We start from the raw sequence: 57,671 nt of genomic DNA, 5'->3' as shown, positions 1-57,671 counted from the left end.
TTCCTTTTGAGACGTCCGCTGTGCGTATAAAAATCATAATTGTTGCGCTGGTGATAGGGCTGGTATGGGGAAGAGGAGGGGATTCAGACAAGGCGAGCAGCAAGGAGAGCATCTCACCTCTTTTTATCACTGCATTGTCTGCGACAGCACTTACACTTACTCCGGCAAAAAACCGAACTCGACCGGAAAATTGACATAAAAAAGGTCGATGTTTTCTGCTTGCAGCAGATGCATGAAACCTTCGGCTTCTTCTTTACTGAGAACAAAACTGACTTCCACGGGTAAGTCCGGCGCCAGTTCAAGAAAGGTTTCTGTGTGCAATACGCCATGGCGACCGAAACCGGCCAAGGCGCGGGTTGCGGTACCGCCATTAAAGCCACTTTTTTTTGCGTGCTCCAGCAGCCACTCGTACAGCAGTATGCCATTATGCTCGCGGTATTCGCTTACGTAGAATTTGAGAAAGACTCCTTGCATATCCTCCTCCGTTTGCCCCTCTCATTCCCTGTATCATTCTTTCCCGGATTTGGACAGTCCCGTTTCAATGCTGGGCCAGCCATTTGATGGTCATTATTCCCAGTATAGTCATCACGAGAGAGCCAGCAAGGTGTGAAAATATGATGACAAACGTCCAGGTATATTGTCCACGCAAGAGCAGCGTAACGGTTTCGGCTGAAAAGGTGGAGAAGGTTGTCAATCCGCCGAGAAAGCCGGTGATGGCAAACAACCTTGCCTCGGGCGGGAGAAAGCTGTTGTGATGAAAATACTCGATCGCGACGCCGATAAGATAACCTCCGGTCAGGTTGGCGGCGAGAGTACCCAGGGGAAGGGTCGGAAACAGAGGGTTTAATGTCATCCCAAACCACCAGCGTAACCAGGCGCCCAGCGCCGCACCTGCGCCTACCGCTGTTAATGCATAGACGCCCATTGCTTACACCCGTGTCCGCAAGTTCAGCTATCTTCCATCGAGTGGTTATAAAGTCCTTCCCGCGCCAGGCCATTTAACTGGCAACGTTTGGAAAACGCGCGCTGTGCTTCAGCCACATTTTTTTCCTCTCCCTTCCAGGCGGCAAGAACTGGTTCCTGGAGTGCCCGGCCATAAGAGAAGCTGAGTTGCCAGGGGCAGTTTCCCCTCATGATGTTCAGGGCATTCAGGTTATCGGTTGCTTCCTCGGGGTTTTGACCGCCCGAGAGAAACACGACTCCCGGCACTGCCACCGGCACATAACGGCGCAGGCAGCGGATCGTTGCTTCCGCAACTTGCTGAGAACTGACCTGGAGCGCGCATTTCTTTCCCGGAATGACCATATTGGGCTTGAGCAGCGTCCCTTCGAACACTACGCCATGGGCGTCGAGTTCCCCGAACAAAGTTTCGAGCATGGCGGAGGTGATGCTTTCGCACCGTCCGATATCGTGCGCGCCATCCATCAGAACTTCCGGTTCCACAATGGGCACCAGGTCGGCTTCCTGGCAGAGGGCTGCATAGCGAGCCAGAGCGTGACAGTTTGCCCGAATGGCATAGGCAGAAGGAAGGGATTGCTCATCGATTTCCATGACTGCCCGCCACTTGGCAAATTTTGCGCCCAACTGTTTGTATTCCGCCAGCCGGTCGCGCAAGCCGTCCAAACCTTCAGTGATTTTGTTCCCAGGTTGCAGCGCCAGCGGCTTCGCACCCTTATCCACCTTGATGCCCGGTATGATTCCCCGCTCCGACAGTACCTGTGGAAACGGTATTCCGTGCTTCGAACTCTGCCGTATCGTTTCATCATACAGGATGACGCCGCTGATATAGCGTTCGATGCCCTCGGCAGTGAAAAGTAGCTCCCGGTAGCGGCGCCGGTTTTCCTCGGTGGATTCAACGTTGATCGGAGCAAAACGTTTTTTTATGGTGGGGTTGCTTTCATCCGCTGCCAGAATCCCTTTCTGCCTGGCAACAATGGCCTCCGCCACTGACTTGAGTTCATCGATGTTCATAAGCTTTTATCCTCCTTAAACAAGTGCAGATCCAGGACAGGTAGCCGGATATGCGATTTTTCACCCTCATTGCCGGATTACCGAATGGGCGGCGGTCCAAAAACACCCAGTTGCCACATGATGAGCAAGAGAATGAGGATTCCGATGGTCAAAAGATAGAATGGCCATACGGTTTTTTTATCCTCGTAGGGATCCACCAGCGAGCGGCGCGCCCCTTCCGGCAAGCGGGCGAGCTTGGTAAGGGATGTTCCAAACGGAATATTGATGTGTGCACGCGCATTGATGGCCCATCCATTTGCGTCCAGAACCGGACCGAGGTTGCGTTTTTTCAGCTTGAACCATGCGACCAGCATAGCGGGGCCGGAAATCAGCAATATCAGGCCGATGATCGCGAGCGGTATCTGCCAGAATTCAAGTCCCAGTATGCCTGTGACAATGGAAGCAACGACACCTCCGATTGCGCCGAGAGCCAATCCTATTGCTGCAAATATCCCGGCGAATTTGCCTACATCGAAGGGTTGCGCGGAGGGGGGAGGAGGAGTGCCAGGGGCCGGTGGGACGGCGATTCCAGCCGCCGCGACGGTCAGTTTTTCATCCGCCTCGGCGGCTTTCCGGCTAGCCATTTTTTCCAGTTGCTCATTAATGAATTTCACCAGCTTTTTATAAGGGGACCAGAAAGCCTGACGAATGCTGATGGGGTGGTCGATGATTCGCACGATCGTGGCGTCCCAATCCTGGCCTTTTCGGTCATAGAAAATGCCGTTCCGCCCGATCATCAGGAAATCGGAATCGCCGGCGGTAAAGGCAGCTGCAATACTCATTTTCTCGGTGCCACCCTTACGTATACAGTCGCAATACGCCAGATAGATCCCGCTCATGCTTGCAAACTCCGCATGCTTGGCAATGTCGTCCACTGTTACGCACAGATCACAGCTTCGCCCGTCGAGGTACAGTGTCCCCACCTGGAAGAGCGCTTTATCCCTGCCTGTATAAAAGCTGCGGAAGGATACGAAATTATTGACCAGATTGAACAGGTCACGATTGTAGCGCAATAGTTTTTCCACTGATTGGGTTGCCTTTACTTCCCCTTCTACCGCTTTATCCTGGCTGATCAGCCTGTCGATCTCCTCCTTGTGCCTGCCGGTGGAAATTTCGCGCAAGCGTGCGCCTCCAAGAGGCTCGGCAGAGCAGGCAGGCTTGTCTGCCTGCCAGGCTTCAAATGCTGCGAACTTGTTGCATAGCTCTTCCCATTCTGGAGCCGATAGATTTGCTTTCTCGCCGAGTGATGGTACGACCACCAGACTGCGGAATGCGTGGATTTCTTTTTGCCAGGCAGGATTTACTCCGGATCCCAGTGGCAGAGGTTTATCCGGTTCTACCGTGGCCAGAGGAAAGTTGGCGATATCTCCGCTTTTTGCCGACAATGTTTGCGCGGCAATGCCTTTGTAGTCGTCAGCGGAGCGGCTCAAGGGCACGGCTGAGCGTATGTCATACGCGGCCAGCCGGCAGCGGGTGAAGTAATCATCAATTTTTTCTTTGACCGCATGGAAGGCCTCTGCCGCTGCCTGCGTTTTGTCTCCCAGGAACCGGATACCGTCGTCACTTTCGCCTCTGGCTTGCCAGGCGGAATAGTCCGCAACTTCGGCAAAGAAGGAATCACTGATTTCCTGATCGATGCCGGGCTTCCCGCTCACGTCGGTTGTTGATCCACGGCACTTCATGATGTCTTCCACGGTTGCACGCAGTGCTGCATCGGAAATCTGGCTTGCGGTAATTACCCCATCGCCATTGAAATCCAGTCCTGCGACAAACTTCTCGATGTCAGCCATATCGGCAAGAGAAATTTCAGGTGCATCAGGCTTGCCGAGACTGCTCAAGATGTATTGTGCCGATGCCAGCACCTGCTGCCCCTCATCGGTGCTGTTGTCAATATCGGCCAGGGCAACACTGCCGGAGCCATTGATCAGCAGGTCCGGATTCCTCAGCAGCTTGCCTGTCCACGCGATCGCGGCGAGCACCTCGTTTGCATGCACACGCCCGTCATCGTCATGGTCGATCAGGTCGAGTGTTTTCGTGTCAAATTCTATGCCGCGTGTAGGGCAGCTCAACGCTACCCACAATTTCTGGTCCAGGTCTTTTAATGCCAGCAGGTCGGCTCCGGTATCAATTTGTACCTGATCAAAACCGCCTGCCCGGAAAAATTTCCATTGGTGCGTGGTAGCCATTGTGTCTCCTTTATTTTTTTGTTTTTATTCCCGCACTACGTCCTTATACAGAATTTATAGGCATAGCATGTTTGCATTACAAGATATGTGAACGGATGGCGTTGAAACTGGAAAGCATTCCAAAGATGAAATTTGCGGCGACTGCAGGAATAACGCCGCATCCCAGGGAAAGGATTGCTTCACATTGGACGCTGCAAAGCCCAATGTCCCCGTCCACGACGTCCTCCTTTTGAATCAAAAAGCTATTTTATGGCCCTGCCGGCCATGCCGTCGAAACCCAGTTTTATCAATGCCTTTTGCTCGGCTTCACTTTGGACGCCCAGCGCGATCGCTTTCATTCCCAAGGCGTGAGCTTGCCCGCACAGATTTTTCAGGAATTTCTGGTTCGCTTTATTCTGGTTAATGCGGTGAATGAAACTATCGGTTACTTTAAGATAGCTTAGCCCGGCCCCGGCGAGACTTTGAATGCTGTCGAGATGGCGCCCGAAATCCCTGATACCAAGGTGGCAACCCAGCTGCCCGAAAATATGGCAAGAATCGCGGAAGGCTTCGAACTTGCGAAAAGCGCCATACTCCGGCACTTCGATCCAGAGTCGGCGGCACAGTTCGGGATGCTGGCGCAGCAGTGCGTCAAGCTTATTGCGAAAACGATGATTCGCGACTGTTTCAATCGATAAATCAACTGCGACCTCGCCAGCATTCGATCGCAGGAATTCCAGTGCGTGGCGCAATACTGCTACGTCGATGGGACCCGTGATGTTCAGGCGAGCGGCGATGTTGATAAAGTCGGACGCATCCAGCCAGCCGCCTTCCGCTTGAGCTTGCATGCGTGCAACGCCTTCCTGGTGCAGCACCGCACCAGTGGGATCGACAACAGGATGGAAAGCCAGCATGAAGCGGTTGGCAGTCAAAGCATCACTGAAAATGTGGCGCCAGTCGGCGATATTGAGGGAGACTGGAGAAGCCTGTCCTGATGGCCGGGCAGCGAGATGCCAGGCGTTTGCTCCGGTCTGCTCCGCTGTGGCCAGTGCTGCGTCTGCTCTGGAAAGAAGCTCGCTGAGCGTATCGCCGCGTTGATAGGGCACGGCCCCGATATGGCAGAAGTCGGTGATCCTGTCACCGTCACGCAGCGGGAGTGCTGCGAGTTCCTCAGACAATCGCCTGGCAAATTTGGTCGCATTACTGACATCAGGAGCGAGAAGCGCGAAATCCGAGCCATTCAGGCGCGCAGCGAGTGGCGGAGAAGATGCGATCTCCTCGAATTCCTCGGTGATGCCGCCAATCAGTGAACCGACCCGATGAAGCAGTTCGTTTGCGCCAGTTCTGCCGAGTTTGCGGTTGATCTCTTCCAGATTATTGATGCGTATGAGGAAAAAGATTCCACGCCTGCCTTGTATTTGTCCTTGTATCTGTCCTGTCGCCGCGTCTGCAACAGTTGCAGTTGAAGCAAGGGTCTTTTCCTCGTGCAGGACAACTTCACCATGTCCACCCATAGGGTGATATTTTCCCTCGCTGGCCTCATCCTGGGGCATGTCCTGTACTTCGCTGGCGGCCCCCGGTTTCTGTTCTACTTCATGACCTTCTTCCCTGCCAATTAAAATCTGGCTAAGCTGGTTCATGAAGTACTCCCGCCTGGCCAAGCCTGTGATCGGGTCAAAGTTTATCTGCTTGTGCAAAGCTTCCAGACGCTTGGTTTCTTCGATGCCGCGGTTATGCAGGCGTCTGATCATGTCATTCGTGGCACGTGCCAGGCTGCGCAGTTCCGGTATGCGAGGTTCTGAAATAGTGAGAAAGCGGCGTTCCATGATCTCATCGGCCTGCTCGACCATCTCCGCCAGCGGTTTGTGGATACGCTGCAATATCGTCGCCCCGATCAGCACACATACGATCGATGCACCCAGAAACCAGAGCATCAGGGTTTTTGCCTGCTCCCAGAGCGCCTGATGCGCGAACTGAGCCTGGCTGATCACCTTGATCACGCCAAAGTGCAGTAAGGCGTCGGATATCTGGGCTTGACCCGGTGTTGCACTGATTGGAAAGAGACGAGTGAACCATCCGGGAACAGTCGTTTCTATCTTGTTCTGCACGCGTTCTGTGATCAGCTTGCCATCGGCGGAGGTGATGGAAATGGCCTGGTATTGGCCACTATCAAAAAAAGCAGCGATTTGAAGACCGATGGTGATAGGGTCCTTGCGGAGTTGGGAAATCGAATATGCGAGAGAATTCGCGCTATCGATGTTTTTGCGGTGAAGCTGTTGCTCCAGATAGCTTCGTGTGCCAAGCAGACTTACAAAAAGGCTACCGGTAAAACTTGTGATGGTCACCAGGATAACGGCTAACCATAGTTGTCGAAAGAGAGACATTGAACGCCTTATTGTTTTAGACAGCGTCTTCAGGACAATGTCCTCCGCGGGCGCGATGACGGTTTCATCAAGGAATTATCAACCTGCGGTGGATTCCTGAGTTATGAGATTAGCACGGAGTGGACAGGGGTTCAATTTGCAGAAAACACACCTGAGAAGCAACGAGACGACATCAAGAGAGATAACCCATGCCACCCACTTCCCATACTGCCTTCATTTCCCATCCGGATTGTCTGTTGCACGAAATGGATTTTTATCATCCTGAAAGTCCAGCGCGGCTGAAGGCGATCGAGGATGAGCTGTCTGCTTCAGGGCTGATGGAGAAGCTGAGACATTATCCGGCGCCATTGGTGACTATTGGCCAACTGGAGCGTGTGCATACACAGGAACATGTTGCAAGGCTGCAAGCAGCAGCCTCCCGCGCAGCTTCAGGAGGTTTCACGTACCTCGATCCGGATACCGCCATGAACCGCCACAGCCTGCGAGCAGCTTATCGTGCCGCGGGGGCAGCCGCCTTCGCTGTTGATCTCGTGATTGGAGGGGCGGTGGAAAATGCGTTTTGCTGTATTCGTCCTCCGGGTCACCACGCCGAACGCGGGCACCCGATGGGTTTCTGCCTCTTCAACAATATTGCCGTAGCGGTTGCCCATGCGCTTGAAGCGCATGCTCTGGAACGGGTCGCGGTGGTGGATTTCGACGTGCATCACGGCAATGGTACGGAAGATATCTTTCAGCACGATCCGCGCGTCATGATGGTCTCGACATTCCAGCATCCGTTCTATCCTTATAGCGGCATCGCAGGCCGTTCAGAGCGGATGGTCAATATCCCGCTGCCGGCAGGGAGCAACGGCAAGGTATTTCGGAAAGCAGTGGATGAATTCTGGCTGCCCGCGCTGGAAAGATTCGAACCGCAAATGTTGTTTGTTTCCGCTGGTTTCGATGCTCATGCCGATGATGAGCTTGCTTCTCTGAATCTGGTGGAAGACGATTATGCGTGGGTAACTGAAAAAATCAAAGAGGTTGCCCGCGTTTATGCCGGGAAACGTATCGTATCGGTGCTGGAAGGCGGGTATGCATTGGCTGCGCTGGGACGAAGCGTGGCAGCACATATAAAAGTCCTTATGGAGGGCTGACAGCTCAAAACGTGCCCCTCCAACACCTATATTCCAGGTGCCTCTTTGACCCTTCGTTTACCTGAAAGTCCTTCCTTGAGCATCTCCTGAGCCTGTCAAAGGGAATGGGGAATGTCCTGAGCCGGGCGTATCATGATCTCCATTCGCGCCTTACAAGCATGCCCTGAGCCTGCCGAAGGATTCAGGGCGAACGGAGAAGAGGGATACAGGTCAAAAGGAGGAGAATCAGGTTGAAAACAGGAAACCTCGTGTTCAACAGAATTTCCCCGAAGACGTTTCGCTATTCTCCTATCAAGTCTATGATGGAAATAGCAATGAAGGGATCAGACCCGGTATTTTCCGGCTCATACCGAGAGGGTGGCATTGAAGGGCAACCATAAACTGGGCGTTCCCCTGATTCTGTTAATCATTCTCGCGATCACGGCGGGGGTGGTATGGCAGTATCTTGCCGGAAGTAAGCCGAGCATCAGGATAGGTGTGCTCCACTCCCTCTCCGGGGTCCTTGCTGCAAGCGAGAAGCCGTTGATCGATGCCATACAGTTGGCCGTTGAGGAGGCCAATGCCGCAGGAGGCATTAAGGGTCACAAAATTGAAGCGGTGGTAGCGGATTGCAGGTCAGACGCGGCTCATTGCGCGCGGGAGGCCGAACGCCTGATTCTCGAAGAGAGAGTAGAGGCGTTGTTCGGTTGCTGGACTTCTACCTGCCGGAACGCCGTGAAACCGGTTGTGGAACGGCATGATCACTTGCTGTTTTATGCGTTGCGGTATGAGGGCATGGAGCAGTCGCCAAATATTATTTATGGAGGTGCGGCACCAAACCAGTTGGTGATGCCTGCCGTGCACTGGGCCCTGGAAAATCTTGGTAACCGAAAACATGCACATCCTAGCGGTAAACGGGTCTATCTAGCAGGGTCGGATAATATCTTTTCGCGAGTCCTGCATATTCTTATCAAGGATGTTCTGGCAGCAAACGGCGGATTCGTATCGGGGGAATATTATCTGCCTCTCGGTTCCCAAGACATGGATCCTCTCGTAGAGGATATCGTGGATCAACAGCCCGATCTAATATTGAGCACGATTGCGGGCGCCTATAATGCGGGGTTCTTTCAAACGTTGAACAGGAGGGGAATCACAGCGGAGAGCATCCCGGTATTATCGTTCAGTGTTACCGAGGTAGTGCTGTCGGTACCGGACAAGATACCGATGACTGGACACTATGCTGCCCGGAATTATTTCCAAACCATTCCTTCGCCAGAGAATCAGGCATTCGTCAAGCGGTTCCGCGACCGCTATGGGGAGAAAGCTGTTATTGACAGCCCGACAGAAGCCTCTTACGTCAACGTGCACATGTGGATTCAGGCTGCCTCAGAGGCAGGCTCGGGTAATCTGGCAAAGGTACAAAGATTGATTTTGCGTCAGAGCCTTCCTGCTCCGGAGGGGATCGTGGCGCTTGATCCGATTACTCGCCACGCATGGAAAGTGGCTCGGGTTGGCAAAGTGCGGGAAGACGGACAATTCGATATCGTGTGGGATTCCACGCGCCCGCTGGAACCAGCGCCATTCCCATCCTATCGGTCGCGTGAAGAGTGGAACGTCCTGCTGGAGGAGGTGCTGAACACATCTCTGATGATGCAGACAACGCAGTTCATGGAAAAACCCACGGAGCAACTCCAGAGGGCCGAAGGGTTGAAACGATGATACGTTTTACCTCACTTACGCAGCGTTTTGCTGTCTGGTTTGTAGCCGTTTCCGTGCTGCCTATCCTGATCATTGGTTATGCGCTGTTGCGTACCTTTGAGACCGAGGCGGAAAAGGCCGCAATTCAACAGGTGTCAGCGATCGCTGACATGAAAGCGGAACAGATCGACAGCTATCTGCGCGAGCGTTTGCTGGACGCGAGGGTGATCCAGACAACCAGTACAACACGCATGGCTATGCAGGACTTCAGCGGGGTGTACGTGAAGAGTGGAGTGGACTCCGATGCCTATCGTCAACTGGATGCATTTTATCGCGAACACTTCAAGCGCTTCGTGGAGGATGCCGGGTATTACGATCTGTTCCTCATCTCCCCCCAAGGCGAAATCGTCTACAGCCAGGCCCATGAATCCGATTTTGCGACGAGCTTGATCACGGGTCCGTATCGAAACAGCGGTTTTGCCTGGGTTGTGCGTGTTGCACTCAATACCTTGCAGAGCGGCGTCTCGGATTTCGAATACTACCCGCCCTCGAAAGGCGCGATTGCGGCCTTCATGGCATTGCCTATTATTGTTCAGGGAAAGCTGGAAGGCGTGCTGGCGCTGCAGATCTACAGTGAACGCGTGTTCGAGGTTGTGACTGATAATGTGGGACTGGGAGCAAGCGGTGAAACGGTCGTGACGCGCCTTCTCAACGATCGCACCGCATTGGTCATCGCGCCACTCAAGCATGAGCCGAAGGCGGCGTTGCAATACAAGATACCTCTCGCCACTCCACCATTTTCCATTGCGATCCAGAGCGGATTGCATGGGGAGCGAGGAGGAGGATTGAAGACGGACTATCGGGCCAAGGAGGTCGTGGCCGCCTGGCGTTATCTGCCGCGCATGAACTGGGGTATCGAGGTCAAGATGGATGCGGAGGAAGTGTTTGCTTTCGTTCCCCGAGTGCGCAACTACAGTTTGATAGTCCTGGGGCTCACCCTGATTGCTGCCATGCTGGGTGCTTTATTGTTCAGCCGCCGCGTGGTCATTACACTGACAAACCTCAGTCACAGCGCGCAGCACATCGCCGGCGGAAACCTAAAGCAGCGTGTTCCCGTTGCCGGATGGGATGAAATTGGTCAGCTGGCCAGCACCTTCAATACGATGACTGAGCGCCTGACCGCCAGCGATCGTCAGCGTGACGTAGCTGAAAAAGATTTGCGCCAGCTCAACCAAAACCTCGAAAACCGTGTTGCCAAACGTACAGCTGACCTGGAGCAGGCAAATGCGGTGCTTATCAGCAAAGAAGAAGAAATGCGTTCGATCGTGGAGCACATGGTGGACTGCATCATTACGATCGACGACAAAAGCATAATACGCTCGGTCAATCCCGTTATCGAAAAACTCTTCGGTTACACCCGGGAGGAAGTAATCGGTCAACCCATTTCCATTCTGATGCCCGAACCTTTCCGCAGCGGCCATGAGGGATATGTTGAGAGATACTACCGGACCGGAAGGGGGCGGTGTGAATTCGATCACATTCTGACGCTGGAAGTCGAGGGCGTGCATAACATAGGCATGGGCCGCGAAGTCCAAGGCCGCCACAAGAATGGTGAACTCGTCGATCTGTATGTGGCCGTGAGCGAGTATTTCGTGGGGGGGAAACGTTATTTTACCGGTGTGCTGCGCGATATCCGCGAACGCAAGCGGGTCGAGCAGGCTTTGCGCAACAGCGAACAGCGCTTTCGCGCCATCGTGGATAACCTGGCCGCGATTGTTGGGGAAATGACGCCCGACGGAGTGCTTGTCGAGATCAATCGCACTGCGCTCGAGGTGGGCGACCTGCGCAGCGAAGATGTTATAGGAAAGTGCCTGTCGGAGACCAGTTGGTTTTCCTATAAGCCGGAGGTGCGGCAACAGATCCGCGAGGATATCCGGCGCGCACTGGCGGGCGAGATCGTGCGTCATGACGTCGAGATACATATCGCCAATGGCGATCTGATGACAATCGATTTCATGCTGGTGCCAGTGCGTGATGATAAAGGCAGGGTAATCAAGCTGATTCCGTCCGGCATTGACATCAGTGAGAGAATCCGGATTCTCAAGGACCTCGAACAGGCCCGGCATGATGCCGAGCAGGCCAACGAGGCAAAATCAATCTTTCTTGCGGCCATGAGCCACGAGATACGCACTCCCATGAACGGTGTGATCGGCATGGCCGACGTGCTGCAGCAAACCAGCCTGAGCGGTTATCAGATGGAGATGGTCGATCTCATCCGTGAGTCGGCTTTTGCCCTGCTGGAAATCATCGAGGATATCCTGGATTTTTCAAAAATCGAAGCGGGAAGACTGGAAATCGAGCAGGCGCCAATGTCCGTGGAAAAGGTCGTGGAAAAGGCTTGTGCCATGCTGGAAAGCCTGGCTGCCAGGAAGGCGGTGGAACTCACCCTGTTTCTCGACCCGGCGATACCTGAAGAAGTCCTCGGTGATGCACTGCGGCTGCGCCAGGTGCTCGTTAATCTTGCCAATAATGCCATCAAGTTTTCCAGCGGATTGCAGGAGCCGGGCCAAGTGTCAGTACGGGCACTGCTCGTCGATCACGGCCAGGATACGGTAACGGTGGAGTTCGAGATAACCGATAATGGCATAGGTATGAACGAGGAGGTGCAATCGCGGCTTTTCACCTCTTTTACCCAAGGAGATACATCTACTACCCGGCGATACGGTGGAACTGGTCTGGGTCTGGCGATTACTCATCATCTGGTTCAATTGATGGGAGGCAGTATCGGGGTGCAGAGCGCTCCGGGTGAAGGATCGGTTTTCACTGTGCGGTTGACGTTTGACCTCATTCCTTCCTCGCACATGGAAGATAAGGTTATCGATCTCAGCGGGATTTCCTGCCTTGTAATCGGTGCTGAAAAAGGTTTGGCGGACGATCTGGCCGTATATTTGAGATACAGCGGTGCGGTTGCAGAGCGAGTGATCGATTTGCCAGCCGCCCTCAAGCGAATCGAGGTACTTCCGCCGGGGTTGTGGCTGCTGGTCATAGATGCCGGGCATGAAACACCTCCGCTGGAAGAATTGCGTGCCGCCTTCCGTTCCCGCCCCGACCTGGATCCACATTTCGTAGTCCTCGAGCATGGTCATCACGAGCCTGATATTGAGCCCCGCTTTGTCGTCATTCGTCGCGGGCGCAGGCGGCATGAGCGTACCGAAGAGGTCGATACCGTTACATTGGATGGCGATGTCATGCACCGTGACGCCTTCCTGCGGGCAGTCGCACTCGCCGCCGGAAGACTGCAGGAGGAATTACCCGCGCCCCCCTCCGAGGAGGTGAAGGCGGTGGCATTGCCGTCGCGAGAAAAGGCGCTCGGTGAAGGCAGGCTTATCCTTGTCGCCGAAGACAGCGAAATCAACCAGAAAGTGATCCGGCAGCAGCTTTCTCTACTGGGTTATGCGGCAGATATTGCAAAGGATGGAGGGGAGGCACTCAAACGCTGGGAAAGCGGCAACTATGCATTGCTGCTGACAGATTTGCACATGCCGGAAATCGATGGGTATCAATTGACCGCAGCAATTCGTGTCAAGGAGGGGGAGCAAGGTGCTGCGCGCAAGCCGATTATTGCCATTACGGCCAATGCACTCAAGGGTGAAGCTGAACATTGCCGTGCGGTGGGTATGGATGACTATTTGAGCAAGCCGGTGCAGCTCTCGCATTTGAAAGCGGTGCTACAGAAGTGGCTTCCTTCTCCCGGCAGCAGCACTGAATTGCTCGAACTGGCTCCACCAAGCTCTACTGCGCCTGCACCTTCCGCCACGGCCATACATGTTGCACCCGCTACGTCCGGGGAATCTGCTACTACCGGTGCCCCCGCTCTATCTACGGTTGCGGCAAAACCTGTCGATGTCCATATCCTTGAACAGCTCGTAGGTAACGACCCTGCCGTGATCAGTGAATTCCTTCAGGATTTTCGGGTGAGTGCACGAAAAACAGCAGAGGAGTTGCGAGCAGCGTGTCAGGCCGGTGATGCGAAAACAGCCGGCGGTATCGCACACAAGCTTAAGTCCTCGGCTCGCTCGGTAGGCGCATTGCAATTGGGTGAGTTGTGCGCTCAGATGGAACAGGCGGGCAAGGCGGGTGACATGACGCGGTTGAATGAGCTATTGCCATCTTTCGAATCGGAATTCGCCGCTGTGGATAAGTACATCGAGTCATTGGCATAATATCGTCGTCTGACAGACAAGTTGCCTCCAGCGACGTCCGGATTCAGAAACCTGACTGAACAATAACTGAAAAGATAAATGTTATGGTAGAACGATCCGCAGTGAAAATTCTAGTGCTTGACGATGAATCTTTCATGCTCAAGCTGTTGAACCGCATTTTATCCAACCTCGGATATAGCTCGGTCACACTTTGTGACAGCGGACGTGCAGCGCTGGAAAAAATAGCCGATGCAGACGCTGATACAGTACCCAATCTGATTCTGCTGGATCTCAACATGCCCGAAATGGATGGGATCGAGTTCGTGCGGCATCTCGTGGATCTTCACTATCCCGGCAGCCTCATATTGGTCAGCGGTGAGGATGAACGCATACTTCAGACCACCGTAAAACTGGTGCGGGCACACAAGATTCCCATACTGGGATACCTGCATAAGCCGGTGAAGCCCGATGCGTTGTCCGAACTGCTTGAAAGCTGGGCCCCTTCCGCAGCCGATGCCGCTGGTATGGCGAAGAAAGTCTACACCGCCGCTGAGTTGCGCGCCGCCATCGAGGGGGGACAACTGGTTAATTATTATCAGCCGAAGGTGGCAGTCGCCAAAGGCGAGGTGGTGGGTGTAGAGACTCTTGCGAGATGGCGTCATCCAGCGGACGGTATCGTATTTCCAGACCAATTCATTGGCGTGGCCGAGGCTGCCGGCCTGATTGACGACCTAACCAAGGCGGTGTTTGCCGAGGCGATGGCTCAGGCGAAAGCGTGGCAAGAAATGCAGTTGCCGCTGCGAGTAGCTGTCAATGTGTCCATGGACAATCTGGCCTCACTGGATTTTTTGAAGTTTGTGGCGGAAGTCACGGCAAAGGAGGGCATAGCCCCCCAAAATGTGGTGCTGGAGGTGACTGAAACCAAGCTGATGCAGGATACACGCGCTCCACTTGAGATTCTGACCCGGCTGCGCTTGAAGCGTTTCCGCCTTTCCATTGATGATTTTGGCACAGGCCACTCATCACTGGCCCAGTTACGCGATATTCCCTTCGATGAACTCAAGATAGATCAGGGGTTCGTACACCGCGCATCGGTGGATGAAACCTTGCGCGCAATTTACGATGCAAGCTTGTCCCTGGCTCGACAGTTGAATATGGAAGTCGTGGCGGAAGGCGTGCAGGACCGGGAGGACTGGGACCTCCTGCGCCGTACCGGGTGTGATCTTGCACAAGGAACTTTTGTCTCGCGCCCCCTGCTGCCGGAGGAGATACCGGGCTGGATAGAACTGTGGCGGGAGCGGGTCCGAACTGAACTTTTTCCGACGGAAGATGTAAAGGAATAACCGGCAGAGCGGCAGGGCAGGAGCGATCTCTGCGGGGAATGACGGAAGCATCCGCAGTCTTCGAGTCTTTCATTCCATTCGCCTGTCCTTTGAATCCGTTTATTCGGCCTTGCCAACGATCTCTACGCCCGCTAAAGGAGCTTTTTTACGCAAATTGCAAACTGTGAGAGGAAGGCAGCGGGAATTACTATGAATATGAGACAGTCCGCTTTCTAGATGAAGCGGGTGGATGAGTTTATTGCATGGAATGTAATCCGATCATATTGCCCTCGGTATCGAGAACCAGGGCGATGAAACCATATTGGCCGATGGACATTTTTTCCTTGAAAAGGCGCCCACCATGCTCGGCAGCACGGGCGGCCTCTACCGCACAGTCCTCACACTTGAAATAAACCAGGGTGCTGCTTCCGCCGGATGGACAGCCCTCCATTTTTGCCAGTGCGCCGGCCGCGCCATAGCCTTCCTCCGACATGGGGAATGCCCACAGTTCTATATCAGGGCTTGGTATCCGCTCGAGCTTCCCTTGCAGGACGCCTTCGTAGAATGTTTTTGCACGTTCCATGTCCTGCACATAAATTTCAAACCAGATGACTGGATTGGTTTTCATGGCGTTGCTCCTTGATGTCTATCATCCGGTTAAATCAGTAATGCAGCCGCTACCCGTCGTTCTTCCGCCGATAATATGTTGTAAGTGCGGCAGGCGGCGGCGGTATCCATCACTTCTATGCCAATGCCGGACTCGATCAGGCTTCTGGTAAGTTGCGGATGGGGAAAACGCAATGTGGCGCCGGTTCCGAAGAGGACCATTTCTGGCTGCAGCGAGAGGATGAACTGAAAGTGTTCAGTGTTGAGTTCCTCGAACGTTTTTGCCTCCCACTCCTCGATCAGGCGATCGGGCAACACGATCAGGCTATGATCGTAGCGTACGTGATTGATCATGACGTAGTCGGTTCCGTAACCGGTAAACAGGTTGTGTGCGGTAGGACCGGAAAGATGCAGTTTCAAACGAGACTCCATTTGCGGCAGTTTAGCGGGTCGGGTAACATTACATCTTTTTCCCGTCGCGATAAAGGTTTTGCGCCGAATAAAGCTGAAACGACAGAATCTCTTGATTTTCAATGCCCAACACTCGCAGGCACTCCCGGTTACGTACTTCCATCTGAACCCGGCCTTGCACAGAGCCTTCGCTGACCTTTGCCTTTGCCGTAAGGCTTTTGCCACCCATCCATCCCATATCTGATGCAGCCCATTCTCAAATCCAGCAAGTTGGCCAACGTATGCTATGACATTCGCGGACCGGTGCTTGACCGGGCGCGGCAAATGGAAGAGGAAGGGCACCGCATCATCAAGCTCAATATCGGGAATCCGGCATCATTCGGTTTCGAAGCTCCCGAAGAAATCCTGCAGGATGTGATGCATAACCTTTCCGCTGCATCCGGTTATTGCGATTCGAAAGGATTGTTTGCGGCACGCAAGGCCATCATGCATTACACGCAGGAGAAGCGTATCGAGGATGTCCAGCTAGAGGATATCTACATCGGCAACGGCGTTTCCGAACTGATCGTGATGGCGATGCAGGCGCTGTTGAATACGGGCGATGAGGTTCTGATTCCTTCACCCGATTACCCGTTGTGGACAGCAGCGGTGGTGTTGGCAGGCGGGACTCCGCGCCATTATGTGTGTGACGAGCAATCGGGCTGGTTGCCTGATCTGGAGGATATTCGCTCGAAGGTTACCTCAAACACCCGTGCGATCGTTGTCATCAATCCGAATAATCCGACAGGTGCGCTTTATCCGGACGAAGTGTTGCGTGAAATCATCGAGATTGCACGTCAGCATCAACTTATCGTCTATGCGGACGAAATTTACGACAAAGTCTTGTACGACGATGCGACTCACACTTCGATTGCTTCCCTGGCGGATGACGTCCTGTTCGTTACATTGAACGGATTGTCCAAGAATTATCGTGCTGCGGGATTTCGCTCGGGATGGGCAGTGGTTTCCGGAACAAAACACTATGCCAGTGACTATATCGCTGGTCTGACCATGCTGGCCTCCATGCGGCTGTGTGCGAATGTTCCTTCGCAGTTTGGTATTCAAACGGCGTTGGGGGGTTATCAAAGCATCAAGGATCTGGTCATGCCCATGGGGCGGCTTATGCGGCAACGCGATCTCGCCTGGAAACTGTTGACGGAGATTCCGGGTGTATCGTGCTATAAGCCACGGGCCGCAATGTATCTGTTCCCGCGCCTGGACCCCGCAATCTATCCGATCGAGGACGACGAGCAATTTGTGCTGGATTTGCTGCTGGAAGAGAAGGTGCTGCTGGTGCAGGGTAGCGGTTTCAACTGGCCGTATCCTGATCATTTCCGCGTTGTATTTCTACCTAACAGTGACGACCTGACCGAAGCCATTAGCCGCGTTGGAGGCTTTCTGGCCCGCTATCGCAGGCAGCACGGAACCGGGTGAGGCAAACTTAACCTCTGTAAACGAGAACGCCGCGTACGAATAAAAGTCTCTTTCAGCAAATATGGCAAATATGTCCGAAAAATTCATCATTACCGAAGATATGAAACCTATCAACGTGGGCCTGTTGGGGGCAGGCACTGTCGGCAGCGGCACGTTCGCCGTGCTCAAACGCAACCAGGAAGAGATTACACGGCGCGCCGGTCGCAGTATCGTCGTTCGCATGATTGCTGATCGAGAGGAAGAGAAAGCTCGCCGGATTGCAGGCGACGATGATGTCATCGTCACGGACGACGCGAATGAAGTGGTGATGAATCCCGATATCGATATCGTGGTCGAACTGATCGGTGGCTACACCGTGGCCAAGGATTTGATACTGAAGGCCATCGAGAATGGCAAGCATGTCATTACCGCCAACAAGGCATTGCTTGCTTCACATGGGACCGAAATCTTCGCTGCGGCGCAGAAAAAAGGCGTGATGGTGGCATTCGAAGCGGCGGTGGCCGGAGGCATTCCTATCATCAAGGCCTTGCGTGAGGGGTTGACTGCCAACCGCATCGAGTGGATTGCCGGCATTATCAATGGCACGAGCAACTTCATCCTCTCGGAAATGCGGGATAAGGGGTTGACGTTTGAAACCGTATTGAAGCAGGCGCAAAAACTGGGCTATGCCGAGGCCGATCCCACTTTTGACATCGAAGGTATCGATGCGGCGCATAAACTCACGATCATGGCCTCGATTGCCTTTGGCATTCCGATGCAATTTGACAAGGTATATACCGAAGGCATAACGAAATTAACCCGCGAGGATATCCGGTATGCAGAGGAACTGGGCTATCGCATCAAGCTGCTGGGCATTACGAAACGTACACCCGGAGGAATCGAGTTGCGTGTGCATCCGACACTCATCCCTGCTCGCAGGCTGATCGCCAATGTCGAGGGGGTCATGAATGCCATCGTGGTGAGAGGCGATGCGGTAGGCTCTACCCTCTATTATGGTCCGGGCGCGGGCGCTGAACCTACAGGGAGTTCAGTCGTGGCAGACCTGGTGGATGTAACCCGCATGCACACTGCCGATCCCAAGCATCGCGTTCCTCATCTTGCCTTCCAGCCCGAACGCCTGTCAGATACGCCAATCATCGCGATGGACGAGGTGGAAACGTCTTATTACCTGCGGCTGCGAGTCATGGACAAACCTGGCGCCCTGGCCGATATCACGCGTGTGCTTGCCGACCTCGGCATTTCCATCGAAGCCATGATGCAGAAAGAGCCAAGCGAAGGCGAAGACCAGGTGGATATCATTATGCTCACCCATTTGGCAGTGGAAAGGAACGTTAACGACGCTATCGCTCGAATAAAGCGATTGCCCATAACAACGGGCAAGGTGACCCGCATCCGACTGGAGCATCTGGGCAGCAAATAATTTACAGAACCGGTTGCAATCTACAATCCATACTGCTTCGCGGGTATGACGAGACTTGAGGAGCCTATTGCGAAAATTCCTCATCCCGCTTTCATATTTTATGCATCGCGTCACTTTTACCTTTTTGCGAATTTGTACAAGGCGGATTTAGGATAATGCTCTACATTTCCACTCGTGGCGGCATGCCGCCTAAAAAATTCTCCAGGATTCTTCTCGGTGGCCTTGCTCCGGATGGCGGGCTGACGATGCCGGAAACCTATCCGAGATTCGATAGCGCACAACTGCAGGAACTGCGTGGCATGGATTACCGGGAACTCGCGTTCGAGATCCTTTCACGTTTTGCGGATGACATTCCTGCCCCGGACCTGCATGGCATCATTGCGCGAACCTATACCGCCCAGTCGTTTCAAAACGATGAGATCACACCGCTTAAAACCCTGGAACCGGGGCTGCACATACTCGGTTTGTCGAATGGGCCGACGCTGGCCTTCAAGGATATCGCCCTGCAATTACTGGGCAACCTGTTCGAGTACGCGTTGGACAAGAGTGGCGAGCAACTGAATGTCCTCGGTGCAACTTCCGGCGATACCGGGCCAAGCGCAGAGTATGCCATGCGAGGCAAGCGTGGCATTCGTGTGTTCATGCTTTCGCCGCATGGGAAAATGAGCCCGTTCCAGACAGCTCAAATGTTTTCCCTGCATGATCCGAATATTTTCAATATCGCGATCCGTGGCGTGTTCGACGATTGCCAGGACATTGTCAAGGCTGCCAGCAATGACTATGCGTTCAAGCAGAAATATCGCATCGGCACGGTTAATTCCATAAACTGGGCGCGTATTGCCGCCCAGATCGTTTATTACTTCAAAGGTTATTTTGCCGCCACCCGCTCGAATACGGAGCAGGTATCTTTCGCCGTGCCATCGGGAAATTTCGGCAACATTTGCGCAGGGCATGTGGCGCGCATGATGGGCCTGCCTATCAAAAAACTGATACTTGCCACCAATGAAAATGATGTGCTGGATGAATTTTTCCGGACGGGACATTATCGCCCGCGCACAACCGTTGAGACTGTCCAGACCAGTAGCCCCTCAATGGATATCTCCAAGGCCTCGAACTTCGAGCGCTTCATTTTCGACTTGGTTGGAAGGGATGCCGCCAAAGTGAAGGAATTATGGCAGGCAGTAGATGAGGGAGGCGCCTTTGATCTCGTCAATACGCCTCTGTGGGAGAAAATCGAAGACTTCGGTCTTGTGTCAGGAACCAGCAGTCATGCAGATCGAATCGCGACCATTCGCAAGGTGCATGATCGGTATGGTTTGGTGATAGATCCGCATACCGCTGACGGTGTAAAAGCGGGATTGGAGCAGCGTGAGCCCAATGTACCCCTGATCTGCCTTGAAACCGCATTGCCCGTCAAATTCTCGGCAAGTATTGTCGAGGCAATCGGACATGAGCCTCTGCGCCCGGCCGGATATGAGAATATTGAAGAAAAAGCGCAGCGCTATGTAGTCATGGATGCTGATGCAGGGGCGGTCAAGGCGTTTATTGTGGAGCAGGCGGGGCAGGCCCAAACCGCGGCTGCGGTATAGGCTGGCGATGAGACGGAAGGTGGAGCGCCAGTAAATATAAGCGCGAGCGGCAGCATCGCCTTCTATTCCGCCTCGCTTCGACAGATTCAGGACGAACAGCGACAGGAAGGACCTGTCACTTTATTATTCGCGCTGCTTTTCAGCGGCAGCAAGAAAATCATCCAGTATGGGACCGGAATCGAGCAGGTCTGTGGCGGGGCCATGGAATTCGGGATGCCACTGGAATCCCGTCACGTAGTTGTCTCCGTGCATGCGTATTGCTTCGATGATGCCGTCAGACTCGGATACTGCCTCGACCATGGAATCCCGTCCCAGTTCCTTGATTGCCTGATGATGTATGCTGTTGACAAGGTGTTGGTAGCGATTGCCGTAGAGCCTCGCCAACCGGGAATTTTCTTCAATCAGCAACGCATGCCGATGCTGGTCATACAACACGGCATCTACGTGAATGAGGCATTCCGGGCGATCCGTCGCGATATCCTGGTATAGGCTTCCACCCAACGCTACATTGATGAGCTGGAGTCCGCGGCAGATACCCAATACCGGTTTTCTTTGTACCACACATTCCCAGAAAAGCTCCATTTCGTAAAGATCACGCACCCGGTCGCCGGACCACTCCGGCCGGTGAGGTGTTTCACCGTAGGAAACGGGAGATACATCTGCGCCACCTTGCAGCACCAGGCCGTCGATTTCCCGGACATAGTCGCTTATACGCACATGAGAACGCTCGACGCCGCCGGTTTCTATTGCCGGCAACATGAATGCCAGCGCTCGTCGGCGCATGATCCAGTGGGCGACAGTCTGTTCAAGGTATTGCAGGGTTTTATTGCGAAAACCCAGTTCAGGGGGCGGTTGATGCAGGATACGGGGTGACAGGCCGATACGTAACGGGCGGGGCATCTCAGGTAACGGATGAGTCCTCAGAAATATGAATGTAATTAGATTTTGGAATTTCCGCGGTGTTCTTCGTTACATATAGCTAGCCAGTGTCGGTGTGGTTAATACGCCCTGGATAACTTTGCGCCCTCCTTACAGTGGTCTGGCGGCAATCGAGCCGACGTTGCGCTACTTTGTTGCGCTGGTTTTTCTCATCGATCCGTATCTACCTGACAGTTTTGACACTCCTCACGAGAATCAGTTTCCCATCCATAATTCGGCTTGCAATTGCATGACGTCGGCAAGGTTGTGCTCGCTCGCATAAGCCCTGCGCTGCCAGCTTGTGCCATTGCCGACGATGAGTATTTCGCGGATGCGTTCCATCGCTTCCACCGCGTGCAGTTCTCTTGCGTGGTCGGAAATGTGTTCAAGCATCTCCATTATATCTTCCCGGATACTGCGCTGCTGGTGGGTACGAGGATCGATAAAGACGCCTTCCAGGCCAAAGCGGCATGCCTGGAAGCGATTGAACGTATACACCAGATAGTCATCCTCTTCGGGCGCCATACGCTGTTCCACCATGATGTATCTGGACATTGCCTGGATATAGCAGGCAATGGCAGCGGCAATTTCGACTGTAAGGGGCGTATCGCACACTCTCACCTCGATGGTGCCGAATTCGGGCTTTGGCCGTATATCCCAGTAAAAATCTTTCATGGATTCGACCACTCCCGTTCCCGCCATCTTGGCGAAGAATTTTTCGAAATCGTTCCAGCGCAATACAAAAGGCGCTCTTCCACTTAACGGAAAGGAAAAAACGGAGTTCAGCCGCGCAGAGGCAAAACCAGTATCATGCCCCTGCACAAACGGCGAACTGGCTGACAGGGCAATAAAATGCGGAATGTAGCGCGAGAGCATATGCATCAGATGCAGCGCTTCGTCCGGACCGGGACAGCCGAGGTGTACGTGCTGTCCGAATATCGTGAATTGTTTAGCCAGATAGCCATACAGTTCCGAGAGGTAATGAAATCGCGGCGCATCGGAAATCTTCTGCTCGCTCCAATGCTGGAACGGGTGAGTGCCTCCGCCTGCAACAGCAACGTTGAGAAAACGTCCGGCATCAGACACAACATCCCGCAGGGCGCGCAGCTCCGCCACCAGCCCCGCATAGTCCTGTTGCACCGAGGTATTGATCTCTATCATGCTGCGCGTCATTTCCGGCTTGATTTCTCCGGGGTGCGTGCGTTTTGCTACGCGGCGCAAAATCTCGGGTGCAGAGGAGGCGAGGTTGTAATCGTTACAGCTGAGCAACTGCAGCTCAAGCTCCACCCCTATGCTCAGGGGACGGGAGGGCGCGAAGGGCATCAGGCTCATGCTTTTTTTTCCGGTGTTTCTCCGGCTCTGCGCAGGGCAACTTGCACCAGAATGGGCCCGGCCAATTCAAGTATGACGATCCAGCTCATCAGCACCATTCCAAGGCCGAACGCGAATTCGGGAAAATCGATTGCAGTATCCAGTGTCAGCAGAAGCGCCACGCTTGACATGGGGACCAGTGCAATACCGAGTGATATCGCCTGACGCCAGCCAATGCCGCTGTGGGTAGCCAGCGGTAGCACGGCTGACAGCTTTGCTATGATTCGTACGACGATAAGCAGCAGAACCAGTAAAAAACCATCCTGCAAGCCTCTGAGATCAGCTGCCAGACCATTCGCAATAAACATCAATACCACCAGAACAGCCCCCGCGGAGCCGAAGTGTGGCGGGAACGTGCGGGTGTGTTTGCGCTGGTAGCGGGTGATCAATCCGGCAGCAAGCAGGACTAGGATCGGGCTGAGCCTGAGTGTCGAAGCCATGATGGTGGCAAAGGCGATCATGCCGAACAGGATGAAGGAAAAAGTTTCCTCGTGCTGCCCTAGGTGGTGATGGATGCGTTCGAAGGTAACGCCGAACAACCATGCCAGCAACGCGGACCCCCCGAGGAGATAGAGTGGGGGGAATATGGTATGCACGAAGCTCGTACCCGCCTGACCGTGCATGACGGCAACCGTCAGCTTGTGGAAAATCACCGCATAGATGGTGTTGAGCGCTGTCATGAGCAGGAGCCGATCGGTTACCTGACCCTGAGCGCGGGATTCCGTTACGGTGCGTACTATGATAGCGGGCGAGGTTGCGATGGCGATGGTTGCAACGACGGCAGCGGCAGTGCTGGTAACATCAAACCATACCAGCACCGAGAAGACAGCCCCAAAAGTAGTGATGGCTTCGAGAAGACTGGTGCCTGCAAGCCACGGGTTGGCTTTCAGCCAGCGCAGATTGACCTTGCTACCCAATTCAAACAGGAGAATCCCAAGTGCGAGATCAACCACCAGGCGCCACTCGTCCACGGGGAGCTGAGGGATAAGACCCAGTCCACCTGGCCCCAATAGTGCGCCAATGCCGATATAGCCAACTATCCGGGGCAGCCTCAGATGACGTACCAGCGCTTCGCCCAGAAGTACAGCGACAACGAGTGTGAGCGCCAGCCACAGCGCTGGACTGATTTGAAGCGGCCAGGCTGGAAGATAATCAGACCAGGTCATGCATTTATGATCAAGTACTTCTGAGAATGAAGAACCGGCATGAGACTCATTCGACCGTTGTAAACGTTACTGTAAGATACATCGGTGCCTCCTTCAGACAAATGCGGATATTGGATCTGTTCATCCGTTAAAAACCGGCCAGACTCGAAACTGACTCCAGAAAGCGTTGTATTTTTTACTGCTTTTGCGGGATTATGAATGAGGTATTGAGTCAGTATTGGGAGAGATGCCCGGATTATAAACCATGAATCGAAACAGGGATAACTCTTCGAAGCTGACGAATATGGGGCAGACCGCAGTTTTTCTCATGATAGTGACCCTCAGGGAATTTTCAGTTGCGCAGCAATCTGGTTATGTGACGGGGCCAACAGACAGGCTCTGGTTCAGTGTTCAATAATTTCCACGCCATTCTTCAGCAGGAGGAGGTGCAGAAAGGGACTAGGAGGGATTAGGCTCTCAGGAGTGGTTTTGAAACAACGGTCCGAAAATTTGGAAAATTGCTCTGCTTTTATACCTTTTTACCTTAACCAGCCTTCTCTTCGGCGGGGGCTACGACCTCAACCTGTTTCCCAAAATGGGTGAGATAGAGACATGGAGTCCGGGAATGAAGGTAATCGGCAGATCAAGTAAATTGTTTCGCTCACACGGAAAAAACGTGGGAAAAACGGTTATCCATCCCCGATTTTTGCGCGCTGCAATTACCAGTGCGTATCGGCGCAACGAGACCGAGAGCGTGAATAGTTTGTTGAGGCAACTCGATTGGCCGCCGAGCAGCCGCATGCGAGCAGAGGAACTCGCCCGTAAACTGGTCTCCTCAATGCAAGGCAAACACAGCCATAGGGGAAGCGTGGATGCGTTGATGCACGAATTTTCCTTGTCGAGCCAGGAGGGTATAGCTCTGATGTGCCTGGCCGAGGCGCTGCTGCGCATCCCGGATCGGGAAACCGCCGATCGCCTCATACGGGACAAGATCAGCAGGGGTGACTGGCGCGCGCATGTGGGACGCAGCCCTTCGCTTTTCGTAAATGCGGCGGCCTGGGGTCTTCTGATCTCTCGCAAGCTGGTTTCGACCCACGGAGAGGATGGGCTGTCGGCTGCCTTGTCCGGATTGATGGAGAAGGGGGGCGAGCCACTGATTCGAAAAGGAATGGATCTGGCAATGCGTATGCTGGGCCACCAGTTCGTGATTGGCGAAACCATCGAGGAGGCGCTGGAGCGTAGCCGAGAGCACGAGATGCGGGGATATCGTTATTCATACGATATGCTGGGGGAGGCGGCAATAACGGAGGCTGACGCCCAGCGCTACTGCGCTTCCTACACCTCGGCCATCCATGCTATCGGCAAGTCGCATGGCAAGAGTGGTATTAAGAGTGGTATTTATAAGGGAGCGGGAATTTCCGTAAAGCTCTCCGCGCTGCATCCCCGCTATGTGCGATCCCAGCGCGAGCGTGTGATGGTTGAGCTGTTGCCACGTCTCAAATCACTGTTGCTGCTTGCCAAGCACTATGACATAGGTCTCAACATGGATGCGGAGGAAGCCGATCGACTCGATCTCTCGCTCGATCTCCTGGAAGCGCTCGTGTTCGACCCGGATCTTGGGGGTTGGGATGGCATCGGCTTTGTCGTCCAGGCTTATCAGAAGCGATGCCCGTTCATCGTCGATTGGCTCATCGATCTTGCGCGCCGCAGCCGTCATCGCATCATGATTCGGCTTGTGAAGGGCGCGTACTGGGATGCGGAAATCAAGCGTGCACAGGTAGAGGGGCTGGATGGCTATCCCGTTTATACACGCAAGATTCACACGGACATATGCTATATGGCTTGCGCGCAGAAACTTCTTCGCGCCGCGGAGGCGGTCTTTCCCCAGTTCGCCACCCATAATGCACACACATTATCAGCCGTATGCCAAATAGCACAGGATGCGGGTATCGAAGATTACGAGTTCCAGTATCTGCATGGGATGGGCGAGACGCTGTACGACCAGGTCGAACTCCTGGAGGATCGGTTCGCAAAGTCGTGCCGCATCTATGCGCCCGTAGGCAGCTATGAGAGGCTGCTTGCTTACCTCGTGCGCCGCCTGCTTGAAAATGGCGCAAATTCGTCATTCGTCAACCGCATTCTCGACGACGATATCAGCATAGAAGAGCTGGTTGCGGATCCGCTCAGTCAGATCGAACAGGAGGGAGTGCATCCTCATCCTGCGATTCCCTTGCCCTGTGATTTGTACGGTCACAAGCGCAGGAATTCGGCAGGCATTGATTTCAGCGATGAGCAGGTACTGGCTACATTGGCTGCCGAATTGGCTGGAATGGAAAGACGTGAATGGCGGGCTGAGCCTGTGCTTGCAGACGGTGGGAATGCCGGTAATGCAGGTTCACGGGTTCTCAATCCGGCTGATCGCAATGATTCCCTCGGCATTGTGATAGAGGCGACCGAGCATGATGTCGGAGTGGCGATCGCTGCCGCGCACGCATTCGTGGCCGAATGGCAAAATGTATCGCATGAAGCCAGAGCTGCGATGCTTGAACGGGCAGCGGATGCATTGGAAGCGCACCGTACGGAACTGATGGGACTGGCGGTACGCGAAGCCGGCAAGTCGTTACCCGATGCGGTTGCGGAAGTGCGTGAAGCGGTTGATTTCTGCCGTTATTACGGGCAACAGATACGCGGCTGGTCCAATGCGAGTCCGTCTTCAGCGCTCGGCCCCGTGGTCTGCATCAGTCCCTGGAATTTCCCGCTGGCAATATTCATTGGTCAGGTAAGTGCCGCGCTTGCTGCGGGCAATCCCGTACTCGCGAAGCCAGCCGAGCAGACGCCCTTGATTGCCGCCGTTGCCGTCAGGCTGCTGCACGAGGCTGGCATTCCACGGCCAGCGTTGCAGCTTTTGCCCGGACAGGGTGAGAGGGTTGGAGAGCAGCTTGTCAAAGATGTTCGTGTACGTGGGGTCATTTTCACCGGCTCTACCGAAGTCGCGCAACTCATTCATCGTACGATCGCTCTTCGTTCGTGGAAAGGCGAGGTCCTCTTCATCGCCGAGACCGGAGGTCAGAATGCGATGATCGTCGATTCATCCGCTCGTATCGAGCAGGTGGTGCAGGATGCGCTGACGTCGGCGTTCGATAGCGCGGGGCAGCGTTGCTCGGCGCTGCGGATATTGTGCTTGCAGGAAGATATCGCTGAACAGGTGCTGGAGGTTCTGAGAGGCGCAATGATGGAACTCACGGTGGGTGATCCCCGGCGGCTCGCTACCGATGTCGGCCCGGTAATTGATGCAGATGCTCAGCACGCGTTGCTCGATCATATCGAAAAAATGCGCGCGGCAGGTCATACCGTGTTCCAATCAGTGCTGCCGTCGGTTTGTACGAACGGCACTTTCCTTGCGCCCACCCTGATCGAGATCGATCGTATAGATGAGCTGGAGCGCGAGGTGTTCGGGCCGGTGCTGCATGTCGTGCGTTTTGGCCGCGAACGGCTGGACGAGCTTGTTGGCCAGATCAATGCGACTGGCTACGGTCTGACGCATGGCATTCACAGTCGGGTCGATGAGACCATTGATTTCATTACCAAGCGTGTGCACGCCGGCAACATCTATGTCAATCGCAATATGATCGGTGCCGTGGTCGGTGTGCAACCCTTTGGCGGGGAGGGCAAATCGGGTACCGGCCCCAAGGCAGGAGGACCGCTCTACCTCCATCGGCTGATGCCTCAAACGCCTCTATTGCTGGCGGATAACGGCGGCCTGCGGGCCAATAACGCGCCTGCTGAGCTGCAGGTTCTTGCCGACTGGGCTTGGCAAGTCGGACGGGACGTGCTCGCCTCGTTGTGCGAGTATTATGCGGGACGCACACCCCTCGCATTCAGCATTCCGCTACCGGGACCGACAGGCGAGAGCAATACATTGAAATTCGTCCCGCGGGGAGTGGTGGCTTGTATTGCCGTAGACGAAGATGCGCTGCTTGAGCAGATGGCGGCGGCGCTGGCAACCGGCAACCAGATCATATTGGCTGATAACCCGCCTTTGCACGCGTTACTGGATAAACTCCCGCTTCAGGTGCGGGAGCGATTGCGCGTCGAGCGGAACTGGATCCACGCACCAATTTCTGCGGTACTCTATTCAGGTTCTGAAGACGAGGCGTACCGGCTCCGAAACGAGCTGGCGGGACGAGAAGGCGCTCTAGTCGCATTCATTACTGCCTCCGGTACCGATTTCCCTTTATACCGTTTGACGGCTGAGCGGGTGGTTAGCGTGAATACCGCTGCTGCTGGCGGCAACCCTGGCTTGATGGTACTGGATTTCAATGGATCATCTACCCATTAGCCGGCCGTAAGTCAAAAATCCAGTTTTGGATTGAAGCTTCTCAAGATGAACTGATGCACTATATTTAAAACAGATCCTGATATCCATCTCTAAAGTGAGGAGCAATCATGTCAGATCTTAAAACCGTATGGTTCGGAATGCTGACTGACGATTCGGATGATTCTGGTACCGACAGTTCCATCGTATTAATTATCAATGTAAGAGGCGGGAGGTTTGATGTCTTGCACCGTACATTTCCTGACACGGAGCAGAACGACCAGGAACAAGGACAAGCGAATCTCTATGAAATAACGGAGGATGACTTCGAGCCGCAACCCTTTGTCGGCTCTACGGTCGATCCTCAGGACCTGAATGCTTCTTCCATCCGCATCGGCATTCGGGGCGACGACATGTGGCGCCCCAAGAGCGTATTCGTCTGGGGAGAACAAAAAGATGGATTGATCGTTCCACTTGCCCTCAATACCGAGTTGCAAGGGGATGTGGGAATTGCGGGCCAATTGGTGGGTGTGGCCCTCAGCACGGACTCTAGTGAAGGCAAGCTTTCCTTTGCTCCTGCACGCGTTCAACTGGGAGACCAAACGGTAGTTATTCGACGATTGCTCTTGCTCTTGACTACCGCTGATGTAGATAATGCCGGCACCGACGACGACATCGCGCTTCAGATTACCGCTGCTGATGGGCGCGTGGTCGTAGATCACGTTTTTCCCGACACTTCTCAGGATGACCTGGAGCGCGCCCAGGCAAATCTTTACTTCGCCCCGGTCGATATTCCTTTTAGAAGGGCTGAGCTGAAGGCTGACTCGATCAGGTTAAGTATCAAGGGTAACGACGCCTGGGTGCCCGCACGCCTGTTTCTGTTCGGTCTCAGCGAGCCTGAAGGCGGCCAGCCTCCTGAATTTGTCGTACCTCTGGTGCATCTTCCCAAGTGGTCCCTTGGTACCTTGAGCACCGATACTGGAGAAGGGCAAGAATCAGTTGTGTTGCCCCTGCTGGACAATATTATCTTGCTTTAATAATATGGATTTCAATGGGGGTCAGACTCGATTGATCATTAGAAAAAGAGTCGATCGATCACCTCATTTAGGATCAATCGACTCTGATCCTATTGATTTCGGACTCGCTGTGATCAGTGCTAAAGTTTTCACAGTTGCTGACATATTTCAATCTCGAATCTGATCCCGCAATTCTTGTCTAAAAGTAACAGCGATTCAGGCGCAATGCCAATGCATTACCCCGCCTGCCGGAACTATTTCATACCGGCGCATATTATTCCAGACCGGCTATTTGTTATGACGACCCGCAATAGCACAATCGATGTGGCAAAAGGAATCGGCATATTTTTTGTCGTACTCGGACATAATTGGCTGTCAACCCATGAGAAAAACGAACTCCACATAGTTATTTTCTCATTTCACATGCCTTTGTTTTTCTTCCTGGCAGGAATATTCCTGCGAGCACCGGACGGAATCCTGCGTTTCGCAATAGGCCGGACAGGGTCTCTATTGAAACCCTATTTCGTTGTCCTGACAGGCCTGGGCGTACTCAAGATGCTGAGGGCCGCATTGGGTGGGGGCGGCGAAGCTAGTATGAGCGGCACCAGTTATTTTATAGGCTTGCTTTATGGTACCGGCGATACGATCGAGTGGATTGCTATGTGGTTTTTACCGCATCTTTTTATCTCGTTGATCGCGTCCCTGATCATTTTGAAGGCAATTGAAGCCTGCACGGACAATAAGGTATGGATAGTGTCAGTTGCCCTCCTGCTCTTAGGGATCGGCATGAGTTCTATCGATGCCTATCATCACCCTACGGCAATAGCCGCAAGCGTTATGGGACCAGGACGGTTCCTGGGACTTCCTTGGGGCGCCGATCTTATTCCGATAACATCTTCCTTCATTATCTTCGGGTATCTGCTCGCCGAGCCTGCGAAATCGATGAAATTCAGCCTGCCCGGCTTATTTGTATCTGCCGTAGTGTTTGTTGCTCTGCACTTTTATTTTGATGACACCATTGATCTTAATGAAAGGGTATACGATAGTGCGGTTGTATCGACCATGGAGGCGGCGACAGGAATATATATAACGTTCAGTATCGCTTCGTTACTGCAAAATTTTCCATCCTTCAGAAAACCGCTGGCATATCTGGGATCAGGGACACTTTTTATCCTGATCTTTCACGGCTTCCTGCAAACCCGGGCGTTTGTCGCGCTGCACCATATCAGTCCTTATGTGTATCTAAACAGCATTGTCAGTCTTGCGTGGAGTATCGCGATGTCTTTGCTCCTGTGGGAGATGGCGAAGCGTCAGCGATGGTTGTCAAAATTGCTGTTACCACAAAAACCACAAAAGGCAATTGTTCGCGACGAGTTGGGGCGGGGGGCCGCCTAATCTCTCGCTTAGAGGTTCTCAAGCAGACCCCTTAGTCCAAAAAAACGATGAATGGACGTTGCACTTCCTCCACTTTCGCTATTTTCTTTCACCCATGTGTTGATATACAGGGGACTGTACTTGCTGAGGGAACTATGTCAGGTACGGGAAGAAAACCGCATTGACAAGTCTATGGCCTTTATATCCTTGGTAAGGCCGCCAATGGAAATGCGGTTCACACCGGTTTTGGCTACTGCGCGGACATTGTCAAGGGTAATTCCGCCGGAAGCTTCCAGCACTGCGCCTTTATTGGTTAGCCGCGCGTTCAATACTACTGCTTCCCTCAGTTCTTCCAGATCGAAGTTATCCAGCAGAATCAGTGTCGCTCCGGCATTCAAAGCAGTGCGGAGGCCTTCCAGTGTTTCCACTTCGATCTGGATGAATATCCCGCGGGCGGCAATTTTCCTCGCGGCATGCAGTGCCGGTTCAATACCGCCGGCAGCCATGATATGGTTTTCCTTGATTAGAATGCCATCATATAAACCGATCCGGTGGTTTGTTCCCCCGCCGCATTTAACGGCATATTTTTGGGCCCGCCGTAATCCAGGCAAGGTCTTGCGGGTGTCGACAATGACTGCATCGGTTCCGGAAATTGCATTCACGTAACATCGGGTCTGGGTGGCGACAGCCGAGAGCAGTTGCAGAAAATTGAGGGCTGTCCGTTCACCTGTCAGCAGTGCTCTGGCATCACCCTTCACTTCACAGAGTTTCTGTCCGGCGCCGACTGTTTCGCCGTCCTGCGCATGCCAGCGCACTTCGATTTGCGATTCCAGTTGCCGAAAGCATTCGGCAAACCATTGGCTTCCACACATCACAGCCTCTTCACGGCTGATCACAGTAGCGGTCGCAGTTTCGTCACAAGGAACAAGGCCAGCGGTGAGGTCGCCAGCACCCACATCTTCGAGCAGCGCCTGGCTGACGTTATTCTTGATTTCGGTTTCCAGATACGTGAAATGATCGTAAAACATTTTTATTATGTTTACCGAAACGAATGAAGTATTTTAGCTGAATGCAATACGGAGGCGTCATGTCTGATGCGTTGAAAGTAATCTCATACGGTTTCGGCACGATTGTCGGCCTGATCGTGATAGGGATAGTCGTATTCTGGTTCATTCAGGATATAACCCAGAAGAAGCATTCCATCCTGCGTAACTATCCAGTAATCGGGCGCCTGCGATTTTTCCTGGAGAAACAGGGAGAGTATTTCCGGCAATACTTCTTTTCCAGTGATCGGAGCGAACTGCCCTTTAATCGCGCTACTCGCTCATGGGTGTACAGGAATGCAAAGAATGAGGGCGGTATCGTCGGTTTCGGCTCGACCAATGATCTGCGCGAGCCAGGCTCTATTTTTTTCGTCAATGTCGCTTTCCCCGTATTGGAGAGCGACCGGTTGCCCACTCCGCCGCTGATGATTGGCGAGGGCTATTGCGAGCATCCTTTTCATGCGAAATCCATTATCAATATCAGTGGAATGAGCTATGGCGCGATCTCGGCGCCCGCAGTCCGCGCATTGTCACTTGGAGCGGCAGAGGCAGGGTGCTGGCTGAACACGGGGGAAGGCGGGCTCTCACCTTATCATCTCGAAGGTGGTGGCGATATTGTCATGCAAATCGGTACTGCAAAGTATGGTATTCGCGACCAGGAGGGTAATTTTTCACCGGAGCGGGCAAAGGAACTTGCGAAGGTGGTCAAGGCATTTGAAATAAAGCTCTCTCAGGGTGCGAAGCCGGGTAAGGGAGGGTTGCTGCCTGGAACTAAGGTAACCAATGAAATCTCGGCTATCCGCGGTATTCCTGCTCATCTTGATTCAATCAGTCCTAATCGTCATCGCGATATCGGAAATGTGGATGAACTGCTCGACAAGATCGCCTATATCCGCGATCTCACCGGGCGGCCTGTGGGTGTCAAGGCTGCCATCGGCGGGTGGCGCTTTATTAACGAACTGTGCGACGCAGTGAATCGCAGGGGTTCCGAATACGCGCCGGATTTTCTCAACATTGATGGTGGCGAAGGTGGCAGCGGGGCTGCGCCCCAGACTCTGGTCGACCATATGAGCCTGCCCATTGCGGAAGCGTTACCACGGGTGGTGGATGCATTACTGGAATCCGGCTTGAGAGATCGCATACGTGTGGTTGCAGCAGGTAAGCTGGTGACACCGGCACGGGCGGCGTGGGCGCTATGTGTGGGTGCAGACTTTGTCAACACCGCGCGCGGCTTCATGTTTTCACTCGGCTGTATCCAGGCCATGCGATGTCACCTGAATACCTGCCCTACCGGTATCACCACCCATAATCGGCGTTTGCAGCGTGGCCTGGTGGTGCAGGAGAAATACCTGCGCGTTGCCAATTATGCCAAAAACATGAACAGGGAAATCGATATGATTGCCTACTCCTGCGGCTTGCGCCACGCCCGCCAATTGAAGCGCGAGCATGTGCGCATCGTGGAGACGGCGGGCAAAAGTGTGGCTCTCAACATTTTGTATCCATATCCGGAAATACCTTCGCTTTGACTGGCATGCGGTACTGGAATCCGATACAGCAATAGCTTTGCTTGTTGCATCCTCCATCTCGACTGAGGATTGAGGCCGTGAGGGATATCTTGAAAATTCTCCCGTATCCCACATATATAAGAATTATTGACTACCCATAAAGGGCTTCTCATGCGTTTCGACAAATTAACCACAAAATTCCAGCAGGCGTTGTCCGATGCGCAGAGCATTGCCGTGGGGCAGGACAACCCTTATATTGAACCGCAGCATTTGCTGCTAGCACTCTTGCAGCAGCAAGATACGGGCACGGTTTCGTTGTTGCAGCGGGCAGGTGCGAATGTGCCGCCCTTGCGGGAAGCACTGAAAAAGTCGATTGAGCGTCTTCCCAAAGTAGAGGGTACGGGGGGAGAGATCAATGTCTCGCGTGATCTGGGTAATCTGCTCAACCTGGCCGACAAGGAGGCGCAGAAACGGGGTGATCAGTTCATTGCGTCGGAAATGTTCCTGGTGGCCGCGCTTCAGGACAAAGGCGAGACTGGCAATCTGCTGAGGCAGAACGGAGCCAGCCGCAATGCGCTGGAACAGGCAATTAACGAGGTGCGCGGTGGCGAGAATGTCAGCAATCCTGAGGCCGAAGCTAGCCGCGAAGCTCTGAAAAAATATACGCTCGATCTGACCGAACGTGCGCGGGCGGGAAAACTTGATCCGGTTATCGGGCGTGATGATGAAATTCGACGTACTGTCCAAGTATTGCAACGCCGTACCAAGAACAATCCCGTGCTGATCGGCGAACCAGGGGTGGGCAAGACTGCCATTGTCGAGGGTTTGGCTCAGCGCATCGTCAATAATGAGGTGCCGGAAACCCTCAAGGACAAGAAAGTACTCTCGCTGGACATGGCCGCGTTGCTCGCGGGAGCCAAGTACCGGGGCGAATTCGAGGAGCGCCTCAAATCTGTCCTCAAAGAGATTGCGCAGGCCGGGGGTAGCGTTATCGTCTTCATCGATGAGCTTCACACCATGGTGGGCGCGGGCAAGGCCGAGGGCGCAATCGATGCGGGCAACATGCTCAAGCCGGCACTAGCGCGGGGTGAATTGCATTGCGTGGGCGCCACTACCCTGGATGAATACCGCAAGTACATCGAGAAAGATGCCGCGCTGGAGCGGCGTTTCCAGAAGGTGCTGGTGGATGAACCGACGGTGGAAGCTACCATCGCCATCCTGCGTGGCTTGCAGGAAAGATATGAGCTGCATCATGGCGTGGATATCACCGACCCCGCCATTGTGGCAGCAGCCGAGCTATCGCATCGCTACATTACCGACCGTTTTCTGCCCGATAAGGCCATCGATCTGATCGATGAGGCCGCGGCACGCATCCGGATGGAAATCGACTCGAAGCCGGAGGCGATGGACAGGCTCGACCGGCGTCTGATACAGCTCAAGATCGAGCGCGAGGCGGTGAAGAAGGAAAAGGATGAGGCGTCGCAGAAGCGTCTTGCATTACTGGAAGATGAGATAGCCAAACTCGAGCGCGAATACGCCGACCTGGAAGAAATCTGGAAAGCCGAAAAATCCCAGGTGCAGGGTACGCAGCATATCAAGGAAGAGATGGAAAAGGTCAAGCTCGAAATCGAGGCGGCGACGCGCAAAGGAGATTGGCAGAAAGTTTCCGAACTGCAATATGGACGCATTCCGCAACTGGAGGCGCAACTTCAGGTGCAGGATCGGCAGGCTGAGAAAGAGACCATGGAGCAAAACAAGCCGAAGTTGCTCCGAACCCAGGTTGGAGCGGAAGAAATCGCAGAAGTGGTTTCGCGTGCTACTGGCATTCCTGTTTCCAAGATGATGCAGGGCGAACGGGAAAAACTCCTGAATATGGAACAGAAGCTGCACGAGCGCGTAGTGGGACAGGATGAGGCGGTACGCCTAGTATCCGATGCTATCCGCCGCTCACGCGCGGGACTGGCGGACCCCAACCGCCCCTATGGTTCCTTTTTGTTCCTCGGACCGACGGGCGTGGGTAAAACAGAGCTATGCAAGGCGTTGGCTGGTTTTTTGTTCGATTCCGAAGAGCATCTGATTCGCATCGATATGTCCGAGTTCATGGAAAAACATTCTGTTGCGCGCTTGATCGGCGCACCGCCCGGATACATCGGATACGAGGAAGGTGGTTATTTGACCGAAGCGGTACGCAGAAAACCTTATTCGGTAATTCTGCTGGATGAGGTGGAAAAGGCACATCCTGACGTGTTCAACGTTCTGCTACAGGTGCTGGATGACGGACGCATGACTGATGGACAGGGCCGTACGGTGGATTTCAAGAATACTGTTGTCGTCATGACTTCAAACCTCGGTTCGCAAATGATCCAGCAGATGGCAGGGGATGATTACCAAGTCATCAAGCTGGCGGTCATGGGCGAGGTGAAGGCCTATTTCCGCCCGGAGTTCATCAACCGGATTGACGAGGTAGTGGTATTCCATGCGCTGGATGAGAGGCATATCAAATCCATCGCGCGGATACAGCTTCAGCAACTGGAAAAGCGTCTGGCGAAACTTGAGATGCACCTCAAAGTGACGGATACCGCGCTTGCAGAAGTGGCCCAAGCGGGATTCGATCCGGTGTTCGGCGCCCGACCGCTCAAGCGCGCGATACAGGCCCAGATCGAGAACCCGCTGGCAAAGGAAATACTCGAAGGTCACTTCGCTGCGAAGGATACCATCACAGTCGATTCGAAAAATGGTGTGATCACTTTCTCGAAGACAAGGGAATCCGTATCGGCTTGAGGAAATTCCCGGAAGCCAAGCGCAGTCTCCCCAACCCTCTCCTTGCCAGGGAGAGGGAGTGGATCGGGTAAGGTTGAAACGAAATAACTGAATTACAGGACTTTTCCCATAGCCAATTATTACTCATCTCAAGTTACTTGAGCATTGCGCGCATCCTCCCCTTCTTATGCGTGGGAGGACAACCCTCAGCTGACAGCAGATTCGTCCAGGGTGTTTTGGTTTTCATGACTCTCATCGGATTCATCTAAGATGTCGGGAACCCGCTCCTCCTGGTGTTGTCTGACAACGCGACCTGTACCGTCGCGAATATGCTTTGCCGGTGCCGGATTCAGGTAAAATAGCCGTTTTTTTCGAATCTACCTTCATGGATAACGTCGCAATAAAAGGCAGTCTGGTCGCCATTGTCACTCCGATGCATGAAAATGGCGAACTGGATCTGGAGCGTTTCCAATCCTTGATCGACTTTCATGTGACGGAAGGAACTGATGGTATCGTGGTGGTAGGAACCACCGGCGAATCACCGACCGTGGATTTCGAAGAGCACCATTTGCTGATCAAAACCGCAGTGGAACAGGTAGCCGGACGGGTACCGGTAGTTGCGGGAACCGGAGCCAATTCCACGCGCGAGGCAATTGACCTTTCCATTTATGCGAAGAATGCGGGAGCGGATGCAAGCCTGTCAGTCGTGCCGTATTACAACAAGCCCACCCAGGAGGGTTTATACCAGCATTTCAGCGCGGTGGCCGAGGCGGTGGATATCCCGCAGATACTATACAACGTGCCCGGCAGGACGGTGGCAGATATCGCCAACGATACGGTTCTTCGTCTCGCGCAAATTCCCAACATTGTCGGAATCAAGGATGCAACGGGTGATATCGGTCGGGGGTTCGACCTGTTGTGCCGTGCTCCCGAAGATTTTGCAATCTATAGCGGCGACGATGCCAGTGCCCTGGCTTTGTTGTTGCTTGGCGGGCATGGCGTTATCTCCGTCACCGCCAACGTGGCGCCGAAGCTCATGCATGAGATGTGCACAGCGGCGTTTGCGGGCGACCTGGCTGCTGCCCGCGCTGCAAACAGAAAGCTTTTGAGGTTGCATCTGGATTTATTCATAGAAGCCAATCCTATTCCTGTGAAATGGGCTGTTGCGCAAATGGGATTGATCGGCGAGGGGCTGCGGTTGCCACTGACACCGTTGTCAGATCGATGTCATCAGACTGTCAGAAAAGCGATGAGCGAGGCAGGAATCGATGTGGCGATATCTGTTTAAATGATTGCCCGAATTCGAGAGCCTGGGGCAGGATTTTCAGGAATCAAGTATTGCACATGAGATCGCAGATAATGGCTGCGCTATGTCTGGCAGCGGCCGTTGCAGGATGCAGCGTTTTCTCGGACATTTTGCCGGAAGCTAAAAAGATCAATTATAAATCGGCGGGCAAACTTCCGCCTCTGGAAATTCCACCTGATCTGACCGCACCAGGTTCGGACGAGCGTTATCATGTTCCGGATATCAGTCCCACCGGGGTTGCGACTTTTTCCTCCTACGACAAGGAGCGCAGCAAGACGGCAGGTATCACCACCGGAGGAGCTTCCATCCTGCCCTCAATGGATGAGGCCGGAGTACGGATGGAACGCTCGGGCACGCAGCGCTGGCTTGTTGTAAATGGAGAGCCGGAGGAAATATGGCCGATCGTTAGGGATTTCTGGCAGGAACTGGGCTTTCTCATCAAGATTGAAATGCCTGAAGCCGGCGTGATGGAAACGGATTGGGCGGAAAATCGCGCGAAAATTCCCGAAGATATTATTCGGAATACGCTTGGCAAGCTTCTGGACAGCATGTATTCAACGGGTGAGCGTGACAAGTTTCGCACGCGTCTGGAGCGCGGTGAGAACGGTACTACGGAGATCTATATCAGCCATCGCGGCATGGACGAGGTGATCGAGGGCGCCAACGTACGGACTGTATGGCAACCGCGCCCCTCTGATCCTGACCTGGAAGCGGAGATGCTTTCCCGCCTGATGATGCGCTTTGGCGTGACGGAGGAGCGCGCCAGAAGCGCAGTGGCGAGCATGGGCGTTCAGGAGCGTGCGCGCCTCAATGGCGAAAAAGGTGGAATACTGACCGTAACCGAAGCATTTGACCGATCGTGGCGACGCGTCGGACTGGCGTTGGATCGTATCGGATTTACCGTCGAAGACCGAAACCGCTCTCAGGGTGTTTACTTTGTGCGCTATGTAAATCCGGAGGCAGAAAACGGTGCAGGGACCGGTTTGCTTTCGAAGCTTGCATTCTGGCGGGACGAGGATAGCGATAAGCCGGGTCAATACCGCATCCAGCTAAGCGAAGCGGGAACCAATACCGACGTCACCGTGTTGAACAAGGATGGGGTGGCGGAGGATTCCAGTGACGCAAAGCGTATATTGAAATTGCTGTATGAGCAGTTGAAGTAATCAACCCCGGTTGCTATTGCCCGTATGGCTGTACGTCCGATTCGTGCCCGATGTGTTGCAGCGAGCTTTTCATACGTTGAGGCATTGTGCTTCGCTCCAACGATCCAGCGGTTCTATCGGTGCTGCCGCCAGGTATCTCGGAGCGAAGGTTGATATGCTTTCTTCCAGTTATCGGGCAAGTTCCGGGTAAATCCGGTTATTCGCCGTGTAATATGTCGGCGAATGACGCTCCGATCACTTTATCGGGCAATAACTATGTTTTCAGCCTTGCATCCATTGTTATTTTTGCCTTGAATAGTTTGGATACGGGGCAGCCTTCCTTTGCCTTGCTTGCGATCTCTTCGAATTTCGCCTGATCTGTTCCCGGTATTTTGGCGGCAACGTCAAGGTGGATAGTGGTAATCTCGAAGTCTTCTCCAACTTTATCGAGCGTGACAGCAGCGTGCGTCTCGATTTTCTCCGGCGTCAAACCAGCTTCCCCGAGCATCAGGGAGAGCGCCATCGAGAAACAGCCTGCGTGTGCGGCGCCGATGAGTTCTTCCGGATTGGTGCCCTTGCCATTTTCAAATCTCGATTTGAAACCGTAAGGTGCTTCGCTCAGTACACCCGTTTCGGTGGAAATCGTTCCGCCCCCGTCCTTGATTCCACCTTCCCAAACTGCCCACGCCTTCTTTGTAGTCATATTTCCTCCTCATATGGAAAAGTTATCGTTTACTTTCATCGTATAGCTTGATTATCAACAGGTGTTTCAGAAAATGGTTTTACCGCCCGGATATCTGCTTCATTTTTACCTTCGCTTCCAGCGCGTCCCCTTGCTATTTCGACCTGGACCGTTTCTACTCACGCTCATGGATTTTTTCTTCCTCTGCCTGTGCATTCCAGAGTATGGCGACACCGATGACTGCCGAGAGGATCGATCCTCCGAAAATTGCGATTTTGGCGGCTGAATAATCGCTTACCTCGGAGAAGGCTTGGCTGGCTATGAAAAGTGACATGGTAAAACCGATTCCGGCGAGGGCTCCTGCTCCCCCAAGCTGTCGCCAGGAATAGGCATCTGGTTTGGTGGCAAAGCCCAGTTGAACAGCGGTTACGGTGGCAGTGATAAATCCGAGAGGTTTGCCGATGACCAATGCTGTTGCGGTGCCGAGTATTAACGGTACGTGCTCGCTGAATACGCTTGTCTCTACAACCATTCCTGCATTCGCGAACGCAAACACCGGCAATACCAGAAAGCTCGATCTTGGCGCCAGGTGCCGGAGCATGCGATCAGCGGGAGATTCCAAACGGTCATGAATGGCATCCAACGCCTCCAGCGCAGGTTCGGAAGGCCCGTAATGCATGACCTCCCTCCCGCGCCGGGTTTCGGCGGTTAGAATGGCATCCGCCTGAAGCATGAGTGCGCGAAGATTGGGCGGCGGGCGTGTAGGAATGAACAATGCGAGAATGATGCCTGCCAGCGTAGCATGTATCCCGCTTGCGTACACACAAGCCCATAGGGCGATTCCGAGAATCACATACGGAGACGCACGATACACGCTGCCCTTATTGAGCAGCGCCAGTAATCCCGTAATCGCGGCTGCGCTGCCCAGATAACCGATATGCAGTTCACCTGAATAAAAAATTGCAACGACAATGATTGCCCCAATATCATCGACAATGGCAGCCGCGGTAAGAAAGACACGTAGCTCGACAGGAACGCGCCTGCCCATCATGGCAATCAGCGCAACCGCAAACGCCGTATCCGTTGCCATTGGGATACCCCATCCATATGACCATGTGCCATCAGCCCCCTCCGATCCCGGAGCGATTGGCGGTCCTGACGGCACCAGAATCAGATAAAGCAAGGCGGGAGCAGCCATGCCTCCAGTCGCTGCGGCGATTGGCAACATTGCGGATCGCCGGTCTGCAAGATGTCCCACGGTGAACTCGCGCTTGATTTCGAGACCGACAACCAGGAAAAAGATCACCAGCAATCCGTCATTTATCCAATGACGCAATGAAAGCTCAAAAGTGCTATGCTGGAAAGTAACCCCGAGGCGTTGTTCCCACATTTCATTGAAATCAGGACCGAAAGCGGAGTTGCTCAGAATAACCGCGAGTCCGGTGGCAAGCAGCAGCATGATTCCGGTCGAAGGCGCCCATTTGGCGAAATCCAGCGCGGCAGAATGCATGACGTGGCCAAGCGAGCCAAGCATTGCTTCAGAGAGTGAACGCACATCCCAGGGGCCATCGTAACGTCGATCATTGATGAAGAATGTCGGCGTGACGGTGACACCGCTGGCATCTGCGCTGGCTATATCCGCATCTACGCGATCTCTTGCTCTTGCTGCCGCTTCTTCCTGTTCGGCTCCTTTATTCCCATCCAGCTTCAAATCAGAAATAATGGTGCGCAGATCGTCTGCGTTCAGCTTGTCAGATCGGCTCATCAGTGCGACATGCAGATTCCAGAATCGAGCGGGATCATCGTATGATTCCACCAGTTCAGCTGCACGGCGCGCAATTTTGCTTCCTGCCAACGGGCGATGGCGAAATACATAGCGCATGCGGTTGCCAAACCGGCTTCGCAGCTCGGCAACGCGCTCGTGTGCAGAGCGTGAGGGCGCATCGGCGTAACTACCATACTCGACCAGGGTAATTTCGGCATCCGCTGGTCCCAGTGTATGGTCGTACGCTTCGTCGACCGGCCTGTCGAGGCGATTTGGTGGCGGTTCAGGATTCATCAGAGATCGAGCGTATCAAATATATTCGCTCACTCCTGGCAATGGCGCCGAGGGTTTACTGCTTTTTGCTATCTATCCTGCTCGATGAATTGGGACTGCAAAGCGAACTGCTGCGCTTCGCTTAATAGATGAGAAACGGGTTGTATGTTTCCGCCAGCAAGGGGGTCGCGAGCTCTTGGTCCTCAAGGCGTTCGATTGCTCTCGACAATGCGTCTCGAAGCTCTCGCGCCTGTTCAGCCTGCATTACGTAGGGCCTGCCGGGATCTGCCTCGGCAAGCTTTTGCTGCTCGTGAGATAAAAATGGAAACCGGACCGAGAGCAATCCATCGATAGGTTCTGTTTTTATTTCCCATCCCGTGATTGGGAATTGAAAAAGATCGTCACCCATTACAGCAACTCCTGTCATTCTCTGAAACCCGAAGCTTAGCAAAAGGAACGATTCTTTTTCGTTGGATAGCGCACATATAGGAACATTTGGCGTGCAAGTGACCTGTTTCCTGTCTCCTCTGGAATTTACCCCTCAGACTTACGGCCTCCTTAGATATAAGGCGTCCACCAGCTGCCGCGGTGCCGGGACTTGAATGCGGCGAATCGCCGGCAGATGGGATAGAGCACTGCGGTGACTACCACCCATACCAGGTAAACAATCGGAAGGCTGAATCCCCACCAGGGTGGAAATTCCCACGAAGAAGTCATGAATGAGCTGATATCGGCTCCCATTGCAAACGCAATGAGCAGGGCGAGCCCGTGAATAAAATACAGATGAATGAGATAGAAAAACAGGGGCACGCGTCCAAAAGTGATAAGAAAACGCCCCGCGCCGCCATGCGGCCCATGCGCCTCATGCCACCATTCAAATGCAGATATCAGCAGTAACATGAGTCCGAGCGTCATCAGAAGATAGAGCAGTGACGGCGGATATTTTGTCGTGTTCAGGAAAGATAGCAGGGTAAACACCAAGGTTTCCTGCACAACCCATGGATCCGGATCGCCATAGATATTCAGGGCTCGGAGAATGAGGAAGCCTGCGACAAGAATAACCCCGCATTCAAGCACCGCCTTTATTCTTGCCTTTGATGGCAGCAGCATGAGAGGACCAAATGCATAGCCTGCGGCCATTACCCCGATCCAGGGGATGAGGGGATACACTACCGGGAAGTGGGGGATATGGAGCGCACTCAACAGCCATCCTTTCCAAGTGAGTGAGCCGCTTGCTGCCTGAAAATCCTCAAGCTGTATGCCGTCGAGCAGGTTGTGAGTCAAGATCATGCCGATGCCAAAGCCGGCTATCGCCCATAGCGGCAGATAGACGAGTGCCGCGAGAGCAATCATCGACCAGCCCAGCGCCCAGATTACCTGCAGATCCATCAAGCTGTAATCCAGGTTGAAGAACCAGGCAAAACGCACAACCGTCAGCTCAAGAAATACCAGCCACAACCCTCGCAGGAGTAACCGTTTCGCCAGTTGTGAGCGCCTCATGCCTCTGGATGCAGACAGATAGGCGCTCGTGCCCGCCAGAAAGACAAATACCGGTGCGCACAGGTGGGTGATCCAGCGCGTCAGGAAGATAGCGGGAGTGGTACGCGCAAGATCAGTGGAGCTGAAATCCGCATCGGTGAAAAATCCCCGCACATGGTCAAGCGCCATGAGCACCATCACCAGCCCACGCATGAGGTCGATGGACGTTATGTAGGGAGCACTCGTAGTGGAATTTGCAGGTGAACGCGAGCTTTGCATGGATTTGCTTGAGTCTTTTTCCTATTCCTGAATGTGGATTATCTGTAGCAATATCCACCTTCTTGCTTGCCGGATAGACCTGACTACGGGTTTTATAGGGTAATTCACGCTGGACCTCAAGTTTTATTGGGGCGAGTGGTCCCGTGCCCAGGATATAGGGTAGTACTTTAGTTCAATTGGCATGGCTGGAAAAAACGGTAGGATAAAACATGGGCTTGCAGATGCCTCCCAAAGGAAGGCAAGTCCGATGGCAGTAGCAATCCTGTTGCCTGTTTTTTGCTTCCTCCGAAAGCTCATCAATTTTGGTAAACTCGCTTTGGCGGCTTTGGCGGATATCTGCTTCCGGAAAACCGGAAATTTTGTCTCAGCAGCCGTAGCTCGTTATCGTCGCGACCTATTCATTAACCTCCTTCCATTTAGCAGCTGCCAAACAAACCGCTTCACGCAGGGTGACGGCGCTGCTTCTGATCTCATCGCAATACAAGGTGAATCCGCCGCGACATTGCTGAGTTGGGCGCGTATAAACCGCCTGGTCGCAGTATTCGCTTAACCAGTCAAGTATCTCGGTATCTGAGAGATCAAGGGGGGCAGGACGATGTTCGGTCCACACTGCCATCCAGCTCATCCATCGTCCTACCCCGTTTCCCATCACGCTCTCCCTCGCTCTACCATAGTTTGCCCTTTCAAATCGGGCTCAAGTTCCGCGCCAGGCACGGCCTGGATATTTCTTTATGCCTTTCCCTTCCCTGACCGCTTGTCTTTCGACGCCCTGAGGGTCTTACTCGATCGAGGCTATGCCTGAGGCAGGCTGCACGTCTGTTTCACGGATGTTGCAACACCAGGACCGATTAACTGCGGTGTTGCAACATGGAGAGCATAATACAAGTATAACTTGTAATTGTCAAGAAAAACTTGTAAAAGTAAACTTGTAAGCTTGTTTACAAGTATCGAATGGAAGGAGGGATTGAGCTTTGAAAGGATCAGGATGGGGCAATCGCTGGAAGCCTTGGGAAATACGGATAAATGCAAGTTAACGGCCGGGAACCCTGACGAAAGGAACTTCAGCCTGGCGCTCGTGCGTTCTGCCAGGGCCAAACTCCATCACATGATCATCACGAAGGATGACCGAATAATCGACAGCATCCCGATAGGGTCCGCCGAATAAGGACCAGGAGTGCCGGCGATCGATATAGAGCAATGCCTCATAATCGCCATTGCGCTGATAGCCATCCGGATTACCCGCAATGCTTATTACTTGGGCTTTTGTCATGCCTTCCCGGACGCCTGACATTTTTCCTGTGATAACACACGAAGAAAGCACCAGCATACTGAGCAAGGCGGCAATAAGATTTTTCATATGAACTCCAGATCGATAAAAAAGGCGAAAAGGGAAGAATATATAAAAATTATAAAAAATAAATGTGTTATTTCGCGCTAAATTTCCGCCTTCCGGACAAATCAGCTCTCCAGTTCCCGGATAAGCAATGCAACTTCCGCTACTTCACCCAGCACTTCCTTTACTGCCTGCTCAAGTGTATACCTCCTTTTTTCGAGTTCCCGCAACTCCTCGGGGAATTGCATAATATATTTGTCACGTTTTGCACGTGCCTTTTCTGAAACATGAAAAGCGAGCAGCATCTCCGTGCTGTCATACGGCAGTCTATTTGCTAATGGTCTCATGATGGCAGGAGTGTTACTGGCGTATCACTGGTCCAGATTATTTATTGTAAGGTGCATCAACTCTTCTATTATCCCGATGATATTCACGAATGAGTGACGCGAATATGGTCTGTATTTCCGTATGTATCTTTTCTTTTTAAAACATACTGCTACACCAGGGTCAGCCTCGGCGCCTGTCATTTTTGCGGCGATCCGGTCCGTGCCTGGAAAACTGTCGTCTATCTGATTGCCGTCTTTCCCCTGACCTTTGTTCTACTCTCGGGCATCCGACGCGGAGGAAAAGCTGGAGGTGGATGAGGAGGCAGATCCGGTACCGGCAACGGTTTCAGATCTACCGAAGGAACCGCCTCAACCACTTCGGCAGATGTTTCGCCGACCAGGGCCTTGCTTATTGTTACCAGGCGCGCTGCATCTTCTTTAGACATGCGCCGCATTGCTTCGATAACCTGATTGATAAGTGCATCGTTCTCCGAAACCGGTTTCTCAGCGACGCGGGGAGAAGTGGCTCGGGTTCCACGTGCCGGCTTCTCCGGCTGAGGCGATACAGTAGTATCAGGCGCAGCTGGAACTTCCAGTGGCATCCCGAAATGCATCATCGCTGGGGGCAGCTTGAGCACTTCCGCGATCCTGTTCAGTCTTTTTCCGCGAGGTTGCGTAGCACCAGATTCCCACTGCTGAACCGCTTGTGGAGATACACCCACGAGCTCGGCCAGTTCCGATTGGTTCAATTTAAGCTTTTCGCGCCCCTCGCGAATTATCCGCGCAATATCCATGCCATCATAATACAAGCAATTCTTGCACCCCGCTTACAAGTTTCCCTTGACATATACAAGTAAAACTTGTAAAAATATCTCTTATTGGAAATCTTCAAGCAAAAAAGGTTCACCTCACAGGGGACCACAAAGCAATACCACTTATCGTCGAACAAATGGCTCTGCACCCTGAATGACTACAGATGTAACTATCAGCAACAGCCTGTGGCACAGGCATTCACACGAGGAAGGAATCGGAGCGTAACCAATGAGAACGGGTATCAGAAGAGCAGACATCGAAAAGAACGATATGCGCTTGCCTCTTGAGCGTTGGGAGTACGGAAATCCAGAAGCGGTTGCAGAGCGCAGGCAGGCTCGATCATGCCACGGCTGCCGGTATGAGTCGAAAATCCAGATGGGGTGGAATAACCTGGAGTTCTGTGAAAAAGGGCGAAAACACGGCGTTCGTTGTACATTTTTTTCAAAAAAGGGAATATGAAAAATGAAGTTTAATGATCCGCAGCATGCATTGAGCTGGGCGTATGAAACCACTAGCCGTCCGATCGTAAAAATCTCATCCGTTAACACAATGCGTGGACCTGACAGAGCAGGGGAGGGCGGCGCAAATGGTGAATTGACCGCGCACGATCTTCACGCGCAGGCCGCGCTGATTCTAAGCTTATGCAATCGCATACTATCTGATCTGCATATTGCGTACATAAATGTTCAATTCGGCCGGGAGGCGAGCGGGTTCGATCTGCTCAGCCGGCACCTCGCTGCAAATTTCGGGACGGGAATCCACAACCGCAGGGGTATCGAGCAGATAATTCGCGCCTACTGTGGCCAAAAGATCGGGTTGCGTGAAATCAGGAAAACTATGGCTTGTGGAATGCTCAAGGCGGCCTCATTGCGTAATCGTGGCTATGACGCACTCGATCTGATTCATGATCAGGCGATGGATATACTGCAAAGGGAGATGGAAAGCCGTGGTCTGCTGCGGAGTCCGGTGGTCAGTGAAATGGCGTAATTAGATCAGACCAGAAGAAGATCGAGCTGGGTGCGCCGTAAACATCTTGCCCTGGCTCGATCCTGGTCCCTCCCCGGTTCAGAAGGGGTTCTGTAACGATTCTGATTTCTTTCGGTTGGGTACGCCACCGCACAGAATTAGCCCGCTGGTCTATGCAATTCTCAACTCAAATGGTATGAACACAGACAGAACGGGAGTACCGGCCTGTTTTATCACAGATAATCTACCCTCGAAGAACTTACCTATGAGAGAGAAGACGACTATCGTTTCAGTAGGAGTGAGCGGACTCGTAATAGCAATGCTTGCGGGATGCGGTACCCGCCCCGCGCAGGAAGACGTCAGATCCATTGACTGGTATGAGTCGCATGCAACGGAACGAACTGAAAAGCTAAAAGATTGCATGACCAATCCGCGCACGCTGGATGCAACGCCCGATTGTGTCAATGCGAGCCGTGCTGAAAATAATATTAAAGCAACAACTAAGTGGGCTACGCCAGACGAAGGTGTCCGAACCGAGCCATCTATCGGAAATTAAGAACGAACAGGAGAATGCTGCCTTCCCGCCACGTAAAGTAAAATACGAAGTAATTTAGGTGGGCGGACCTGCGTTACGGCTGCTGAGCTACTGAGGAACGTGAAGCCTGGCTCGCAGCACGTTGTATCAATTTGCTCAATTCACGCAACCACAGCACGCAACTGGCTACCCCTGCGCAAAGCAGCCAGTCCCGCAGACTCAGACTGACGGTGGAGAATGCGTGCTGTAGAAATGGCACGTAAATTACGGCGATCTGCAGCAGGAGCGACAGCAGAATCGCGCTCCACAGCCATTTATTGGAGAATAAGCCGACGAATGCGCTCTGTTTATCAGAACGCGCATTCAGCACATTAAAGAGGGAAAACAATACCAGAGTATTGAAAGCCATTGTTTGTGCATAGGGTGTGCTGCCCGAGCCTTCTATAAGGCCTTGCGGAAGGCAGGCGTCGATCACCAGCAGCGTTCCCACTGCCGTGATTACACCTACAAAGGCGATGCCGAACCACATTTCAGATGTGATCACACGTTCTCCCTTTGCCCTGGGAGGTCTGCGCATGACATGGGCTCCTGCCGGATCGACGCCTAACGCGAGGGCGGGAGCTCCATCAGTTACAAGATTAACCCACAGGAGTTGCGTTGCCAGCAGGGGCAGCACAATAAGTCCGTCTCCCGTCTGCAATCCAATGATATTTGCGAGTAGCACGCCGAAAAACATCACGAGCACTTCTCCTATGTTGGACGAGAGCAGATAGCGTAAAAATTTTCGAATATTGGAGAAGATGGTGCGGCCTTCTTCCACTGCCGCCACGATCGACGCAAAATTGTCATCCGTGAGAACCATGTCAGCCGCTTCCCTGGAGACGTCCGTCCCTGTGATTCCCATGGCCACTCCAATATCCGAAGTTTTCAGGGCGGGCGCGTCGTTTACGCCATCGCCGGTCATCGCAATGACTTCACCCCCTCTCTGTAGCGCTTTGACAATCCAGAGCTTGTGTTCCGGGTTCACGCGCGCATACACGGAAACCTCCTGTACGGTGCGATCAAGCTCCTTATCCGAGAGTTGCTCAAGTTTTGCACCCGTAACAACCTGTTTATCTCCAGCTATTCCCAGCTGCGCGGCGATAACGGTTGCGGTTACAGGATGATCGCCTGTGATCATTATCGGCCTGATACCTGCAGCCTTTGCCTGGCTGACGGCGTTTTTCGCTTCCTCGCGTGGAGGGTCGATCATGCCGATCAGCCCTACGAATACCAGGTTGTACTCGATGCTTTCATCCGCTCCATTGGCTTTGAACGCATCAGAGGGGACGGACCGGAACGCGACACCGAGAGAACGTAATGCCTCAGTTGCCAATTCCTCATTCAGCTTCAGGATCTCGCCGCGGCGCTCCGGAGTTAGAGACCTGGTTTCTTCCCCCACCAGTTCAAAGGAGCAGTGGGCGAGCAATGCATCGGGTGCTCCCTTTGTAAAAACAAGCAGGCACTCACGTTTTTTTGCATCGACATGTAGCGTCGTCATCAATTTACGCTCCGAGGAGAAGGGAAGCTCGCTCACACGCTCGAATTGTTCATCCAGTGCATCAGCCTCCACTCCTGCCTTGCGCGCCGCGACGATAAGTGCTCCTTCGGTTGGATCGCCCTGTACCCTCCATCCATCCACATCATGCTGCAATACAGCGTTACTGGCCCTGTCGGCGATGGTCAAAGCGCGCTCAAGCTCATGACGCAACGCGCCTTCAATTCTGCCACCCGCTTTATCTTCCTCTATGACAACTGGATCAGTTTGAAGCAAATTATCCGGATATTCTTTATTATCCACAGGACTATAGCGGCGCACCTCGCCTTTGGGTGAATAGCCGGTACCTGTCATTTCGATGCGTCCACTTGCCGTAACAACTACCCGGACTGTCATTTCATTTTTTGTCAGAGTGCCTGTTTTATCGGAAGCGATAATGGTTGCGGAACCAAGCGTTTCGACTGCAGGGAGATGACGTACTATTGCATTTCTGCGCGCCATGCGTTGGACGCCTAAGGCAAGTACAGCTGTTACCACGGCAGGCAAACCTTCGGGTATGGCGGCAACAGCAAGAGCTACTCCCAGTATGAGAACGTCTATAAGTACAGCCAGACTGCTTACATTCCCTACGAGAATAATCGTGGTAATCATGATGACGGCAATTGCCATCACGATTATTCCCAGTAGTTTGCCGACGTGCGCAAGTTCTTTTTGCAACAACGTTGTCTCTGGCGGCACCGTTGCCAACATTCCTGCGATATGCCCCATCTGGGTTTGCTCGCCGATTGCCACCACGAGTGCATGCGCATGGCCGAAAGTAACGGCGGTTCCACTAAAGATCATATTATGGCGATCTCCAAGCTCGGCCTGTTCCATGATGAGCTCAGTATCCTTGGACACCGGTAGACTCTCGCCAGTGAGTGCCGCTTCAGTCGTTTGTAGTGCGGTGGTTTGAATAAGCCGTGCGTCCGCAGGGATGGTATCGCCTTCTTCAACGAGAATGATATCGCCAGGCACCAGTTCTGTTGCAACAACAGAGCGCTGTACTCCGCCGCGGATGACCTTGGCACGTGCTGCCGACATCTGGCGTAAGGCAGCGACTGCTTCTTCCGCTCTGGATTCCTGAATGTAACCCATGATCGCGTTGAGCAGCACTACTGCAAAGATAGCGATTGCCTCATAAGGTAAAGCGGATTCGCGTTCATAAAGCCACAGGCCTGCCGAAATTGCCGTTGCAATCAGCAGAAGGATAACCAGTACATTCTGGAACTGAGCGAGAAACTTTTGCCAGCGGGGAACAACTTTTCCGGCTGGCAGTTCATTTCTGCCGTATCTATCCAGCCGGGCCAGCGCTTCTGTATCGCTCAAGCCAAGCTGGGTATTCGTTTCGTAGGCGGAGGCCAGTTCTTGAATGGATTGCTGATATGAGTCTTTTTTATTTTGCTCGGATGTATGCAATGTTCATCTGCCTGCTTCTTGTTTTCCTTATTCGTTCCTTAACATAAGGGGCCTTGAACAGATACTTGCTGGCGCAACCGGATACTGGATACTGGCGAAAAGGCAGTGATAATCGGCACTGTGCGTTGGAACGATCGATTTTAACTGCAATTCACTCATCCAGAGGACTGTTCAAGAGATTCTTGTACTGAAGATAGGCTGGAAAAAATAACAGGGTAGCAGAAGCAGGAGTTACATAGATAGCTAACAAAAGATCGGTGGACCGGTGTTCCAGGGATGAGATCTCTATACATCGACAAGCTTTTCGAATTTCTTTGAAGAAAGTGGTTTGCCAATATGGCAGCAGAGTGTTTTGATCGTACCAGGGGGAGGAGTTGGTACGATCTTTGAGTTTGAGAACTACTACAGCTAATGTTGTCCGACCGAACCGCGCCACGCTCCGGTTTCCTTTCCGTGGCTTTCGAGAAATTCCTTGAAGCACTGGAGATTTTCGCTCGTACGCGCCTTTACTGCCCCCAGAGCGTCCCCCAGTCCTTCAAGGAAGCCCTGCGGTCCATAATCCATCTTCAGCACCACTCGGGTTTTTGAGTCTGAGATTCCGTAGAAGCTTACAACACCCGAATTTTTGGCACCACTCGTGCTATGCCAGGCGATCCGCTGATCGGGAATCTGTTCCGTAATCTCGGCATCCCATTCTTCTTCCTTGCCTGCGATCTCTGCCCGCCAATGCGAGTGGGTATCATCGATCTGTCGTACTTCGCGCACACCTTTCATGAACCTGGGAAATTCTTCAAATTGAGTCCATTGATTATATGCAGTACTAACCGGCACATTGACTTCGATAGAGTTCTCCACCGTCGATGTGTATCCCGCCTCCCTCGATTTCCGGAATGTTTTCGATAACATCAGTCCCCCTGCAGCAACTGCGGCGAGTGCCACTATTCTTCCTAGCATTTTTACCCCCTGTAGACTTGATTTCATTGGCACGAGCCCCGTATTTTTCCAAGCGGGAAGCCTCTCAGTTTCATGAAAAATTTACTGATATTCTCAATAATAGGTTTTTCGGGCTGGAATTCTGTGCGGTTGTGCACGTAATCGCAATTGCGCGACGAAGCAACTGCAGAGGCTGCATGTATCCAAGGACAACGTTATCCAAGGTGCGCTATCGCACTGATAACCAAATATCGGCCAAATATCATTCGATCAACTGCCAGCTGAAATATGCAAAAAGCAGATTGCAGGAAAATCCTCTCCTCAAAGACGATTGAGCGATTGAAAAATGAATGTGCCAGGGTTTACTGCCGAAGCAGCAATATATAGAACGAGTTCACAATATACTGCCAGCTATATGGCCCGCCACCCCGGATCGGGCCTCAACAATAGCCTTGTCATTTCCCCTCAAGCATGCAGTTTTGGTAGAAACATTCTTTGTAACGGCTGGATTCTGGGTTGCATCGGGTGCACTGCATTTTTTCCGTCAGTTCCCGGCATGATTGCATGCTATGCGGCCTGCATGGGCTCGATGTTCGCCTATTGCCGTAATTGTCTGGACTTTATCGATATACCAGAGAATAGTAATGGTAGTGGTGGCGGTAGCGGCGGGGGAGGGCCTCCTGCCGGAGGGACCTGTTTCCCGAATAAATGCTGCGAGTGGGGTGAAAACGGCGAGTGTACGCTGTGCATTCCCCGGAACGCTGTTTGCCCATAACGGTATAAGTAACTGAATTAAAAAGATAATTCCTGGCTAAGGATAGGTGGCCTGCCATAAATCCCGATTGCGGAGATCCTCAAGAAGCAACCGGTCAGATTTCTATTATGGCTTTCAAAGGCAGGTGATCCGATGCAATCCGTGCGAGGCCGCTGGTATGAGCTTCGAGGCTTTTCAGTCGGCGGCGCGGATGCACCCACAGACGGTCCAGCGCCATGAAAGGTTTTCGCGCGGGAAATGTGGCGCAATGAGGGGGACGCTTGAAGTGAGCGTGCAACCAGCGAAGAGGGCGCCCCCACAGGAACCATTCATTGAGGTCGCCCATTAACACATAGGTCTCCGTAAGACGGATTTCAAACAGCTTAAGCAGGTGGCGCACCTGTTGCCGTCGTTCCCAAGGTCGCAGGCCGAGGTGGGTTGCAACCACATGGACCTGTCGCTCGTTCCACGCAAGAGTGACATCGAGCGCCCCGCGCGGCTCCCGCCCGGGCAGGGTGAGATCTATCCGATTTACTGCCACGACCGGAAGCCTCGTTAACAGGGCGTTTCCATAGTGATGTGTACGGCGCACCAGGGTTGGTCCGGCAATGGCGGTAAGTCCGGTCTTCGCTGCGAAATAATCCAGCAGGTCATAACCTTCAATCTGGTGATGCTCTACTTCCTGCAGAGCAACTACATCCGCATTCATCTCCTGCAGAACGTTTATGATGCGATCAGGTTTAAAGCGTCCGTCGGCGCCGATACAACCGTGTATATTGTAGGTGGCCAATGTCATCTGCATATAATTTCATGAATTCCCGTTTTCATGCCCGAACAGGTGTTTAAACTGAAAGTTGCCCGGCCGAAAACACGCAGCCAGCGCTTGGCTAAACTTCAGTCAGATTGAGTAACTGCCGAAGCATTCATCGTATCGCGCCGTCGATTCGCCCATCTCCAGCATGTCCATGCGATAACGATGATGATTGCAGCAACGGCAACCAATGCGGTAAACGCTGGCAGGTCAGGTTTCTGGATAGTGGCGGCCAACTGATCCGTAAAAACGGATATGCCGGTTATCCCTGGCAGCAGGCCTATGGTGCTTCCCAGCATGAAATCCCGGAAACGGATTCGCGACGCCCCTGCAACGAGATTGATGACCGTGAATGGAGCGAGCGGTATGATCCTGAGAGCGATGATGGTCACGAGCCCGCGTCGGCCCAGGCGTTTGTTCAGTTCCCTTATTTTTTTTCCGGCAAAGCGCCAAACTGTATGGCGCCCTATCAGGTGGCCGATACTGTAGCTGAAGGCCGCGCTCAATAGCGCACCCACCATCGAATAGAGAAAACCGTACCAGGGGCCAAATACCAGTACGCATACTACAATAAGCACAGTGAGGGGAAATGCAACCAGACCACCGAGAAGGAATACACCGAGCGTAATGAATGGAGCAGCTGAAGCACGTTCGAATTCGGCGGCAAGCGGTACCAGAGTACTGACGTCTATCCATTCTTTGAGAGGCGACCAGCGCCATGCGGCTGCGAGCGCCAATACACTGATCAGTATCGATACGATAAGACCAATGTGACTTCGCGCAGGGGCACGTTCTCTTTCAGGAATAAGCTTCGCCATCAGTAGGCTCGCATCAAGCGGTTTGTCCGGGTCCACGATATCCTCGTCCGGCACCAGGGCATCCACATCGGCATCGACTCGAAACTGCCACGGACGTAAGGTACGGCCATGACCTCGCAACGCTTCAATCGTATGTATCAGCGACCCTTCCTGCGCGAGACGCTCCTCGATTTTGTTGGCGTCCATGTCTAAATGTTCGGCAAGCAGGCGGGTTCTAAAACCAGCTATTGCCCGGCCTATATCCTCTCTGCCATTCGCTTCAAGCATAAGATCGCATTCGGTATCCAGTCCCATGGAGCGATTATTGAGATTGGCTGATCCGATACGCAGCCGCTCATCGTCAATAATGATGATCTTGGAGTGGACGTTGACGCATTCGTTGACAAGCCGGGGTATGCACGGCTCATAGAGGGCCAGGCGGTGGTAACGATCTGCGGCGACCAGGCGCTTGAGCAAGCGCTCGCGCAGCACATCCATCGTGTATTGCGATAGCCACCCGACTGTCTGTTCCGCCAGCAGCATGACGACTTCCGGTCCGTGCTCTTCCTCCAGTCGCCGGACCAGTGCATCCGCTACGAGGTGGGTAGTAAAATACTGCGCTTCGATGTAGATGCTATCGCGCGCGGAAGTGATCAGATCCAGCACCAGCCGTTCCACCTCACGCACTTCTTTCTGGTTTTCATATTCGGGAACAGTGCGGGCGATCGCAACCTCGATGTTCTCAACGTCGGGTGCAAGATAATCCGGCCAGTAGTTTGGCTCCCCCCTGCCCCGGGGAGCAGAAAGTTTCTGTCCCGTTGCAAGAAACCACCGCTCACGCGCCAATTCTCCCAGTGCGGTTGCGATCGGGCCGGAAACCATCATCTGGATGTCGTGATAAGGCTGCGGTATGGGTTCTGTCAGCAAATCCCTGCGGCGCTCGTCACACGCCGCGTGCTCAGTAGTATCCCAGCGACCCAGCGTCAGGTCCAGCCCACCCACAAACGCCACCTGGTCGTCAACCACCACGACTTTCTGGTGATGAGAGGCCCCGGTGGGGTGATGATCATCAAGATGAAAATGCAACCGTCGGTGGCCGTTCCATCGCTGTTTATAGAGAGGAAGCCATTCGCGGTCAGATGCAAACAGCATGACGAAATCCCAGTCGAGGACATGAACATGGAGATTTCTGTTACGCTTGATCAGGCTGTTGAGGAAATCACCGAGGGTGATCGGCCAGCCATCGGGTTCCTCATCCCGTACCAGTTTCAATCTGCTGTCGATGTCCCAGGCCATGATCAATACGGAACGGCGGGCGTGTTTTACCGTTTCCCGGAAAGCACGAAAAAAATCCGCTCCATCAACGATAAAAGCAGCCTTGTCCGCGTGCTCGATGCGCCAGCAGTTATTCCCCGGCTTCAGGATGGATGATCCGTTCATTGCTTTTGAGATTTGCACCGGGAAGTATGATAAAGACTTTTGCAGGGCTTGAAACCCGCACTCTCGCACGGGCGGCGGTTAGAGGTCCTGTGAGCAAGCGGAATTCCTCCAGACCGCTGACGGCTGCAATATGGGCAAGTAATTCCGGTCCACCTGCTGCGTCAATCTCTTCAAGTTGAGCCGGGGGTTCTCCGGGATGGAGCGTTTCAAACAGAGCGTGGTTGTAGTTGGAGGGGAGGGTTATTTCTATTCGCTGCGCCCCTTCCAGTAACAGAGGTATTGATTCAATCGTTTCACGCCCACGCCAGGGCAATTTGATCAGCGGTTCTTTTTCCATTTCAAAGTTATCCTATGGCTGAGAAGCTGCTTCGCCCTTAAAAATAACTCGGCACTAGGCGTGACCTGCGGTCTACCCGCATCCTGTTATGGCCCGTTTGCTGCGCACGGCGAGGCCCGATGGGGTTGCGGAGGAGTCGGCTCTGGAATGCCGGAGTTATACTATGGGCGATAAAGGCGATAATGCCTGAGCTGTCGCTTCGCGTTCCGTTCGTTTTCGTACATAAAGGGCGGGCTTGATAATGGAGGAGGAAGCGCTCTCGACGTGAACGGGGAGCGAAGCGCTTGGAGTGAACCGGATGAGGAGAGAGGGCTACGGGTTTGATGCGTAAAGATGGGGCTTCAGTATATCGGGTGGAAGCTCCCACCGCACGATTCGAGGGTTCAAAAGGTGCAAGCCGGGTAGCAGCTACCAGTTATCCAGTACATTCAATCGCATTTGCAAGGTCTCAATTTCATCCAGTAACTGCAGGGCAAGCGCAACTCCCGCAAGATTGATGCCAAGATCGCTTTGCAGCCGGAGTGCCATTCTGGCGCGACGCATCTGTGTCCCGGTGAAGCGCCAGCAATGCGGTTCATGCTCTTCCGCCATAATCTGTGGGGTGATCAACCCTTCATCCACCAATTCGATGATATAGCCACTTTGTACCGAGCATGCGTGACTGAGTTCCGTCAGTGTCAATGCGTTCTGTTCATCGACAAGAGTTACCGATAGTTCCGATGGTGGCGAAGGCGCGTTGTTTCGATGACCGTTTTCGTCGCTCATGTCTGCACTCCCAGTTTGGCCCGCGGGTTGAACGATTTGAATTGCTCCGCCATGCTGCGGTAAAAGGCCTTGTCTCTCTCATCGGTGGCAGGGGGCGGTGCAATGCGCAATACGACATAGAAATCCCCCGGCGTTTTACCGGGAATACCGCGTCCTCTCAATCGCAGCTTCCGTCCGGTAGTGGAATCGGCAGGTATTTTCAAGTCAACCATTCCTTCCGGAGTGGGGACAGTGACCGTTGCGCCCAGGGCCGCTTCCCATGGCGCCACCGGCAGGTCAAGATAGACGTCGTACTCATCCACTCGATAGATGGGATGTGAGCGAAACTCGACTTCCAGATACAGGTCGCCCGCTTTTCCCTGACCGTGGCCGGGTGCGCCTTTACCCGTAAGGCGAATGTATTGTCTGGGCCGAATACCGCGGGGAATAGCCACATTCAACTTATGTTCACGGGTTGATACATATCCTTCTGCATCGACCTCCGGCACTTGCAGCGAAATAGTGCGGGTAGCGCCGTGATATGAATCTTCCAGATCGATCATTATCTTGGCGTACCGATTCTCGCCAGGGGCATGAAAGAAAGCTCCACCAGGCCCTCCATGGGTTTCTCCTCCGCGTCTCGCTTGCTCTGCACGAAAACTGCGTCCAAACAGGGATTCGAAAAATTCGCTGAACTGGGAAGCATCCGCTCCTGTAAATCCCTGTTGCGAAAACTCGAAGCCGGCGTTCCAATCCGGTGGAGGACGAAATTCCTGATCGGCTTTCCAGTTTGTGCCAAGGCGGTCATACGCTACGCGCTTCTCCGGATCCTTGAGCACCTCATAGGCTTCACCCAATTCCTTGAAGCGGGCTTCCGCCTGCGGATCCTTGCTGACATCCGGATGATATTTGCGTGCCAGTTTCCGGTAGGCGCGCTTGATGTCATCCTGAGAGGCATCTCGGGGGATGCCCATGATCTTGTAATAGTCCTTGAATTCCATCGCAATTACGGCGGAAAGAGATCGTTATGGGATTGAGATTTCAAGCATAGCGAATCCCGCTGGAGAATGTAACTATTACTGCAACTCAGCCTATGCGGTTGTTTAATAGTGACTTGAAGCAGGGTCAACATTGCCGAAGCAAGCCAGAACTGCTTAACAGCCGTGGAACAGCCTGCTTGAATGCAGGGCGATAGTAAACCGAAGGACAGTAGCGTGCCAATTATGCAGGCGCGGTATCCGGCCACGCTCAGGCAGGAATCCGGATTACCGCGTCTCATATTCTTGTTATAAGGGCTTATGGGTTAACCCATGAGGCCATTCCTCATGATCACTTCCCCATTTTTTCGCTCGCCAGGCGAGCGCAAGGAGTAATAACCCCGAAACGATGGCGTACATCGCGATCAGCCACACCAAGGCTAGGGCACCCGCACCCGGGAAGAAAAAGACAAATACGCCGAATGCGACCGAGATGAGGCCGTTGAGAAACAAGAGCGCCTCACCCCGAATGACCTTGCGCAAGCGGACCGACATGACCATATCCACAATACCATTTGCGAGTGCGGTTACCCCGATCACAAGCACGAGCACTATAGCGGTCAGATTGGGAAGCACGAAGGCGATCACACCTGCTCCGATCCCTACCAATCCCCAAAGGAGCATCAGCCACCAGTCCCGATTGGTTTTTCGGTTTTGCACTGCTGCTACTGCGGATGCTACGCCCTGGATGAGGGCATAAGCAGCGAACATGACGAGCAGCCACAGGAGCGTTATTCCTGGCCAGAATGCGGCGAGTATACCAAACACCAACGATATGAAACCGCGTAGTGCCAGAGAGCGCCAGGATTTCGAAAGTAGTTCGTTCATGATATCACCTCTCTTTTTCAAGTGATGCTATGAAGGGTGGAACCCAGCGATTGGACGGTATTACAGACTTCGTTACCAGATTTCATCCAGTTTCGAAAGGCATCATAATGGATGACGACCGTCGTTTGCGTATGATTGCCATCATGGATGCAGTCAATTGCTTTTGCCGTGCGTTAACCGACATAAGACGAACGGGTACAAGAATAAATCTATCTGTGAGGTTATGTGCGTTGGGGCACAGCCGGAGGTATGGTAGA

General features: G+C 53.3%; 43 protein-coding genes. 16 read left to right on the top strand and 27 right to left on the bottom strand.

The window, feature by feature from the left end:
• Positions 1–156: 156 nt before the first annotated feature.
• The 5 genes from AC52W5_RS14765 to AC52W5_RS14745 all read right to left on the bottom strand — a co-directional run bounded on the left by AC52W5_RS14765 (position 157) and on the right by AC52W5_RS14745 (position 6,559).
• Positions 157–474, bottom strand: coding sequence for a DUF190 domain-containing protein (locus AC52W5_RS14765; protein ID WP_074974520.1), 318 nt, complete (start codon positions 472–474; stop codon positions 157–159).
• Positions 475–538: 64 nt separating this feature from the next.
• The gene (gene crcB, locus AC52W5_RS14760) at positions 539–925 is read right to left on the bottom strand and encodes a fluoride efflux transporter CrcB (RefSeq protein WP_074974521.1); all 387 of its coding nucleotides are present in this window, start codon (positions 923–925) and stop codon (positions 539–541) included.
• Positions 926–948: 23 nt separating this feature from the next.
• A complete protein-coding gene (locus AC52W5_RS14755) occupies positions 949–1,971 on the bottom strand; it encodes a class I fructose-bisphosphate aldolase (protein WP_495671552.1) in 1,023 nt (340 codons plus the stop codon).
• Positions 1,972–2,048: 77 nt separating this feature from the next.
• Positions 2,049–4,196 (bottom strand): hypothetical protein, encoded by a 2,148-nt coding sequence (locus tag AC52W5_RS14750; protein ID WP_495671551.1) that lies wholly within the window; start codon positions 4,194–4,196, stop codon positions 2,049–2,051.
• 242 nt (positions 4,197–4,438) lie between these two features.
• On the bottom strand, positions 4,439–6,559 hold the full coding sequence (locus AC52W5_RS14745; RefSeq protein ID WP_495671550.1) for a bifunctional diguanylate cyclase/phosphodiesterase: 2,121 nt from the start codon (positions 6,557–6,559) through the stop codon (positions 4,439–4,441).
• 188 nt (positions 6,560–6,747) lie between these two features.
• Between AC52W5_RS14745 and AC52W5_RS14740 the strand changes: the two genes are divergently transcribed.
• The 4 genes from AC52W5_RS14740 (at position 6,748) to AC52W5_RS14725 (ending at position 14,914) form a co-directional block, all read left to right on the top strand.
• Entirely contained in the window at positions 6,748–7,692 is a 945-nt protein-coding gene (locus AC52W5_RS14740) for a histone deacetylase family protein (protein WP_495671549.1), read from the top strand.
• 363 nt (positions 7,693–8,055) lie between these two features.
• Positions 8,056–9,390 (top strand): ABC transporter substrate-binding protein, encoded by a 1,335-nt coding sequence (locus AC52W5_RS14735; RefSeq protein ID WP_495671548.1) that lies wholly within the window; start codon positions 8,056–8,058, stop codon positions 9,388–9,390.
• Positions 9,387–13,592, top strand: a complete 4,206-nt coding sequence (locus AC52W5_RS14730) for a PAS domain S-box protein (protein WP_495671547.1) — start codon at positions 9,387–9,389, stop codon at positions 13,590–13,592. The genes AC52W5_RS14735 and AC52W5_RS14730 overlap by 4 nt, the downstream gene beginning before the upstream one ends.
• Positions 13,593–13,675: 83 nt before the next feature.
• A complete protein-coding gene (locus AC52W5_RS14725) occupies positions 13,676–14,914 on the top strand; it encodes an EAL domain-containing response regulator (protein WP_495671546.1) in 1,239 nt (412 codons plus the stop codon).
• A 235-nt stretch (positions 14,915–15,149) separates the two neighbouring features.
• On the opposite strand, the gene AC52W5_RS14720 is transcribed toward AC52W5_RS14725, so the two are convergent.
• Together AC52W5_RS14720 and AC52W5_RS14715 are read right to left on the bottom strand one after the other, a co-directional pair.
• The gene (locus AC52W5_RS14720) at positions 15,150–15,521 is read right to left on the bottom strand and encodes a VOC family protein (RefSeq protein WP_495671545.1); all 372 of its coding nucleotides are present in this window, start codon (positions 15,519–15,521) and stop codon (positions 15,150–15,152) included.
• 29 nt (positions 15,522–15,550) lie between these two features.
• Complete coding sequence (locus AC52W5_RS14715) at positions 15,551–15,919, bottom strand: Mth938-like domain-containing protein (protein WP_495671544.1); 369 nt, start codon at positions 15,917–15,919, stop codon at positions 15,551–15,553.
• Positions 15,920–16,153: 234 nt separating this feature from the next.
• Between AC52W5_RS14715 and AC52W5_RS14710 the strand changes: the two genes are divergently transcribed.
• The 3 genes from AC52W5_RS14710 to thrC all read left to right on the top strand — a co-directional run bounded on the left by AC52W5_RS14710 (position 16,154) and on the right by thrC (position 20,392).
• Positions 16,154–17,383: a pyridoxal phosphate-dependent aminotransferase gene (locus AC52W5_RS14710; RefSeq protein WP_074974531.1), complete on the top strand. Its 1,230-nt coding sequence runs from the start codon at positions 16,154–16,156 to the stop codon at positions 17,381–17,383.
• 100 nt (positions 17,384–17,483) lie between these two features.
• A complete protein-coding gene (locus tag AC52W5_RS14705) occupies positions 17,484–18,803 on the top strand; it encodes a homoserine dehydrogenase (protein ID WP_074974605.1) in 1,320 nt (439 codons plus the stop codon).
• Between the two features lie 155 nt (positions 18,804–18,958).
• A complete protein-coding gene (gene thrC, locus AC52W5_RS14700; protein ID WP_495671543.1) occupies positions 18,959–20,392 on the top strand; it encodes a threonine synthase in 1,434 nt (477 codons plus the stop codon).
• Positions 20,393–20,515: 123 nt separating this feature from the next.
• Here the strand turns inward: thrC and AC52W5_RS14695 are convergent, their stop codons facing one another.
• From AC52W5_RS14695 to AC52W5_RS14685, 3 genes are all read right to left on the bottom strand, one after another.
• Entirely contained in the window at positions 20,516–21,292 is a 777-nt protein-coding gene (locus tag AC52W5_RS14695; protein WP_074974533.1) for a gamma-glutamyl-gamma-aminobutyrate hydrolase family protein, read from the bottom strand.
• A 234-nt stretch (positions 21,293–21,526) separates the two neighbouring features.
• Entirely contained in the window at positions 21,527–22,642 is a 1,116-nt protein-coding gene (locus AC52W5_RS14690; protein ID WP_074974534.1) for a YbdK family carboxylate-amine ligase, read from the bottom strand.
• Entirely contained in the window at positions 22,639–23,847 is a 1,209-nt protein-coding gene (locus AC52W5_RS14685) for a cation:proton antiporter (RefSeq protein ID WP_074974535.1), read from the bottom strand. Before AC52W5_RS14685 ends, AC52W5_RS14690 begins: the two co-directional genes overlap by 4 nt.
• Positions 23,848–24,502: 655 nt before the next feature.
• On the opposite strand from AC52W5_RS14685, the gene putA reads away from it, so the two are divergent.
• From putA to AC52W5_RS14670, 3 genes are all read left to right on the top strand, one after another.
• The gene (gene putA, locus AC52W5_RS14680) at positions 24,503–28,165 is read left to right on the top strand and encodes a trifunctional transcriptional regulator/proline dehydrogenase/L-glutamate gamma-semialdehyde dehydrogenase (protein ID WP_495671542.1); all 3,663 of its coding nucleotides are present in this window, start codon (positions 24,503–24,505) and stop codon (positions 28,163–28,165) included.
• Positions 28,166–28,272: 107 nt separating this feature from the next.
• Positions 28,273–29,178, top strand: a complete 906-nt coding sequence (locus AC52W5_RS14675; protein ID WP_495671541.1) for a hypothetical protein — start codon at positions 28,273–28,275, stop codon at positions 29,176–29,178.
• A gap of 204 nt (positions 29,179–29,382) precedes the next feature.
• The gene (locus AC52W5_RS14670) at positions 29,383–30,552 is read left to right on the top strand and encodes an acyltransferase family protein (RefSeq protein ID WP_495671540.1); all 1,170 of its coding nucleotides are present in this window, start codon (positions 29,383–29,385) and stop codon (positions 30,550–30,552) included.
• Between the two features lie 137 nt (positions 30,553–30,689).
• On the opposite strand, the gene nadC is transcribed toward AC52W5_RS14670, so the two are convergent.
• Positions 30,690–31,559: a carboxylating nicotinate-nucleotide diphosphorylase gene (nadC, locus tag AC52W5_RS14665; RefSeq protein ID WP_495671539.1), complete on the bottom strand. Its 870-nt coding sequence runs from the start codon at positions 31,557–31,559 to the stop codon at positions 30,690–30,692.
• Positions 31,560–31,618: 59 nt separating this feature from the next.
• Here nadC and AC52W5_RS14660 point away from each other — a divergent pair, with 59 nt between their 5' ends.
• From AC52W5_RS14660 to bamC, 4 genes are all read left to right on the top strand, one after another.
• Positions 31,619–33,100, top strand: coding sequence for an FMN-binding glutamate synthase family protein (locus AC52W5_RS14660; protein ID WP_495671538.1), 1,482 nt, complete (start codon positions 31,619–31,621; stop codon positions 33,098–33,100).
• Positions 33,101–33,250: 150 nt separating this feature from the next.
• Positions 33,251–35,860 (top strand): ATP-dependent chaperone ClpB, encoded by a 2,610-nt coding sequence (gene clpB / locus AC52W5_RS14655; RefSeq protein WP_495671607.1) that lies wholly within the window; start codon positions 33,251–33,253, stop codon positions 35,858–35,860.
• A 364-nt stretch (positions 35,861–36,224) separates the two neighbouring features.
• On the top strand, positions 36,225–37,127 hold the full coding sequence (dapA, locus tag AC52W5_RS14650; protein WP_495671537.1) for a 4-hydroxy-tetrahydrodipicolinate synthase: 903 nt from the start codon (positions 36,225–36,227) through the stop codon (positions 37,125–37,127).
• Positions 37,128–37,183: 56 nt separating this feature from the next.
• Complete coding sequence (gene bamC / locus AC52W5_RS14645; protein ID WP_495671536.1) at positions 37,184–38,308, top strand: NlpB/DapX family lipoprotein; 1,125 nt, start codon at positions 37,184–37,186, stop codon at positions 38,306–38,308.
• Between the two features lie 253 nt (positions 38,309–38,561).
• Here the strand turns inward: bamC and AC52W5_RS14640 are convergent, their stop codons facing one another.
• The 8 genes from AC52W5_RS14640 to AC52W5_RS14605 form a co-directional block, all read right to left on the bottom strand.
• Positions 38,562–38,990: an OsmC family protein gene (locus AC52W5_RS14640; RefSeq protein WP_074974541.1), complete on the bottom strand. Its 429-nt coding sequence runs from the start codon at positions 38,988–38,990 to the stop codon at positions 38,562–38,564.
• A gap of 154 nt (positions 38,991–39,144) precedes the next feature.
• Positions 39,145–41,028, bottom strand: coding sequence for a Na+/H+ antiporter NhaA (nhaA, locus tag AC52W5_RS14635; protein ID WP_495671535.1), 1,884 nt, complete (start codon positions 41,026–41,028; stop codon positions 39,145–39,147).
• A gap of 121 nt (positions 41,029–41,149) precedes the next feature.
• A complete protein-coding gene (locus tag AC52W5_RS14630) occupies positions 41,150–41,416 on the bottom strand; it encodes a hypothetical protein (protein ID WP_256210413.1) in 267 nt (88 codons plus the stop codon).
• Between the two features lie 149 nt (positions 41,417–41,565).
• On the bottom strand, positions 41,566–42,765 hold the full coding sequence (locus tag AC52W5_RS14625) for an acetyltransferase domain-containing protein (protein ID WP_495671534.1): 1,200 nt from the start codon (positions 42,763–42,765) through the stop codon (positions 41,566–41,568).
• A gap of 394 nt (positions 42,766–43,159) precedes the next feature.
• Positions 43,160–43,414 carry a hypothetical protein gene (locus AC52W5_RS14620; RefSeq protein WP_495671533.1) on the bottom strand — a complete coding sequence of 85 codons (255 nt, stop codon included), beginning with the start codon at positions 43,412–43,414 and terminating at the stop codon, positions 43,160–43,162.
• 381 nt (positions 43,415–43,795) lie between these two features.
• The gene (locus AC52W5_RS14615; RefSeq protein ID WP_074974544.1) at positions 43,796–44,122 is read right to left on the bottom strand and encodes a hypothetical protein; all 327 of its coding nucleotides are present in this window, start codon (positions 44,120–44,122) and stop codon (positions 43,796–43,798) included.
• 101 nt (positions 44,123–44,223) lie between these two features.
• Positions 44,224–44,445, bottom strand: a complete 222-nt coding sequence (locus AC52W5_RS14610) for a hypothetical protein (RefSeq protein ID WP_074974545.1) — start codon at positions 44,443–44,445, stop codon at positions 44,224–44,226.
• Positions 44,446–44,663: 218 nt separating this feature from the next.
• On the bottom strand, positions 44,664–45,218 hold the full coding sequence (locus AC52W5_RS14605; RefSeq protein WP_074974610.1) for a helix-turn-helix domain-containing protein: 555 nt from the start codon (positions 45,216–45,218) through the stop codon (positions 44,664–44,666).
• 481 nt (positions 45,219–45,699) lie between these two features.
• Between AC52W5_RS14605 and AC52W5_RS14600 the strand changes: the two genes are divergently transcribed.
• Both AC52W5_RS14600 and AC52W5_RS14595 read left to right on the top strand, forming a co-directional pair.
• Complete coding sequence (locus tag AC52W5_RS14600) at positions 45,700–46,224, top strand: hypothetical protein (protein ID WP_074974547.1); 525 nt, start codon at positions 45,700–45,702, stop codon at positions 46,222–46,224.
• A gap of 244 nt (positions 46,225–46,468) precedes the next feature.
• Positions 46,469–46,759: an EexN family lipoprotein gene (locus AC52W5_RS14595; RefSeq protein ID WP_166637018.1), complete on the top strand. Its 291-nt coding sequence runs from the start codon at positions 46,469–46,471 to the stop codon at positions 46,757–46,759.
• Positions 46,760–46,832: 73 nt separating this feature from the next.
• Here the strand turns inward: AC52W5_RS14595 and AC52W5_RS14590 are convergent, their stop codons facing one another.
• The 8 genes from AC52W5_RS14590 to AC52W5_RS14555 all read right to left on the bottom strand — a co-directional run bounded on the left by AC52W5_RS14590 (position 46,833) and on the right by AC52W5_RS14555 (position 57,414).
• Positions 46,833–49,733: a cation-translocating P-type ATPase gene (locus AC52W5_RS14590; RefSeq protein ID WP_495671532.1), complete on the bottom strand. Its 2,901-nt coding sequence runs from the start codon at positions 49,731–49,733 to the stop codon at positions 46,833–46,835.
• A gap of 408 nt (positions 49,734–50,141) precedes the next feature.
• A complete protein-coding gene (locus AC52W5_RS14585; protein ID WP_177219722.1) occupies positions 50,142–50,687 on the bottom strand; it encodes an SRPBCC family protein in 546 nt (181 codons plus the stop codon).
• Between the two features lie 848 nt (positions 50,688–51,535).
• Entirely contained in the window at positions 51,536–52,222 is a 687-nt protein-coding gene (locus AC52W5_RS14580) for an endonuclease/exonuclease/phosphatase family protein (protein ID WP_112892265.1), read from the bottom strand.
• 92 nt (positions 52,223–52,314) lie between these two features.
• Positions 52,315–54,468 carry a VTT domain-containing protein gene (locus tag AC52W5_RS14575; RefSeq protein WP_495671531.1) on the bottom strand — a complete coding sequence of 718 codons (2,154 nt, stop codon included), beginning with the start codon at positions 54,466–54,468 and terminating at the stop codon, positions 52,315–52,317.
• Entirely contained in the window at positions 54,434–54,805 is a 372-nt protein-coding gene (locus AC52W5_RS14570; RefSeq protein WP_107761992.1) for a hypothetical protein, read from the bottom strand. The genes AC52W5_RS14575 and AC52W5_RS14570 overlap by 35 nt, the downstream gene beginning before the upstream one ends.
• 408 nt (positions 54,806–55,213) lie before the next feature.
• A complete protein-coding gene (locus tag AC52W5_RS14565) occupies positions 55,214–55,570 on the bottom strand; it encodes a chaperone modulator CbpM (RefSeq protein WP_495671530.1) in 357 nt (118 codons plus the stop codon).
• Entirely contained in the window at positions 55,567–56,550 is a 984-nt protein-coding gene (locus AC52W5_RS14560; protein ID WP_495671529.1) for a DnaJ C-terminal domain-containing protein, read from the bottom strand. Before AC52W5_RS14560 ends, AC52W5_RS14565 begins: the two co-directional genes overlap by 4 nt.
• 285 nt (positions 56,551–56,835) lie before the next feature.
• Positions 56,836–57,414 carry an HdeD family acid-resistance protein gene (locus AC52W5_RS14555; RefSeq protein ID WP_074974557.1) on the bottom strand — a complete coding sequence of 193 codons (579 nt, stop codon included), beginning with the start codon at positions 57,412–57,414 and terminating at the stop codon, positions 56,836–56,838.
• Positions 57,415–57,671 lie beyond the last annotated feature (257 nt).

The sequence above is a fragment of the Nitrosospira sp. CT genome (genome assembly GCF_059489795.1).
This window is presented reverse-complemented; position numbering and strand designations above follow the sequence as displayed.

Coding starts and splice junctions, on each gene's coding strand:
- AC52W5_RS14765 (WP_074974520.1), bottom strand. CDS start 474: ATGCAAGGAGTCTTTCTCAAATTCTACGTAAGCGAATACCGCGAGCAT.
- crcB (WP_074974521.1), bottom strand. CDS start 925: ATGGGCGTCTATGCATTAACAGCGGTAGGCGCAGGTGCGGCGCTGGGC.
- AC52W5_RS14755 (WP_495671552.1), bottom strand. CDS start 1,971: ATGAACATCGATGAACTCAAGTCAGTGGCGGAGGCCATTGTTGCCAGG.
- AC52W5_RS14750 (WP_495671551.1), bottom strand. CDS start 4,196: ATGGCTACCACGCACCAATGGAAATTTTTCCGGGCAGGCGGTTTTGAT.
- AC52W5_RS14745 (WP_495671550.1), bottom strand. CDS start 6,559: ATGTCTCTCTTTCGACAACTATGGTTAGCCGTTATCCTGGTGACCATC.
- AC52W5_RS14740 (WP_495671549.1), top strand. CDS start 6,748: ATGCCACCCACTTCCCATACTGCCTTCATTTCCCATCCGGATTGTCTG.
- AC52W5_RS14730 (WP_495671547.1), top strand. CDS start 9,387: ATGATACGTTTTACCTCACTTACGCAGCGTTTTGCTGTCTGGTTTGTA.
- AC52W5_RS14725 (WP_495671546.1), top strand. CDS start 13,676: ATGGTAGAACGATCCGCAGTGAAAATTCTAGTGCTTGACGATGAATCT.
- AC52W5_RS14720 (WP_495671545.1), bottom strand. CDS start 15,521: ATGAAAACCAATCCAGTCATCTGGTTTGAAATTTATGTGCAGGACATG.
- AC52W5_RS14710 (WP_074974531.1), top strand. CDS start 16,154: ATGCAGCCCATTCTCAAATCCAGCAAGTTGGCCAACGTATGCTATGAC.
- AC52W5_RS14705 (WP_074974605.1), top strand. CDS start 17,484: ATGAAACCTATCAACGTGGGCCTGTTGGGGGCAGGCACTGTCGGCAGC.
- thrC (WP_495671543.1), top strand. CDS start 18,959: ATGCTCTACATTTCCACTCGTGGCGGCATGCCGCCTAAAAAATTCTCC.
- AC52W5_RS14695 (WP_074974533.1), bottom strand. CDS start 21,292: ATGCCCCGCCCGTTACGTATCGGCCTGTCACCCCGTATCCTGCATCAA.
- AC52W5_RS14690 (WP_074974534.1), bottom strand. CDS start 22,642: ATGAGCCTGATGCCCTTCGCGCCCTCCCGTCCCCTGAGCATAGGGGTG.
- AC52W5_RS14685 (WP_074974535.1), bottom strand. CDS start 23,847: ATGACCTGGTCTGATTATCTTCCAGCCTGGCCGCTTCAAATCAGTCCA.
- AC52W5_RS14675 (WP_495671541.1), top strand. CDS start 28,273: ATGTCAGATCTTAAAACCGTATGGTTCGGAATGCTGACTGACGATTCG.
- AC52W5_RS14670 (WP_495671540.1), top strand. CDS start 29,383: ATGCCAATGCATTACCCCGCCTGCCGGAACTATTTCATACCGGCGCAT.
- nadC (WP_495671539.1), bottom strand. CDS start 31,559: ATGTTTTACGATCATTTCACGTATCTGGAAACCGAAATCAAGAATAAC.
- AC52W5_RS14660 (WP_495671538.1), top strand. CDS start 31,619: ATGTCTGATGCGTTGAAAGTAATCTCATACGGTTTCGGCACGATTGTC.
- clpB (WP_495671607.1), top strand. CDS start 33,251: ATGCGTTTCGACAAATTAACCACAAAATTCCAGCAGGCGTTGTCCGAT.
- dapA (WP_495671537.1), top strand. CDS start 36,225: ATGGATAACGTCGCAATAAAAGGCAGTCTGGTCGCCATTGTCACTCCG.
- bamC (WP_495671536.1), top strand. CDS start 37,184: ATGAGATCGCAGATAATGGCTGCGCTATGTCTGGCAGCGGCCGTTGCA.
- AC52W5_RS14640 (WP_074974541.1), bottom strand. CDS start 38,990: ATGACTACAAAGAAGGCGTGGGCAGTTTGGGAAGGTGGAATCAAGGAC.
- nhaA (WP_495671535.1), bottom strand. CDS start 41,028: ATGAATCCTGAACCGCCACCAAATCGCCTCGACAGGCCGGTCGACGAA.
- AC52W5_RS14630 (WP_256210413.1), bottom strand. CDS start 41,416: ATGGGTGACGATCTTTTTCAATTCCCAATCACGGGATGGGAAATAAAA.
- AC52W5_RS14625 (WP_495671534.1), bottom strand. CDS start 42,765: ATGCAAAGCTCGCGTTCACCTGCAAATTCCACTACGAGTGCTCCCTAC.
- AC52W5_RS14620 (WP_495671533.1), bottom strand. CDS start 43,414: ATGGGAAACGGGGTAGGACGATGGATGAGCTGGATGGCAGTGTGGACC.
- AC52W5_RS14615 (WP_074974544.1), bottom strand. CDS start 44,122: ATGAAAAATCTTATTGCCGCCTTGCTCAGTATGCTGGTGCTTTCTTCG.
- AC52W5_RS14610 (WP_074974545.1), bottom strand. CDS start 44,445: ATGAGACCATTAGCAAATAGACTGCCGTATGACAGCACGGAGATGCTG.
- AC52W5_RS14605 (WP_074974610.1), bottom strand. CDS start 45,218: ATGGATATTGCGCGGATAATTCGCGAGGGGCGCGAAAAGCTTAAATTG.
- AC52W5_RS14600 (WP_074974547.1), top strand. CDS start 45,700: ATGAAGTTTAATGATCCGCAGCATGCATTGAGCTGGGCGTATGAAACC.
- AC52W5_RS14595 (WP_166637018.1), top strand. CDS start 46,469: ATGAGAGAGAAGACGACTATCGTTTCAGTAGGAGTGAGCGGACTCGTA.
- AC52W5_RS14585 (WP_177219722.1), bottom strand. CDS start 50,687: ATGCTAGGAAGAATAGTGGCACTCGCCGCAGTTGCTGCAGGGGGACTG.
- AC52W5_RS14580 (WP_112892265.1), bottom strand. CDS start 52,222: ATGCAGATGACATTGGCCACCTACAATATACACGGTTGTATCGGCGCC.
- AC52W5_RS14575 (WP_495671531.1), bottom strand. CDS start 54,468: ATGAACGGATCATCCATCCTGAAGCCGGGGAATAACTGCTGGCGCATC.
- AC52W5_RS14570 (WP_107761992.1), bottom strand. CDS start 54,805: ATGGAAAAAGAACCGCTGATCAAATTGCCCTGGCGTGGGCGTGAAACG.
- AC52W5_RS14565 (WP_495671530.1), bottom strand. CDS start 55,570: ATGAGCGACGAAAACGGTCATCGAAACAACGCGCCTTCGCCACCATCG.
- AC52W5_RS14560 (WP_495671529.1), bottom strand. CDS start 56,550: ATGGAATTCAAGGACTATTACAAGATCATGGGCATCCCCCGAGATGCC.
- AC52W5_RS14555 (WP_074974557.1), bottom strand. CDS start 57,414: ATGAACGAACTACTTTCGAAATCCTGGCGCTCTCTGGCACTACGCGGT.